Source organism: Halalkalibacillus halophilus DSM 18494, assembly GCF_000423105.1.
Lineage (GTDB): Bacteria > Bacillota > Bacilli > Bacillales > Alkalibacillaceae > Halalkalibacillus > Halalkalibacillus halophilus.
In genome coordinates this window covers 1-57,671 of record NZ_AUHI01000004.1, presented here as the reverse complement: position 1 = coordinate 57,671, position 57,671 = coordinate 1, and the positions used below count along the sequence as shown (strand labels likewise).

Below are 57,671 nucleotides of genomic sequence, written 5' to 3'. Positions count from 1 at the left end.
TTGAATTTCCTCATGGCGTGGATCTAACCAAAGATGGAAAGAAACTTTATCTTGCTTCTACTTTTAGTAGCAAAATTTTCATTATAAATACCGAAACGGATGAAATTGAAAAAATCATACCAACCCACCAGAATCATTCGCATATGATTGCTTTTTCTCCAAACGGAAAAACTGTTTACATCCCTAATATTGGTAGCCATAATGTGACTGAATTTGATGTGGAGAAAGAGAAAGTTGTCACTCACTTCCCTGTAGGAAGAGGCCCTGAAGGATTAGCTGTCCATCCAGATGGGAAGCATATTTATGTAGCAAACCAAGAAGATAATACACTCTATGTCATTGATCAAGAGAATTATGAAACTCTATTTAAAAGACGCATAGGTGACCTTCCTGTTCGATTAGTATTTTCTCCAGACGGGAAATATGCGCTCATAGCAAATCGTCACTCACATGACGTATCTGTCATCCAAACCGATCAATATGTAAATAACCAAACACGTCCTTGGGAGATTAAACGTATTCCTGTAGGTCGCTGGGCTGGTGGAATTGTATTTAATTCTAAAGGTACCCAAGCATATGTTGCTAATAACAAAACGAATGACATTTCAGTACTAGATATGTCTACTTTAAAAGAAGTTTCTAGGATCGAAGTTGGCATTCATCCAGATGGCATTGCTTATTTACAAAAATAAAGGGGTATGTCTATGTCTAAAAATATATGGATGGGAGTTCTAATTTTTTTCACTGCACTAATGGCAGTTGTCCATCGTTGGAACGGAAGTCTGCTTACGTTTATTATTGCGCTGTTTTTAGTAATCATTACGCTTGCAATAATTCTGGCGGACTCGTATAAAAGAAAAAATAATAAGAATTAACTAATTTATATTATTTAAAAAAGCGACATGCTCTCACATGTCGCTACTCTGGTCTTTCTACTTTCTGCTCGAAAGTGGTTTCCTCTATTCGATTGTCATTTCCTTCTATAAAGGACTCTTTAACTAGTCTAATCCCTGCTTCTTCTAAATGGAGTTCTACCTTTCCAGAAGATCCGAATCGGTCAGAATTATATTCAAATACTCCTAATCCTTCTTCTTCTATTCTTAAATCTCCAATTAAAGATTCAACTCGATCCCCTCTCGAATCAATTAAATCATATTGAACTTTATACTCGTTTTCATCAGTTGTAGATATTTCCATAATTTCATATGGCTCATTTTCATTCTTATAATTAGACCACCAACCGAAATATTGGTCCATGGCTTCGGATTCCTCATAATGGAAATCTGTTAACCCTTCTTCGAAAGTAACATCAGAAGAATCCCTTTCTTCCCCTTCATCTTGGCAACCCGCAAGTAATATGAATGCAAAAACAAAGATAAATAATAATTTACTCATGATAATTACCTTCAAATGCTCTTTGTTCTTCATCTAACAACTTATTTAGTTGTTGTTTCTGAGCCTGAATTTCTTGATACGATTGATAAATTTCTTCGCTTAATTTCTTTTCTGTTTCTAATACTTGAGCGTATAATTCTTTTTTAAGATTATTCCTTAATTGATCCGTTTCATAGATCGCATTTAAGATGGATTGTAACTGATCTTTTATTTCTGGTGAATCAACCATATAATTACTATAAAAACTCATAATTTGTTTATACTGTAGCTCTATTTCATAGCGATTATTAGCAGGTTGAAAAGAAAATTGCTCTTGTAAGTCCCATATAGTGCGATGTTTCTTTGTGAACCAACTCTTTGCTTCTTGATATAATACATCCCTGTAGCTAGGAAATAAAGATTGCTTTACATAACCAGTCTGATAATCGCGGTCTAACTGGGATTCAAGATCTTTAAATTTACCTTCTAAATCCTTTAGTAAATGAATTGTTTTTTCCACAAGTTCGTGTTGTCTATCGTAAATGCTTGACTTTTCTTCTTCGAAACGAAGCTGATAACTCGATTGTAACTGGATAAAAGACTCATTTAATTGCTCATTGAACCTATAAACATGATCCCTTAATTCTTGTTCTATTTGTATATATAAAGCTTCCATGGATTCAGATTGCTTTACTACTTTTGATAACGCATGTTGATTAGGATGTAACGCTTGGTCCGTTGATGGTTTTGATTTAAACGATTTTTTCATTTTTCCTACTGCTTTCTGGAAAAAACCTTTCCACTTATCACGAGTTTTATTACTAGTGTCCTCTACTTCATGAGGTTTCGTTTCTGTTTCTGATTCCGTCTCCTCTACTTCATTGTATTCTGGAACACCTTTTAACAATAACTGAGCAAGTTTCGAACCATGTTGGTCCTTCTCAAGCAACCACCTTTCCCCATTAACATAAACGGTTATGTCTTTGGAAAGATCTTGGTCTTTTACACTTACTTGATCGTACATGCGTTCAAGTATTTCTAAAGCAACAAGACGAATATCTTTGATTTCAAAGTAACCAATCCAATTTTCTAGCTGATCTATTTGTAAACTGTTATGATACTTATCACTTATATAGTTCATTAACATATCAACTTTTTCCACTTCTGATACAAAAGCGAATTCGATGGATTCAATATAATCTTTATCCATTTGATTAAGCTCATCTACGGTTCGCATAGGTTGTGTTGACTCAAACATATTAGCAGAGTCTGAAGAAGCGTTCGCTTTATTTTCGCGAATCCCTTCAAAGATCTGCGGATTCCATTTCAGTTCATAACTACTAGGAAGCAGTCTCTTTGCGTTTTTTCGATATCGCTTCACTCTCTGGTTTCGCCACATGAAATAACTTATGAAGACAATTACCCCAATTATTAATGCAACAATCCATTCCATTACTTTCACCCTCTTGCCAGTATTTCTGCTAAGTATATTCTAACATCTAAAACCAGTAATAGTGAGAATTTCTGAAAGATATTTGACGAAAAAGCTGTACACACGAAGTAATTCTATAAAAAGTGATACACTAGGAGTATCTTGTCCTTAGGAGGGTCGTCTGTGAAATTACTTAGGCAACTGCTTCAGTTAGAAAAAAAATCATTAATCTCTTTAACACTACTACATATATTGCTCGGAGCAACAATGGTTGTCCAAGCTTATTTTACGGTTTCTGTGATTTATCAAGTATTCCTCCAACAGGCACCTTTCGAAGCAATCGTACCTGATTTTTTGTATTTGCTTCTAGCGATTACTGTAAGATCTCTATCCTTATATGTAAGTGGCAGAATTGGTATAAGAATATCAACTAAAGCTAAAAAATCTGTCAGACATCGTTTGTTAAACCACTACATGAAACAACCTTTTATTCAATCTAATTCAGAACAAACCGGAAAAAAATTAGCCGTATACATGGATGTCGTTGACCGGTTGGATCCTTACTTTGTTCAATATATACCCAAATTGATTCAATTAATAACTGTTCCACTTGTTATTCTTGCAGTTGTATTTACTCAAAGTATATATTCCGGCCTTATATTATTGATTACAGCACCTTTTATTCCATTTTTTATGGCTATTATCGGAATGAAAACGAAGGAACAATCTGAGAAGCAATTAAATGAACTAGAAAAGTTCTCAGGACAGTTTGTGGAATCACTCCAAGGCTTAACTGATTTAAAATTATTAGGTAAAAGTAATTTAGAAGAAGATAAAATTGCAACTCATAGTAATCGTTTTCGCGATGCGACGATGCGTGTATTAGCGGTCGCATTTACTTCTGCCTTTATGATGGAATTTATCTCTATGTTGGGAATGGGATTAATCGCTTTAGAATTATCGCTTCGATTAATCATTTTTGGTGACGTCAGCTTTATGACTGCCTTTTTTGTACTATTATTAGCCCCTGAATTTTACGTATCATTGAAAGAGTTCAGCTCTGCCTTTCACTCTGGGAGGGAAAGTATAACCGGGGCGAAACGACTCGAACATGAATTACAAAATGACCAAAAACAAATTGAGTGGGGAACAAAACCTATTGAAAATAAACCTCTACAAATTAAAACAGAAAATTTATCTTTCCATTATGAGGATGAACGCTTTCAGTTAAATAATTTAAATATGGAAGTTAAAGCTCGAGAACACATAACCATTGTTGGAGCTAGTGGCTCAGGAAAAACAACTCTACTGCATTTGCTATCGGGCATGATTTCGCCTACTAGTGGAAAGGTTCTTATTAACAATATACAGTTGAACGACTACAAGGCTTCTGAATGGTTTTCAAATATCAGCTACATTTCCCAGCAAGCTTATATTTTCACAGGAACGATTAAAGAAAATATTTCTTTTGACCAAGCGCATAGTATCTCTGAAACTAAATTACAGGATTCCATCGACCAAGCTGGATTGAAAGATTTCATTGAAAGCCTTCCTGAAGGATTAAATACTGTCATTGGGGATGGAGGCCGTGGAATTTCTGGTGGTGAAAAACAGCGTATATTAATCGCAAGAGCTATTTTTAAACAAGCAAAACTAATCTTTTTTGATGAACCTACAGAAGGACTGGACGTTAAAACGGAAAAAACAATCCAAACATCTCTTAAACACTTTCAAGCAAACGCTACAATAATCTCTGTAGCGCACCGGAGACAAACAATATTAGAGGCAGATCGCATTATCATGTTAAAAGAAGGAAAAATCGTTGCTAATGGGAAACACGACTCTTTATTGAATGCTTCTCAGGAATATAAGGCTTTATTTGATCAGAATGAGGCAGGTGATCAATCATGAACGAACTAAGACAAGTTACTGCTTTACTATTAAAAGACAGGCGTGATGTTTTACTTTCTATTCTATTTGGATTTATTGCTGGAATAGCTGCCGTCGGACTATTTGCCGCAAGTGGCTATCTAATTTCACAAGCTGCTTTAAGTGTCCCTATATACACCTTGACGATCGTTATTGCACTCGTAAAATTATTAGGTTTTACTAGAGCTTTTTCACGTTATGGGGAAAGATACTTTTCCCACCGAGCAACATTTAATATGCTAAGCAGAATAAGAATTAATTATTTTAAAAAATTACAACAAAAATCACCTTCAGAGATCAATCACTTAAGAACAGGCGATGTAATGTCGAGAATGGTAAATGATGTAGAATCTTTACAAACTTATTTTCTTAGAGTATTTTATCCACCGATTGTACTTGTATTAATTTTCCTTTCCACAATTTTATTTACAAGTTATTTTTCTATATATATCGCGTTAGTTTTAGTTAGCGGTCTTCTCGTTACAAGTCTTCTATTACCATTAAGCTTGTATATTTTTAGAAAGAAGAACAATAGCTCCTCGCAACGAAAACGAAGTGATTTAAATGCTCAAGTTGGCGAAGTTTTGTTTGGATTACGTGACCTTCAAATCCATCAGCAGTTAAATGATCGTAAAGAAAAGATAAAGCATATTCGTAAAGATTACCATGCATTACAAGAAAAAGAACAATTAAGTAAGCTCGCTCATAACAGTATGCATGGATTTTTTAGTTTATTTACAGCTTGGACTGTTTTGTTAGTCGGCGGAGCATTAGTAAGTATGGATCAATTAAATCCCGTATTTTTAGCGATGTTTATGTTAATTACTTTAACAGTTTTCGAAAATACTACGGCCATGACAGACTTCTCAGACCATTTAAAAGAAAACAAAGAGTCAGCGAATAGAATCTTTGATGAACAAACTAATTACATGCCTCAGAGTAAAGTTAAGTTAGATCATCCAATTCAAACAATCCGCTTCGAACAGGTGAATTTTACTTACTCTAATGAAGACCGTGCAGTTTTAGAAGATATCTCATTTGAAATCAACCCCGGAACAAAAACTGCTATTGTAGGTGCAAGTGGCTCAGGTAAATCCACTATCCTTCAGTTATTACTACAGTTAGAGCACCCTGATAAAGGGGCTATTTATATAAATAACTTTAACGCGAAGGATATAGCTGAAGAGTCAATCTGGAATAATACCAATGTGTTACTTCAAGATCAATACTTCCAAACAGGTACAATTAAGGATAATTTACGTTTAGGAGATATGGAACAAGATAATGAGATGCAGGAAGTGTTAAATAAAGTTGGTCTAGAATACCTTACTTTAAATGATGAATTAGAGGAACGAGCGATGAATTTATCCGGGGGAGAACGCCAACGATTAGCTATTGCAAGGATATTACCTAAGAAAGCATCTCTATGGTTATTAGATGAACCAACCGTTTCTTTAGACGCTGAAAATGCTAATAATATTATGAAGTTATTTAAGAAACGTGCAGAAAATGCATCGATGATCATAATTAGCCATCAACTGACAGGGTTAGAAAGTATGGATCAGATTCTTGTAATGGAAGATGGAAAACTAATAGAGGTTGGAGATTATCAAACATTAATGCAAAATCGAGGATTATTTTATGAAATGAAACAAGTAGAATCAAATTTAATATAACCAAATCTTTTATATAGCAATACAGTGATCTATTTAGATAATAAAGGTGGCCTTGTTTTAAAGGCCACCTTTTAATTTACTTATCATCAACTTCGCTTTCTTTTAAAGCAACAAAGAATGCAAGTCCAATTGCACCAACTAAGACGATTAAAGGTGCATATAGAATAATGAAATCGGTCATAATCATCTCTCCTTACTTTCCTTTAATATAAGACTGGTTAAATAAGAACAGGCGCATGAGTAAATATAACGAAGGCAATAGCAAAGCCAATCCTGCTACAAAGACAATTATTAAAGCAATTGCCATTGCGTCGTTTGTTACCCCGTCAAATACAGTCAAATGTGGATATAATAGATATGGATATTTAGAAATTCCATATCCATAGAATGCAAAGGCAAACTGTCCAACCATTAGTAAGAAAGCAGTGCCATAGTTTCTCTTCTTCCATATGAACCACACACTACCAACAAATAAAATAAATGAAATGGCAAACATCCACCACAGATTTAATAAAGATTGATAGTGGTCAAAGTTGTGAGAGCGTAATTCATATATAATTCCACTGGCGGTAACAATCGTAGGTAGTGCCCAAATTAAAGCATACTTTCTTAATAGCTCAGTTGCTTCTAAATCGCCAGCACGATCTGCATACCATGTCAAAAATACGGAGGAAATATACATCACTGCAATCACACTTAGTATTACGATGCTCCAAGTTAATGGGCTGGTAAATAACGCCACGAAATCCAGCACTGGGCCAGAATCAGTAATCGAAACAAATCCACCTTCAGATATAGTTAAAACAACAGATAAGGAAGCAGGTAGCAACAATCCACTTGCTCCATACATAAACGCATATCCACGATGGCCTTTTGCCCCATATGTTTCAAAAGCATAATAGGACCCTCTAATAGCTAATAATATGATACTGATACTAACTGGAATTAAAAGTATACTTCCATAATAAAAAGCTGTTGACGGAAAGAAGCCCATTATTCCAACAAAGAAAAACACAAGAAATACATTAGTGACTTCCCACACCGGAGACAAATATCGCTGAATAATTTTTGTTAGAATGTGTTGCTTACCTGTTAGCAAACTATACGCATTAAAGAAACCTGCACCGAAGTCAATAGACGCAACGATGACGTACCCAAATAAAAATGTCCATAATACTGCCATTCCTATTATTTCGTAACTCATCGTTGATCACCATCCTGTTCGCCTAACTCAACAGATACGTCATTTCCTTTAAACATTTTTCGGAGTACAACTACGACACCAACACCTAAGATGAAATACAACCCTGCAAACAATACAAACATCAAGCCGACGTAGTCACTCTGGGTCGCTGCTTCATCCACAGTCATAATTCCTCTTAATATCCAAGGTTGTCTTCCGAACTCAGCCATCCACCAACCAGACTCAATTCCTAACATGGCTAGAGGACCACTAAACACGATTAACCATCTAAACCAATTCGCACGAACAAAACTCCAATTGAATCTCGTTCCAAACCAGTATAAGAAGGAGAAAGCCATCAACCCAGTTCCAATAGAAACCATGATGTCGAAGAAATAGTGTATAAATAAAGGTGGTCTCTCCTCTTCTGGAAATTCATTTAACCCTGTTACCTCTGCAAAGGGATCATTATGAGATAAGATACTTAGTGCATAAGGTATTTCTAATCCATAACTGACATTTTGATCATCATCTACGAACCCAAACAGAACAAGTGGTGCTTCCGCTTCTGTTTCAAAGTGCCACTCTGCTGCTGCTAGTTTTTCTGGTTGGTGCTCCGCTAAATATTTTCCAGAAAAATCACCGATTAATGCAGTAGCTACAGCAAAAACCAATCCGATTTTCATCGTTAAATGCAATGCTTTTCGGTGATACGCATGATTCGATCCGCGAATTAATTGGAATGCTGCTACTGCTGCTAAAATAAATGCTGAAGCCATGAACGCTGTAGAGATTACATGAGCTACTTTTGTAGGAGTAGCTACGTTAAACATAGCTGCTAAAGGATTCACACCGGACATTTGCCCGTTTACAATGTCAAATCCGCTAGGTGCATTCATAAATCCATTCACAGTAGTGATAAAGAATGCGGACATTGCCGCACCAATTGCAACTGGTACTAGTAGCAATAAATGCTTTCGTTGATTTTCAAATCGATCCCATGTATATAAATATATTCCTAAGAATATAGCTTCAAAAAAGAAAGCGAAAACTTCCATAAATAAAGGTAAAGCAATGACATGTCCTGCTAGTTCCATGAAATTCGGCCATAAAAGTGCTAATTGTAAACCAATTGCTGTACCTGTTACCACACCTACAGCAACCAAGACAACGAACCCTCTTGCCCAACGTCTTGCCATCATTATGTAATGCAAGTCGTCTTTTTTAATACCAACCCATTGAGCAATCATAATCATGAGCGGTATACCGACACCTAATGTAGCAAAAATGACGTGAAAGGATAGGGTTAATAAGGTTAACATTCTACTCCCAAATACCGGATCTTCAAATAACATGTTATTCCCCCTCCTTCAAAACTAATCAATCTCTCCTTATATTGTACCCCTTCTTAGCGTAGTTCAAGCATATCAAATATGAGCAAATTATTAATAGAAAGTGATTTTTTTGTGAATTAATTCACATACACTAGATAGGTGACAACTTCATACTTTTCTCGCTATAATACTAGATAGATAGGAGGTTATGTTGTGAATACTAGAAGTTTTGGTACTGCTATTAATTGTATGGATGGTCGCGCTCAAGAACCAGTTATTAATTTTGTAAAAGAAAAATTCGGGGTCACTTACGTAGATATGATCACCGAAGCTGGACCGAACAAGGCAATACTAGAAGGATCTTTAGAACTCGTAGAAAATATTAAATTCCGATTAAATGTTTCTCATCGTGGACACGGATCTAATGTTCTAGCAATTGCAGGTCATCATGACTGTGCCGGCAACCCAGTTGATCGAGAAGAAAAAATCAAACAAATCATCCAATCGATGGAACGTATGCGAACATGGGGATTTGATATGCAAGTGGTTGGCTTATACGTAAATGAAAATTGGGAAGTTGAACAAGTGACAGACGTACTACAATTAAGCAATTCTTAAAGTGTATATTTTCAGGATAAAAAAACACTGACTAGAAAGTAAGAATCTACTTTTTAGTCAGTGTTTTTTCTTCTATAAAGCTATCAAACCCTGCACTGCTTAACTTTTTGACCTGGTTCAAAGCATTTGATTGCTTATGATAAGCTCCACATATAACTCTATATAATCGTTCTGTACTTATTTCTTCATGAATTGGAATAGCACTTTTTCCTTCTTGGTCTGCAATCGCTTTAACAACTAATTCATACATTTTCTTTCGATAACTAGGATTCTTAAGTTTTGTTCTGTTTGGCCCATCTAAGAAATCATATTCTATAATTGTTACCTGACAGTTACCCGTTTCTCTGTGCATAAAATAATAATCTTGTTTCATATTAGTAGGCAATGATCTAGTGAAAACTCTACGAACAGGATACCCTTCCTTTTGAAATACCTTTAACAGATGATGTTCAAAACCTCCACTGGAATACATACTGTGAATAGCTTCAAAACCATTGCCTTTTCCAGCGTTAAAATGATGGGATATGCAGTGAGAATATCTTTTCACCATAGAAGTTCGTTCATTTCTCGGTAAGGTGATATCTTTTTTACGCGTAACCGCTGTCTCTATCCCTATTTCCCTTAATCTGTTATACACATATAAAGCCGCTTCTAACGTCCAATCCTTTTCCTGTACCCCGTCATAAACGGCCCCAGGATCCGCTCCACCATGCCCTGCATCTTGTATCCAAATCCCCATATAACCATCCCCCCTCCCTCCTATAATCGAAAAAGAAGGAAGAATGGGTTATGTGAGTCGTGTGTAAAAAGTTACTATTCGCTTCAATTGCTTTTCAATCAATTGCTTGGCGTGCAGCTGACTCTCTTCAAATGAGATCGGGCCCTGACAGATGGAAAAGACTCCATCAAAGTATTGATTTAAGTCTAACGAATCATCATCAATACTACCTGAAAGTAAAATTACTGGAATATTATATTTTTTTGCTAACTTCGCTACATAATAAGGGGCTTTTCCGAAAAGAGTTTGGTGATCACTCTTCCCTTCCCCTGTAATGACTAAATCTGCTTTCTTTAATTCTGCTTCTAGGTTACTTATTTTAGATATTGCAGAAGCTCCATTTTCAATATTTCCGTCAATCACTTGTAAAGCAAAGCCTAATCCACCAGCAGCTCCTGCCCCATCTTCGAGAGCGTAATCCTTACCTATACTCGTTTCTATTTTATTTGCAAATGCGCGAATAGCTTTGTCTATCGACTGCAGTTCCTTTTCTTGTAACCCTTTCTGTCTTCCAAATACAAAAGTAGCACCGGTTTCACCAGTTAAACGATTATCCACATCAGTTGCTACGGTAATATTAAGTTCGTTAATCTTTGAATTTAAAGTAGAAAAGTCAACTTCTTGTACATTTAATAAGTCTTTTGTTCTTAATACAGATTTTCCACTCAAGTGATTGGTTGAAAGCTTAAATTGAACTCCAAGTGCCTGAAGCATGCCTACTCCAGCGTCATTTGTTGCACTACCTCCAAGTCCTAACGTTACTCTCTTGACTCCAATATGGAGGATGTGGTTAAGCATTTCTCCCACTCCATACGTAGTCGATTGCAAAGGAGATCTTTCATTAATTGGAACCTGTTGTAACCCTACGATTTCAGCAATTTCTATAAAAGCTTCCTGACCGTCTTCACTGAGTCCGTAAAAAGCGTCTATTTGTTGACCATACGCTCCTGTTACCCTTATTTGATTCTTTTTTCCATTCACAGCATGTAAATAGGCTTCAAGCGAGCCTTCTCCTCCATCAGCCATAGGCATTTGCTTAATGGTAGATTCAGTTAAAACTGAATCACATGCTTTATACATTACTTCAGATACTTCTTTTGCTGTTAAACATTCTTTATAAGAATCTGGTGCAATTAAAATTCGCATTATTCATCGTCCTCATCTAACTCTTCAATAGAATATGCTTTACTTTGACCGGGATAAGACTCAGCGACAGCATCATGTTCTACACGAATGTAATCTCCAAATTTCAATCCCTCAAGCTGAGATATCCCGATTTCCGAAGCATCAAAGTAAATCGCATTCCCAGCTCTTTCAGCAAACCCTGATTCTAAATCCATATCATCCTTTTCATCCACTCGATTTTCGGTAACTAAGAATTCATTTTCCTTTACCTCATAAACATAACCATCAAAAAAGTTCGTTTCCTCATTAGGACCTGAACCAGATGTAGTACCACACCCTACTAACGTCGTGAGGAATAAAATTAGAAATAATGTTAACAATCGCTTATACATTATAATTTCCTCCTTTAAATAATAGACGTTTTAACACACGTAAAGTGTCAGAACTAATTACATCTTAATGGCGATCTTCCCGAACTGATCACTATCCTTAAAATAATTAATAGCATCCTGAAAATTACTTGCATCATAAGTACGATCCAATTCAGGCTTGATATTATGCGTCTCAATAAAAGAAATCATTTCTGCTAATTCTTCATTACTTCCCATTGTGGAACCTAGTAAATTGAATTGACCATAGAAGAATTTCCGAATATCTATTTCCACTATGTCTTCCGTAGTAGCTCCGAAAGTAACAATTGTTCCACCTTTACGAATGATTCCTAATGATTTGTTAAAAGTAGCCTTCCCAACACTTTCAATTAATAAATCTACGTTCTCGTTTTTCAATTCCTCGTTCCAATCTGACTCTGTAGCAATTGCTATATCTGCTCCAAGTTCTTTAGCCTGTTCTAATTTGTGTTGATGTCTAGAAGTAACAACAACTCTAGAACCTACTGATTTTGCGTACTTCAACATAAAAGTCAGGACGCCACTTCCTATGCCAGGAAGCATTACAGTGTCTTCGGCTTTTAAACTTCCGCGTGTAAATAATGCTCTGTAGGCAGTTAATCCAGCTAAAGCTAATACGGAAGCTTCCTCCAAAGAAAGATGCTTAGGTTTTTTAGATAAATCATTTTCATTTACAACCATATAATCTGAAAATGTACCGTGATCTGGGAAGCCTGTAATTTGAAAACCCTCTGGAGGAGCGTCACTGTTTTCATCCCAACCTGTTCCCGGATGAATAATAACCTCATCTCCAACATTCCACTTCTGCACTTTAGTTCCAACTTCTTGAATAACTCCTGAAGCATCAGATCCAATGATTAATGGGCCGTCCTTGGGATCATGTCTAGTTGTTACTGCAAGATCTCTACGATTTAACCCAACATACTTGATAGAAACTTTTACTTGATAATCTTCCATATTCGGTTCTTCGATCTCCCTATAATTCAGACCTTCTAAACCAGATTTTTTTTCATGTACAATCGCACGCATCATTTTCCTCCTATAAGATTATTTTTTTGCAAGTATTTATTAATTTTTCTTATCTTCTGATATTATTATATATGAAGTAAAGGAGGATGCTAAATGAAAGGAATTGATCCAAACCAATTAACAAAACAAGAGAACTACAAACTTTTAAGTGGAGTTGTCATCCCACGTCCTATAGCCCTAGTCACTTCTGTGAATGAAAATGGTGTAGTAAACGCAGCACCTTATAGTTTTTATAACGTGATTAGTGCAGAACCACCGCTCGTAGCCATTTCAGTAGGAAGAATTGATGGGGAAATGAAGAAACACACAGCATTAAATGCTATGAAACAAAAGTCTTTTGTAGTGCATATTGTAGATGAATCTATTCTAGAAAAAATGAATCAAACAGCTGCACCATACCGAGATGAAATTAGTGAAATAGAAAAAGCAAACCTTACACAGGTACCTAGTGATCTCGTAAAAGTACACGGAATCAAGGAATGTAAGGTACGTATGGAATGTGAGCTATATGATGCTATTCCTTTAGGAGAAAACGGAACTTATTCGAATGATTTACTTATAGGCAAAGTTTTAAAGTACCATATTGATGAAAAGATCGAAATTCCACCTTATAAAATTGACAGCACATCCTTAAAACCAGTAGCAAGATTATCTGGACCAAACTATGCCACTCTCTCCAATCCCATTTATTTAGAACGCCCGACTGATACAGAATAATGCTTTAGCAGATGAACATAATAAAAAGAGCGAGAGATCCGGGGCTACACCACAAAAGTTAGATGAACAACTAACTTTCAGGTCTCACTCCCTTACCTCACGCTCTTTTTCTCACTTATTACTGTATACCATTTTTCCGTTAATATAAGTCGCTTCCACATTACTTCTTAAATCAAATGGATCTTGGTCCCAAATAACAAAATCAGCATCTTTTCCAATCTCAATGCTTCCAAGACGATCCTCAAGCCCTATATGTGCAGCAGCTTTTGAAGTAAGAGCTTGCAATGCTTGATCTTCTGTCAAACCATGTTTTACACCCATTATTGCACTTGTCATCAAATGTTCTATTGGTACAACCGGATGGTCAGTGGTGATCGCGAATGGAATTTGATGCTTCGCATACACTGATAACGTTTCCCAACCTTTGTTTTTCAGTTCAACTTTTGACCTTGCGCTTAACGTAGGGCCTACCGCAACACTTACTTCGTGTTCTGCAATAAATTCTGGCATTAAATGCCCTTCCGTACCGTGCTCGATTGTTAATTCTATATCAAACTCTCTCTTAATACGTAAGACCGTGGCAATATCCTCTGCCCGGTGTGCATGGACACGAAGAGGGATTTCTTTTCTAATTACTTTAACGATGTTTTCAAGTTCTAAATTAAAATCAGTATCTCCATTTTCTTGTTTTTTCACATAAGACTTTGCTTCATATAACTTATCGCGAAGTATACCAGCTACTCCCATACGCGTTGTTGGTAACTTCCCTTGTCCACCATGGAATCGTTTTGGATTTTCACCAGTAGCTGCCTTTAAACCAGATGGCTCTTTAACAACCATTTCGTCTGCTACTTTACCAACTGTTTTTACAATGACCATTTCACCGCCAATAACATTCGCACTACCTGGCAATATTTGTGCTGTAGTAATACCAGCTTGTCTTGCATCTTCAAATCCAATATCAAATGGGTTAATCCCATCTAGGGCACGAACTTGTGGTGTGCTGGCGCTACTGGTTTCATTAAAGTCATGTCCGGCTGGTCCATTCCCTTCTTCAAATACCCCTAAGTGAGTATGAACATCAATTAACCCAGGAGTGATTACCTTCCCCTGTAAATCAATCGTATCCGCTTCATCTGACAAAATAACCTCCTTATTTACTTGTTTAAAATTCCCGTCCTGTATAACGATCGATTGATTTTCCATACGATTTCCTAACCCATCATGTCCACTTACATTTTTTAAAATTAACATGTTCATCCACCTTTATCTTTTAAGTTATTGATTCTCTTCCTCATAATACTCATCTTCCTGGAGGTCATATTCTGGTAAAAATAATACACAAATAAACGTTAATATAGCGAATAGGAGCCCTACTAAAAATAGCGCACTAATTCCACTTGATAGGGATAGTTGAATGGCATTTAACCATTCCTCATATAGAGCACTTGCCCCATCCCCCATCTCCAAAAATGATTGTTCCACACTTGCCTGTGCTTCACTTGTAATTAATTGTTGAGGTTCCATTTCTAAAATTTCACTTTGCGCTGAGTCACTCAACTCTTCAAATCCACTTGGTTGAACCTCTTGAAATTTGTTTATAAATCCAGCGTTCAATATTGCTCCAAATACTGGTGCGGCAATCACGCCAGCAAGTGAACGAGAGAATTGCAGGTTAGCATTAACTGCACCCATCTGTTTGTATGGAAAAGCATTTTGAACGGAAACATTCATAATAGGCATTAGAGAACCAATCCCTACTCCAAATATAGTCATATTAATCATCACCGTTACAAAGCTTGTATCAACACTCATTTGGTTAAATAAAAACAACCCAATTAACATAAAAGCAGCACCAATTAACGCAAGAATTTTGTATTTCCCTGTACGAGACATTAGCTGCCCTGCAACCGTTGCTCCTATTATAAAACTTAACATGAGTGGAGTCATTACCATTCCACTTTGTTGGACTGATAACCCAACTACACCCTGAATATATAGTGGCAAGAACATGATCGTCCCAAACATAGCCATAGTTACAAACAATGCTAGGATTACTGTAATAGAAAATATTCTATTTTTAAAAAATGACATTTCTATGATTGCATCTTTTTGAGATCTTTCGAATAAGACGAATATAGCTAAAACAAGTAGACCAGTAATGAACACGCTGACTACTCTAGTATCTGTAAAAGTAAATTCATCCCCAACCCAAGTCAGACCAACCATAATTGGTAACAAACCTGCTACAAGTAGTAATGACCCTTTCCAGTCCACCTTCACTTCTTCACCTGTTTTTACTTTAGGAAGGGTAAACCAAACACCAATGATTGCTAGTACAGCGAAAGGTAAATTAACAAAAAACACCCACTCCCAGCCAAACTGTTGCGTAATAAATCCACCAAGAGTTGGACCGATAATACTAGATACACCAAAAACAATACCTAGCACTCCCATCCACTTCCCTCGCTCTTTCGGATTAAAAATATCTCCAATAGTAGCGTTTGGCATAGTCATCATCGCTCCAGCGCCAATACCTTGTATTGCCCGGGCAATAATCAACATCATCATGGAATCAGCAAATCCAGCAATAATTGAACCTATTGCAAACACAATTAGACCAAATAAATAAAACGGTCTTCTACCATATACATCTGATAGTTTCCCGTAAATCGGAATACTAATGGCAGAAGTAATCATAAAAGCACTAAATAACCAAGCATAGTATTCAAAACCGCTCAAGTCACTAACGATAGTAGGTATAGCAGTAGACACAACAGTCTGGTTCATCGATGCAAAAAACATTGTCATCATTACAGTTGCAAGCGCCCACCATTTCCGTTTTCCAGTAATCTGATTCGTTGTCTGAACTGTTGCCATTTATGTAATCTCCCTTAATATTTCGTATTGCGAATTAATTTTCATTTTACCACAATACATGATTGTGTGAAATAGATACTCATGACAAGAAGCGTTTTGTCTCGCTAGCTTGGATTCTATAGTCCCGTTATTTGATTCTATAGGACCGTTTTTCGATTCTATAATCCCATTATTCGTTTCTATACTCCCATTTTCTGATTCTATACTCCCATTAACAAAACCTCCTTATTATTATAAGGAGGTTTTGAGATAATCCTAATATTGATAAAAGCCTTTTCCACTTTTACGGCCGTAATGACCTGCACGTACTAGTTTTTTCAATGATTGCGGGATACGGTACTTTGGGTCGCCAGTTTCATTTAACAATGTTCGTTGCACGTATAGTAATGTGTCTAGTCCAATCAAATCTGCCAATTTCAAAGGTCCGATAGGGTGATTGGCACCTAGCATCATACCTTGATCAATGTCTTCTTTACTTGCAATGCCTTCATCATAAACAAATATTGCTTCTGAGATCATTGGAACTAAGATTCGATTAACTACAAATAAAGGGGCATCACTAACGGAAATATGTGTTTTCTGGATTGATTGTGCCAACCCTTCGACTTTTTCTATAGTTTCTTTTGATGTTTGTTCCCCTTCTACCACTTCTACTAGTTTCATAACCGGTACAGGATTAAAGAAATGCATTCCACAAACTCTTTCAGGATAATCTAAATCTGAAGCAATTTCAGTTATTGATAAACTGGAAGTGTTTGTAGCTATTACCGTTTTTCTATCACATGTCGATTCTAGTTCTGCAAACACCTTCTTTTTAACCTCAATATTTTCAACAATAGCTTCCACTATTAAATCATTTTCTTTAAATGCAGATTGATTTGTAGAAAATGTAACGTTAGGAAGTATATCTTCACTTGTCTGGTCACTACCTTGTTTTTGTAGTATTTTTTCGATACTTTTTGTCATCGTTTCTTTTGCTCGTTGCAGAGCGGATTCATCGACATCAACAAGGGATACTTCATAACCATTCAATGCAAATACTTGAGCAATACCGTTGCCCATAATTCCAGAACCTAATACACCTATTTTCATGTCGATTCTCTCCAATCTTTATTTATTATTAAAAATCATCTGTCCCCTTCTGTTCCATTTGAAAAGAAATTTGGTAGATCTGAATGTTTTAGTGGGAATATTGGTGACCTTTTCTCTACAAATGATTCAATTCCTTCCTTCGCATCACGATTTCTACTTGCCCAGTATAAAAATTTCGACTCGATTAAATGAGAATTCTCTGGGTGATTTTCCTCGAGCATCCCCCAAAGAAGTTTCTTCGCAAAACTATTAGAAGTAGCAGCTGTATTTGTAACAATGTCTTCTGCAATTTCTTTCGATTTACCTAAAGGGTCTTCTTCTTCATATAATACTAGTCCAGATTCTAAAGCTTCTTTTGTTGGAATCATTCTTCCAGTTAACATCCACTCTAATGCCTTTCCCATTGAAACAATTCTCGGTAAGAACCAACCAGATGCTGCTTCAGGTCCAATACCACGTCTCGCAAAAACAAAGCCGATTTTCGTATCTTTTTTAACAATACGCAAATCCATCGGAAGTGTCATAGTCAATCCGATCCCGACTGCAGGTCCATTAATAGCTGCAATGATAGGCTTGGAACTTTCAAACAATTGAAGACTAACCTGTCCACCTATATCACGAAATTCGTCCTCATCTTCCGCTGTTTGAAATGTTTCTTCCCCACTCTCTAAATCCATTCCAGCACAAAATGCTCTTCCAGCTCCTGTAACTATAATTACGCGAACTTCATCATCGGTTTCTGCTTGTTTAAAAGCTGCCTTTAACTCTTCATTCATTTGATACGTATAGGTATTCATGGCTTCCGGCCTATTTAACGTAATTGTTAAAACATTTCTAGAAAGCTCATAGTCAATTGTTTCGAACAAGCTTCTCAGCCCCTTCACGGTACTCCAGTTTTAACTTTTCTAGAATCTCTTTTGTAGATTGTTTAAGGTGAACTGCAGTTACACCATGGCCTGCAGACCAAATATCTTTCCAAGCTTTTACATCGACCAAATGGGATAAATCCACTTCATTTTTCGACGTTAATGTATCTGGGTCGATGTTTTCTTTTAACAGACTAGGTATTAAAATGTTCGCGTGCACTCCACTAAAGGAATCTGTATAAAGAACATCTTCTATGGTAGAGTCTATTACCATTTGCTTATAATCATCTTGGGCACTACTTTCGTTTGAGGCAATAAACCTTGTTCCAATATAGGCATAATCTGCACCCATTGCCTTTGCAGCTAACACATCGTAACCAGTGGAAATACTCCCTGATAGTATAATCGTTCCATCATAAAATTCTTTTACCGCTGCTATGAATGCGAATGGATTAAGGGTCCCCCCATGCCCGCCAGCCCCAGCACATACTAATATTAATCCGTCTACTCCAGCAGAAGCTGCTTTTTTTGCGTGTTTCACAGTGGCTACATCAGAATATATTTTTCCACCGTACCCATGTACAACCTCAATCGCCTCTTTGGGACTTCCAAGGGAAGTGATCACGATTGGTGGTTGATATGTTTGTACCAAATTTAAATCTTCATCATACCGTATGTTTGATTTTTTATGGGCGATTAAATTCACTGCCCAATCCTGATTCGGCAAAGCTTCTGAGACTTCTTTTAACCAGTCTGCGCAAGTTTCTATTGGTCTTGCATTTAATAAAGGAAACGAACCAATCGCACCATTTTTGGATGCTTCTATAGTCATCGAAGGTGTTGAAACCAAAAACATCGGTGCAACAATGACAGGGAAATTAGACATTCTCTATCACCATCGCGATTCCTTGACCGCCACCGATACATAAGCTTACAACAGCATACTTACCTTCTCTTCTTTTTAATTCGTAAGAAGTACTTAATAAAATACGTGCGCCACTAGCCCCTACTGGGTGACCTAGTGCAATGGCACCCCCATTTACGTTCGTCTTCTCCCGATCTAATCCTAACTCCTTTTCTACTGCAAGGTACTGAGCCGCAAATGCTTCATTTACTTCCACAAGATCCATATCTTCTATTGTTAAATTTGCTTTGCTTAAAGCGTCTTTTATAGCAGGAACCGGACCAATTCCCATCACAGTTGGATCGACACCTTGGACACTCCAAGAATTAATTTTAACTAATGGCTGTAAACCTTTTTCATTTACAGCATTTTCCCCAGCCACTACAAGACTTGCCGCTCCATCATTAATACCTGATGAATTTGCAGCTGTCACAGAACCATCTGATTTAAATACAGGTTTTAATTTTGCTAAAATCGTACTCGTGGATTCTGCCTTCACATGTTCATCCAATTCTACTTGTGTGTTACCTTTACGAGTTTTCACTTCCACAGGCGTTATTTCTTCTTGAAAATACCCTTTTGCTATCGCTTCTGAAGCACGTTGGTGTGAGGATATAGCATAATCATCTTGTTCTTGACGAGTGATATGATGAATTTCAGCCAACTTCTCCGCCGTCATCCCCATCCCATTACCGGTATATTGATCGGTTAAGGTTGCTTGAAGCATATCAACAAAAGAAAGTTCGCCCATTTTTACACCCTTAAATCGATTTTTAAAGTTTGAAAATGGTGCTTGAGACATATTTTCTGCACCACCGGCTAAAATGATATCCGCTTCATTTAATAAAATATGTTGAGCTGCAGTTACAACGGACTGTAGACCTGAACCGCATAGTCGGTTTAGGGTTAATGCCGGAACTTCTTGAGGAACATCACTATATAAACCTATATGTCTTGCTAAGTAGGCAGCATTTTTTCCAGTATGAATTACATTTCCATAGATAACGTGATCAATGGCACTCGCAGGCACTTTAGCTCGGCTCAGAGCCTCTTTTGCCGTTGTAGTTCCTAGTTTTACAGCATCTGTTTCTGAAAGCGAACCCCCAAAGGCGGTAAATGCCGTTCTAGCCCCGTCTATTACATAAATATCTTGCATGAAACCTTCCTCCTTTTAACTTCACTATTATAATAATCTCTTTTGCTTGGCCAACTCAGCCATTTCTAGCAAATTATTCACTGATTTATTCATGTTTTTAAATCTTTCGTCTGGTAATTCACCAATCGAGTAACGATAATAGATTTGTTGAAGAATGCCCGCTAACTTATAAAAGCCAAATGCAACGTAGTAATCAACTTGTGATAGATCTCTTCCACTTTTATTTGCATAGGATTCAATAAATTCTCTTCTTGAGTAAAATCCAGGCTGATCTGTAATAATGTTTATACCTAAGTCAGGGTCATCTTTCCCACCCCAATAACATACAGAAGCGCCTACATCTGTCATTGGATCACCTATTGTTGATAACTCCCAATCTATCACTCCATTCACCTTTCCTACCTCATGTTCATCAAACAATATATTATTCAATTTAAAGTCATTATGCACGATTGTTGGATTTTGAGAAACTGGCATATGATCTACTAGCCACTTTTCCAACTCTTTCACTTCATTAATATCTTCTGTCTTGGAACGATTTAATCGCTTTATCCAGCCATTGACCTGTCTTTCTAGGTATCCTTCTGGTTTTCCTATTCCTTGCAGATCTGGTTGTTTCCCATTAACTGATTGCATATCCACCAGCGTTTGAATTACCTGATCGGATACAACTGGACCCACTTTTTCGGAAGTCCCATAAAATGCTGGTATAGATTGATCAAGGACAATCCCTGGCTTTTTTTCCATAATATAAAAATGCTTATCCATCATTTCTCCACCTTCAGAAAACAAATAAGGTTTCGGCGCAAGCGGAAAAGCACGATTAACTTTTTCTAATAAATGATGTTCTCTTTCCATATCATGTGCTTTAGGCGGGATCTCACCAAATGGAGGTCTTCTCAATACACCTTCCCAGTTACCTATAGCTAGCTGGTAAGTCATATTGGAATATCCCTCTGAGAATTTTTTTACGTAAATCTCCTCGTCAGGTATGTTGGATAGGTTTGTTCGTATAAATGTTCTAACTAACGTCCAATCAATATATTCTTCATCAACATAGTTCTCTATAGACACAATGCCCCTCCTTTACTCTCCTTTAAAATTAGCAGACCGCTTCTCATTAAATGCTTGGACTCCTTCTTTAAGATCATCACTTTCGGCAATATCTCCGAATAACTTCGTCTCTAGTCGTTGACCCTCTGCTAAAGATAAATCATAGCCACTATTTATTACTTGTTTTGATTTAGAAATGGCTAGTGGTGCTTTTTCTGATATTTTTAATGCAAGGGAATGAGATAGAGTATCTAAATCTTCACTAGACTGAGCAACATGTTCTACTAAGCCTATTTTCTCTGCATCCTCCGCACTCAAAGTGGAACCAGTGAATATCATTTCTTTCGCTTTTCCTAACCCAACATAACGTGGAAGTCGTTGTGTGCCTCCATAACCTGGAAACACTCCAAGCCCCGTTTCAGGTAAACCTAATTTACTCGAGCTACTAGCAATTCTAAGATCACATGCTAAAGCTAATTCTAAGCCACCGCCTAATGCTACCCCATCAATTACTGCAATTACTGGAACATCAAGCTGTTCAATTTTATTAAACACCTTTTTACCAGTATCGACCAGCTCCTGGCCAATTTCTCTATTAATTTCTGGAAAACTTGAAATATCTGCACCAGCAATGAAAGCTTTTTTAGATTTAGATTTCACCAGCAGAACTCTTATTTGTCTATCCCTTTGCACTTCATCAACTTTTCTACTAATTTCTTCTAAAAAATCTCCTGTAAGTACGTTCAGAGGTTGATGATTGAGAAAAATAGTTCCAATATAATTGTTCACTTCTAACTCTACAGAATTATTCATGTTGCCCACCTCCAGTCACTTTAAATAAATCTACTATTTCACCATTCTTATACCAAGGCAATACAGAAACGTTTTCAAAATGGTCGATTACATAATCAACCGTCTCTAGATAATTTAGTTGCTTCAAAAAGTGACGTGTGTCTACGTCATATAAGTCATGAAACCCTTGCTTTTCACTATCTAAAAATGCTTTTTGGGCAAGCTTTGCTGCATCTGTGCGAACAAAAGACTCCTTTTTTAATAACCGATCAATGATATGACCAGCTCCAATAAAGTCTTCTAACGAAAACCCTCCACCATTGCCGGAACAAATCAACACAATAGGTCCTTCGTTTACATGTTTTCTTAATTGTTCCGCAACTAAATGGCCATTTGTAATGGAGGAAATATATAAATGCTTTGCTTTTTTTGCTGCTTCGATTGCTCTTGTTCCATTCGTTGAACAAATAATAGCAGGTTTTGACTGTTGTACAGTTTCTATTAATCTTGGGTCCGGAAACAAAAAGCCCGGAATCTCATTACCATTGTTTTCACCTAAGAGCAAACTATCTATATCCATTTGACCAGCAATTGTTGAGGCATTAGGAGCGTTCTCCGTTGCAATTACTGGATGATAATTTTGATTTAATAAGAATGTAATAGTCGATGTTGCCAAAAAAACATCAATAACAACTACAGTAGCCTCTTTTAACCGATCAGGTTCTACTAATTCTTTTTGTGTGATGACATGAATTTTATTCATTTAAATTTACACCCTCTTTATTCCCCAATATCTTGTTCTTCTTCATCCTTGAATAACAGAGAAGCTTTTTCGACTTTTAGGTTTCTAATAATAATAAAGATGTTTTCTATAATCACCATTGCAAACGCAAGAGGTACTAAAAATAGAAGCGGATAGATAGGGTATAATGTACCGGCAGCAGGAAATGACATCCCTCTTTCTAAACCGTCTAGTGCGTATAAAATGGTGAAATAAAACATAATCCCTAAAACCAATATCTCCAACAAAACCATTCCATAAATCAACATTTTCTTAGAAGAGTTTGTTAGTTTAACCATAAGCAAGTCCATCTTCGGAAGAACTCCTGAGGCATAAACATAAGCAAGAGCAGGAAAAACTGTTAAAGTCATAAAATAATTTTGAACCATTTCAAACCCACCACTGAGTGACGCACTAAATACATTTCGTAAAATAACGTCCATTACAATGAACAGCATCATACCAAACAAGCTGATTCCGCTGATCCAAACACCTACTAATTTAACTTTTTCAAATGCTCCATATGCTTTGATTACTCCATTCATGTTATTCACCCTCTCTTCTATTATTTAATTCATCGAATTAGGCAAGAATGTTGCAATTTCTGGGAATAAAATCATTAATCCACAAACAACTACTAAAGCTGCTATTGCAAACACCATACATACTTTAAAGATTGCTTCAGATCTAATTTTACTGATCCCCGAAACTGCATACACACTCAAACCTACTGGGGGAGTGATTAGTCCGATTGTACAAATAATTCCGACAAAAACTCCAAACCATAATAAATCTACTTGAAGTTCTACCATAATAGGCATTAGTACTGGAATGGACATCAGAATAACTGCTGCGCCCTCAATAAACATAAACATTACGAATAACACAACTGAAATGATAATTAGAACAATCGCTGGATTTTCCATGATTGGTTCTAACAAATCAATCAATTTACGTGGCAATAAGGATAGAGAAACGAATCGGCCAAAGATCTGTGCGCCAATCATAATCAGCATTACCATTCCTGTTAGCTTAATTGTTTCTACTAAAGATACTTGTAAAAATTTAAAGTTTACCTTTCCTAATACTAATGCAGCCAAGAACCCAACAAACGCTCCAACCCCACCTGCTTCAGTAGGAGTAAATAGTCCTGAATAAATACCTCCAAAAATCACCAACATAATAGTTGTAGCCGCGATGCTAACAACAATTAATCGCGATACACTTAGAGTTTCAACAACACTTTCATCTTCGATCTCTTCTGTTACATCATTTTTTGCATTCTTGCGCTTTTCCATTTGGAAAAAGAATAGCATGACAGTTATAAATACGATTAACACTAAAATTCCTGGAATAATTGCTCCTATAAAAAGATCACCTACAGGAGTTTCTGTTGCAACTCCATATAAAATTAAAATAATACTCGGAGGGATAATGCCTGATAATGAGCCACCTGCTGCAGCAATTGCACCAGCTAATCTACCACTATACCCATGTTTTCTTAACTCTGGAATCGCTACTTGTCCTAGTGAAGCCGAAGTTGCCGTACCAGAACCTGAAACTGCACCTAAGACGCCACCAATGGACAAGGTCATAATACCAAGGAAACTATTTTTCCCTTTCGCTGCCTTATGCACCATATAAAATATGTCTTTGACAATGCCTGATTGCAATATAAATTGCGCCATAAGTACAAACAGAGGAATAGTTGTTAAAGTGTAACTTGCTACACGTCTAAATGGTTCATTACCAATTAATCCTGGTAAATAGTCGAAACCTTCTAGTAACAGTAATCCAATGAGTCCTGTTGCAAAAAGGACGGAATGTATATACAAACCTGAAATCAATAAGCCGATTACCATGATTAGAACAATTGCTATAATCACTGTATTATCCACGATTACCCCTCCCAATTCTATTTTTATTATGTAAATAGATGTGAGACGCGGGACAACTGTCAAAAAGTCCCGCGATTCACATGTATTTTAAATTTTCAAGTAACTATTTGACTCTATTCCAAATCCTTCAGAGCTTCTGGAACGTCTCCGCCTTCTTCGATAATTAAATCTCTCCATACTTTAATTAGCTCTGTACCAGGTAACCCTTGTTCTTCAAGCAATTCTGCATATTCTAACCATGTTTCTTCGATTCCTTCATTAAAATGATCTTGTACTTCTTGATCTAGCGAATCAAACTCCACAAATTCTCCGCCTTCACTTTCGTTATACTCTACCATCTCATCTGCACGATCCAACCATTCTTCCCCACCAGATATTAATACGTCTTCGTAAGCTTCTGTCATAGCTTCTTGAACATTTTCTGGGAGGTCTTCCCACGTATCCTGGTTCATTCCTATAAATGCATTAAAATGACCAAAGTTGATTCCTGTTAATGTGTATTCAAATAAATCTTGAAAGCCATAACCTGACCAGTCAGCAATACTGTAGTAACTTCCTTCAAAAGATCCACGGCTTAGAGCATCATACATTTCCACTGCTGGCATCGTTACACTATTAATTCCAGTTTTATCTGAATATAGCTCGTGAATTCTTGACGGTGTACGTAAAGAAGTTCCCTCTACGTCATCCACTGTTTCAAAAGCATGACCTGTTGTGGAAATAGAGTACTCTTGTGTTGTTGATGTTGGGAATAATTTAAAATCAGAAAACTGCATATCATAATATGTTTCCCCATCACCTAAATCGATATCTTCTGTTAATAGACGATCCCATGCTCTTGTAGCAACTAACGTATCAGAATCAGCTAATGGAAGCATGGTAACTTCCGCCATTGGATATTGATCAGGTTCATAAATAGGAAGAATTAAACCAACATCAATTGTGCCATCAAGCGTTGCCTCTGCTTCATCCGGCACATCTACAAGTTCACCACCAGTGAATGTTTCAAATTGAACTTGTCCATCCGTTAATTCTTCTACCTGTTCCATCCAAGGTACCATCGTTGCGTCCCACCAAGCATGTTGGGCACTCAAGCCAGTTGCAGCACGTAACTCAATTGTTTCTTCCTCACCACTATCACTATCTCCGCAGGCCACCATAACAACCGCTAGCATAGATACTGCAATAATTAAGAGACTAAACTTTCCTTTACTCATCTTATTTCCTCCTAAAGGATAATTATTTTAATAGATCGATCAACACTATCTTCCCTTAAATTTTGGGCTTCTTTTTTCTATAAATGCCTGAACACCTTCTTCATGATCTGTTGTTTGTAACAATAAGGCTTGTGTAACATTCTCTTTTTCTCTTACTTCTTCAAAGCTTTGCTCGTATAGAGAATTAATGATTTCCTTCACATAACGATTAGCTACAGAAGGTCCATGAATTATAAACGAAACAAACTGTTCCACACCTTCATCTAATTCATCTACAACCTTGTTAATAACACTATAATTTTGCGCATCCTTTGCTGAGATGATAGCACCTTTAGATACCCATTCTTTTAAAAGTGGCATGGATATTCTAGATGAAAGGCTTTTCATTAACCCTAAGTCTGGTATTAAACCAATGTTTGTAAAGCTAATTGCAAATTTCGCATCTCTATCAGCGACAATAAAGTCACATGCAAGAGCAAGACTAAATCCAGCACCAGCAGCATATCCATTAACCGCGGCAACAACATACTTTTTTATGGTGCGAATAGTCGTAGTAAGTTGGGAAACGGAATCAATCCATTTTGCTGCGTCAACTGTAGATTCTATTTGGCTCATTGATTCGATATCTCCACCAGCACAGAAGGATTTGCCACTGCCTTTTATCACAATAACTTTCACTTCTGGATTCTCCTCCGCAATAACCAATTGATCGTATAATTGATCAACGAGCTCTTTTGATAAAGCATTCAATTTATTTGGTCGTTGTAGAGTTACCCAAGCAATCTGATTTTTTACCTCTTGGTGCACAAGTTCTTCCATCGACATCCCCCCTCCTAGCTTTTTTATGGTTCAACTACTACCTTTCCCCAAGTTTTACGTGTTTGAAGTTGTTCTAACGCCTCTGGTACTTCTTCAAAATGAAAGGCATGATAAATTAATGGGTCAAGCAATTCCTGATCTAGCAATTGCATTAATTCTTGATGGGCCTTTCTAACTTCTTCTGGGAAAAGCTTTCGGTAGTAACCAAAATGCACACCTACTATAGAATAGTTTTTGATTAGTGCGTGATTCATCGGAGCTTCTTGCATATCTCCGCCTGCAAATCCTATGAGGAGAATCCTACCTGAGAAATTTATGCATTTTCGAGACTTATGGAACACATCTCCACCAACTGGATCAAAAATAACATCTGTGCCTTTATGATCTGTTAGCTCTTTTACAATCTTCTCAAAAGCTTGTTCACGATAGTTAATGACATAGTCAGCTCCTAAATCAGAACAAATTTTCGTCTTCTCCTCCCCACCAGCCGTTGCTATAACTTTTGCTCCCATCGCCTTAGCAATTTGAATTGCTGCAGAACCTACCCCACCAGAACCGGCATGGACTAAAATTGTTTCATTTGCCATTAACTGTGCTCTGTTTTTTAGCGCGTAATAGGCAGTGTGATAAGTAATAAACATAGCCGCCGCTTTTGAATAAGATAACTGTTTTGAAATTGGGAATACATCTTCTTCCTTCACTACGACGTGTTTCGAAAAACCTCCATTTGGAAGCTGAGGAGTAATTAGTACCCGATCTCCTACTTCAAAAGATGAGGAGGAGGTAACTTCTTCTACAATGCCCGCCGCTTCCGCTCCAGGAGTAAATGGAAGTTCAGGCTTTTCTTGATAGTTTCCTTGACACTGTAATATGTCAAAGAAATTTAATGAGAACGCTTTCACATTTACGAGTACCTCGCCAGGTTTAAGTGAGTCTATTTCTAAACTCTTCATTTCTAAAGCTTCACTTGGTTCTCCCAATTTAGTAACTTGCCATGTGTTCATTCTCTAACCCCCTTTCGTAAAATGCATTATCTTAATTGTTCACGTAATTCTAATCGAGCGACATCTCTTAAATGAACTTGGTCAGGTCCATCTAATATTCTTAACGTCCTAGCATTTGCCCAATGTTCTGCAAGTGGAAAGTCTTGAGATACTCCTCCCCCACCGTGAATTTGTATAGCACGATCAATTGCGTTTAGTGAAACTGTCGGTGCTACGACTTTTATCATTGCAATTTCTTTTCTGGCTTCTTTGGATCCCCCTTGATCCATCTTGTGAGCAGCGTGTAAAGTTAACAATCGTGCTTGTTCAATTTCAATTCTCGTCCTTGCAATATCCTCACGTACTGTGTCTTTTTGAGACATTTTAGAATGAAATACGGAGCGACTGTCTGCTCTTTGTACCATTAATTCCAAGGCACGTTCTGCTGCACCTATCGCCCTCATACAATGATGGATCCGGCCTGGCCCTAAACGTCCCTGCGCGATTTCGAAGCCTCTTCCTTCTCCTAATAAAATATTTTCTTTTGGAACACGGACGTTATTATAGTGAACTTCTGCATGTCCTTGTGGGGCATGATCATATCCAAACACTTTTAATGCTCGCTTCACTTCAACTCCAGGTGTATCAAAAGGAACGAGAATCATTGACTGTTGTAAATGCTTTTCAGCAGTCACATCAGATTTACCCATAACTATTGCAACTTCACACCTTGGATCAAGTGCTGCTGTTGACCACCACTTTTTCGCATTAATCACATACTCATCACCGTCACGGGTAATTTCGCCTTGAATATTTGTCGCGTCGGAAGAGGCAACATCTGGTTCAGTCATAGAAAATACCGAACGAATCTCCCCTTTCAACAGAGGATCTAACCATTTTTTCTTCTGCTCATCGGTTCCATATTTAATCAGTACCTCCATATTTCCAGTATCCGGAGCGTTACAGTTAAAAATTTCAGGTGCCATCAAAGAACGTCCCATTATTTCACATAAATGTGCGTATTCAAAGTTGGTCAGACCAGCACCATAACCATATTCTTTAGGAATAAACAAATTCCATAGACCACGATCCTTTGCCTTTTGTTTCAATTCTTCTATAATCGGAGGGATTTCCCACCTTGAATCTCCACTTTCTATTTGCTCTTCTAATACCGATTCATTCGGATAAATTTCTTCTTTCATAAACTTTAGTAAATCTTCTTTATACACTTCTGCTTTCGGTGTTAACTCTTCCAACATACTAATTTCCCCCTACTTGTTTTAATTGATTTTTGAGTATCTTCCCAGAAGCATTACGTGGAAGTTCGTCCACAAATTCTATAACCTCAGGGATTTTATATTTAGCTAAATGAGTTGCACAATATGTTTTTAGCGTAGCTTCTTCACCTGCTATATGAGGAGCAACTACAAAGGCTTTTACTTTTTCGCCAAAGACTGGGTCAGGTAAACCTACTACAGCAGCTTCGTGTACATCCTCGTGCCCTTTCAATACATCTTCTACTTCTATGGAGAAAATTTTCTCTCCACCACGACTAATCATGTCCTTCTTACGATCTTTCACATAAACAAAACCGTCCTCATCAACAATTCCTATGTCTCCAGACTTCCAATATCCATTCACAAAATTATTCGCATTTGCTTCTTCATTCCTCCAATACTCTTTAATTACCATTGGACCTTTGATTAATATCTCCCCTGATTCCATTATCTGGGCCCGTTTCCCGTTATCCTTTGCAATTTTAATATCAGCTACTGGTACAGCAGGCCCAACCGAACGGACTTTTTCTTTTCGGTAATTAACTGGCATAAGTGTAGCTGGAGAGGTCGTTTCGGTAGCTCCATAAGCATTGTGTAAATTGGCATTAGGAAATGCATCTTGTAACATACGAAAGGTTTGTTCATAAATTGGGGAGCCACCAAATGCCACCTTTTCTACAAAGTCGAAACTATTTTCTTTAAAAGACTGTTCCGTAGCCATCATGATAAAAATTGTCGGGACATTGAATAAGAAATTAATTTGTTCCTTTAATATATACTCAATGTATTTTTTGTTCTGGTAACGCTCCATACTGTACACCGTTCCCCCAATATATATGAGGTGATGAAGTTGACCTACAAGACCAGTAACATGAAACATCGGCACTGCGATCAAAGTTTTTAAATGAACGTCTGTTTCAAACACATACTGATAATTCATCACACTGTGAACAACATTTATATGTGTTAAAACTGCACCTTTAGGTCTACCTGTTGTACCTGATGTATATAAAATATAAGCCCCGTCAGTTTCCTCAACCTTTACAGGACTAAACGGAAGATTGTGATCTGTCAGATTATGAAAAGTGTTTTCACCATCCGTAATATAGTAATCATTGTGGTCGGGTAAAATTTCTGGCTGGGTTTGAAGGATTTCCTTTAACTCATTTTCAAATATTTGTTCAAGTACTACCGCCTTGACAGCTGAATGACCTAAGATATATGCCTTTTCTTCAACAGATAACTTTATGTTTACTGGAACCATAATGGCTCCCAATTTAGCACATGCATACACCATTAAAGGAAATTGATGTTTATTTCCAATCATGACCGCTATTCTATCTCCTAACTGAATACCATGGTTCACTTGAAAATATGCAGCTATTTTTTCTGCTTGATCATTCAACTCCTGATAAGTTAGTGACTCCTGTTCTGTAACGATAGCAGGTTGATCCGGCCTCATATTTACTTGCCTTTGAAGGAAATCATCAATGGTTTCAACTCTATTTTTATATACTTTCACATCCTCTCTTCCGAAAAGTGTAATTGTATCAGTGACCATCTAATCTACTCCTTTCCTCCCAATATCTTCATGATGTAATCAAAATAAAGATCTTTTAACTCTTGTTTTGTTAGTTGCCCTTCTGGACTGTACCACTGCTGTATCCAGTTCATTGCCCCTAAAATAAATAGCCTTGCGACCTTATAATCATCTGATTGAAAATCTCCCGCTTTAATGCCTTTCTCAATTGTTTGGTCAAAAATCGTTTCATAGGTTTTACGTAGCTTTAAAACAGGTTCTAATTGTTCTTGTTTAAAAAAGCGCTTTGGTTCCATAATTAAATTAAACGTTTCTTTTTGCTCTACGGCATAATCAATATGAAGGCAAACCATTTCATACAATGTTTGCCGCTGGTTCAGATTCTTGGCTAAGATTTCTTCATGATCCTTGATTGCCTGCGACAGGACAAAGTTATGACATTGATACATAAGATCACTTTTGTTTTTGAAGTAATAATAGAGTGATCCTTTTGTCATCAATAACTCAGATGAGATCAATTCCATTGTCGCACCACTATACCCATGTGATTTAATTATAGAAATCGCTGTTTGTAATATTTGCTCCCGCTTTCGCTGCATTTTTCTTTCTGTTAACCGCATTTTTCATCACCTATTCTATTGTTAAGTAAGTGTTTTCATTTTGTTATAAAAAAATTGAACACTGTTAAGTTATCTGAAAATTCTTTATTAACTAAAATATTAACAGCGTTCAAATAATTACGCAACCTTTTTTTGAACAAAGTTTAAAAATTAAATTAAGTTCAAAAATTCACAATGATAAACTGTAAATAAGATTGCTTTCTATACTCAAAAAAAAGAACCTTTCTAAAATGAAAGGTTCTTCTACTCTAAAATTCGTCTGGGTTTGGCCCTGTTCTACTATCACAATGTAAATTATTGATTGTTTCTACTTCTTCTTTGGTTAGTTGAAAATCAAAGATATCCGTGTTTTCCTTCATTCTTTTTTCATTTGTTGATTTTGGTATGGTAATTACTTCTTGTTCGATGTCCCACCTTAGAATGATCTGTGCCGGTGTTTTCTGATACTTCTCTGCTAAACTGACAATGACATCCTCTTCCAAAACTTGTCCTCTTTTTAAAGGGGACCAGGCTTCCAACTTTATGTCTTCCCTTTCGCAATATTGTTTCACTTCTCTTTGAATTAAATGGGGGTGAAATTCTACTTGATTCACTACGGGTTTCTCATTTGCTTTTACAAATAGTTTTTCTAAATGATGTTTATGAAAATTGCTCACACCTATTGATTTGATCATACCTTCACTATAGAGTCGCTCCATTGCTTTCCATGTATCTTCATACTTTCCTGTAACTGGCCAGTGGATTAAGTATAGGTCAAGGTAATCCATATTTAACTTTTGTAAACTTTGCTCAAATGCTCGAAGTGTTTCATCATAACCTTGTTCTTCATTCCATACTTTTGAAGTAATAAAGACATCTTCTCGATTGGCATCCGCTTCTTGGACGCCTTGGCCAACACCGACTTCATTATCGTAAAAAGAAGCTGTATCAATGAGACGATAACCTTGATTAATTGCTGTCCTTACAGTGTCAGCTGCTTCTTGATCTTCCCAGACTTTATAAACACCTAAGCCAATCCCCGGTATATTTATTCCATTATTTAATTGAATGCGATCTTGTAAACTATTTATCACAATGTTTCTCCCCTATCTCACTGAATTTTCAATTAATTCTCTTTAAAGGATTACACTTTTCATAAAGGATACTATAGACGATCCTCTTCATCTTTTAAATGAATTTCTTCTTCAGATAATCCATCCTCGACGTCTCTTTGACGATGGGCAATTCTGCTAGACGCGTTCGCAGCGATGCTACCAACAATATCATCTAAGAAAGTGTGACATTGTTTGCCGTCTTTCGTATCAAGCTTCTCAATTATACCAACTTTCACTTTATCGAGATGCCCAAAAGTGGTTACAGCTATGCTCCCATACCCTAAAGCAGCTCCTAATGCGATGGTTTCATCTACTCCAAATAACCCCTCATCTTGCTTCACAAGTGATTGAAGTGGCTCAGATAATTGTTCTTTTTCAGCTAATACATCCAGCTCTACACCAACTAAAATGGCATGTTGTATTTCACGTTTCATAAGCACCCTGTCTACACTCATTACACAATCATCTAAACTAAGTTCTTCATTATAAGGTTTTTGCATTTGATAAACGATATCTGCAATACTTTCTATAGATACACCGCGTTCTTCTAATTGTTTTCTCGCAGCGTTCTCAACTTCATTACTTGGTATATGTTTTCTCTCATCTGACATCATTGTGCCTCCTTTTATTCAGTATATCAGACCTTGCATAGCGCTTAAATCGAAATCTTCGCGAATTATTTATATTATGATAAAATATAAATGATGAAATTAACGTAAATGGAGGTTATACATTTTGGGCAGAGATGGAACAACAGTTGAACGTGAAATTCATAGCACATATCTCGACGAAACGTTCACAATCACAATTTACAGACCAGAAAACTATTCACCATTATATAAATACCATTTATGTATCGTTCAAGACGGTAACGACTATTATCAATTAGGTCGTCTAGGAAGAGTTAGTGATAAGCTTCATAAAGATGGCACGATTGAGAACACTATTTTCGCAGGTATCCACTACAAAGATCGCTACGACCGGTGGGATAAATATCATCCAGATAGTGAAAAGCAAGAAGACTATATGCGTTTTTTACGCTTTGAAGTCGTGCCAGTATTAGACAAAGAACTCCCTAGTTATCATGTAAAAAGCTGTCGTATTTTAATGGGGGATTCATTAGGAGGAACCGTTTCATTAATGACGGCACTTAAATACCCTAATACATTTGGAAAAGTGATTATGCAATCACCTTATGTAGACGAACGATTAAAACAAATGGTACAAGACACAGATGAAATTGATACGATGTCAATTTATCATACAATCGGAAATGCAGAGGAAAAAGTTGAAACCACTAATGGTGAAATTGATGACTTCTTAAACCCAAATTTGGAGTTACAAGAATTATTAAAAGATAAAGTTGCCGATTATGAATTCCATCAACTTGAGGGAGAACATACTTGGAAACAATGGCAAAAAGATTTGCCAAATGCCATACAAGCTATATTTGGTGTCGACAAATAATTTGCAATCGATTCTAAATTTTCTGTTATACTATGGAAGAGAAATCATACACAATGTGAGAGATTATACAATTGAAATTATGGAGGGATCATTTTATGCCAAAGAATTTAAGTTATGGAGTTGCAATATTCCCATCAAAAGATGTGCAAGATGAGGCTAATTCTTATCGTATGCGTTACGACCCAAATTATTCTAGAATTCCACCGCATATTACTTTAAAAGAAAGGTTCGAAGCATCACAAAGTGAGATTAATGAGATCGCTAATGAACTTTCTAAAATTGCGAAAGAAATGGAACCCTTTGATATTGAAATCAAAAAAGTGAGTTCATTTAGTCCAGCAACAAACACGGTTTATTTAAAAGTTGAACCGAATGACAATCTAACTCACCTAAATGATCGAATGCATGAAGGTAATCTACCAGATGATCGACAGTTTTCTTTTGTACCTCACATCACCATTAGCCAAGCGCTTTCAGATGATGAACACTCTGATGTTTTTGGGAGCTTAAAGATGGTCACTTTTGATATGAAGGACACTATTGATCGTTTTCAATTATTGTATCAGTTGGAAGATGGCACTTGGACTGTATACGAGACCTTTAAATTTGGTAAGGGGTAGATTTCTATGCTAACAGTAAGTATTGCCAAAACGAAAGAACAAATAGACGAAGCATACCGAATCCGTGAAACGGTTTTTGTTAAAGAACAAAATGTCCCAATCGAAGAAGAAATGGATGAGCACGATGACTTCTCCATTCACTTCCTTGGCCATAATGACATTGGACAACCCGTTGCCGCTAGTCGACTTCGTTTTGTTGCAGAGTTTGGAAAATTAGAGCGGATCTGTGTTCTTGAGGAAGAGCGAGGAAAATATCACGGTCAGAAGATCATTAAAACAATGGAAGATTATATTAGAGATGAAGGGTATTATAAAGCTAAACTAAACGCTCAAACGTATGCAATTAAATTTTACGAGCAATTAGGATATTCTGTGATCTCTGAGGAATTCATGGATGCTGGAATCCCGCATGTAACTATGGTAAAAAGCTTCTAATTTTTTATAAACCACAAAGCGAGCAAGTAACTTGTAAAAAGTTATTTGTTCGTTTTTTATTTTTGATACATGAAATCCAGATCCATCGCCCATACTATTGAATAAAAAAGGCGGTGTTGCAATGGACTTCATGAGAATAACCGTTGAAACTTTAGTAGGTTTCACTGCCTTGTTTACATTAACTAAGTTACTAGGGAAGTCACAAATCACACAGATTACTGCCTTTGACTTCATTGCTGCATTAGTGCTTGGAGAGCTAGTCGGTAATGCGCTTTTCGACCCCGAAGTAGGAATTAGCATGATCCTTTATGCAGTAGGGTTATGGGGTATCCTGATTTATTTTACCGAACTAGTTACACAAAAATTCAGAAGAACTCGAAAGCTCTTGGAAGGTGCTCCCTCTCTTATAATTAGAAGAGGAAAAATTCAAAGAGAAGTAATGAAAAAGTCAAAACTTGACATTAACCAACTGATGCATTTATTGAGAGATAAAGGGGTTTTTTCCCTACAAGAAGTTGAATTCGCAGTTTTTGAAACAAATGGCACCATCAATGTGGTAAAAAAATATCTTCACCAAACACCAACCAATGAGGTACTAAATCAAGCACCTAAAACAGTAGAATTACCCATCACTATTATTTCGGATGGGCAAATAATAGTTGAAAACTTAAAAGAAACTTCTTTAACAAAACAAAAAATCCTCAAAGAATTAAATCTTCAAGGATTAGATCTAAGTGAAATTATGTATGCAGAATGGAGTAAGGAAAATGGATTTTACATCCTACCTACTGCAGTTTCCCCAACTCAATCTGGTTAACTTACTCATTTAATTGATACATCCAGCGATAATTTTTAATAATAGATACAATTTCGCCAGTTTCAATTAATGACGTAATGTAAGCAGTTATTGCTGTTCGGTGAAGTAGAAATAAGGATAACTGATCAGCTTTGATATGATACTTTTCCATCATTTCAGCTACTATATTTTCATGGGTGATTCCACCCTGACTACATGCAACCATTGTTTTTACTTCTTCTAAAATATCTTGATGTACTTCAATATTTTTTTGAATAGTACTTTTAAAGTTTTCTTCATACGGTCCATGCCCTGGCACAGATCCAGAAAATTCTTTTTCGAGTAACATTTCTAAACTAGCTAACGTTTGATCTGCTGAAGTAATAAAGGGAATCTTATGTTTTAAAATTTCTTCTTTACCAAAATAACTATCTGCAGCGTATAAAATTCCATCAATACCGACAGCTAACTGATGATAACTATGACCTGGAGTAGCTATTAATTCAACTTCGAAATGGTTATCTAATTTTTGTATACCTGATTCGACCGTTATATCTACTTGAACAGGCGGACCTTCTAAAAACTTATTTCGAATTTCTGTTAAAGGAAAGTTTCCTTGTAACATATAAATAGGCTCTAGTATGGAATTTTCTAAAATTGCAGCTTCTAATGTAGGTGCAATTACTTTTAAATCAAGCTTCTTCTTTGCATAATTAGCGCCGCCATAATGGTCTGCATGGGCATGGGTAATAAATAAATGAGTAATAGGAAGATTCGCTTCATCTAATTCTCTAATTACTTTACGTATGCTCGATTGATCAATACCTGCATCAATTAACATTCCATAATTCCCTTTATGCACATAACCAATATTGACGGCGCTTTCAAATACATAACATGAATCATTTAGTTGCTTCATTTTAACAAACTCCTTCTAAAAATGTTTCTTTTAGATTGATTCGCTAAAATGCCTTCCTTTTCCTGTTTGTTTTCTTACTTTTTGATGTCTTGACTTAAAAGCATCAATCTCTTCAGGCGTATATAAATGCTGTTTTAATTCACTTTGTTTCTTGCTATTTTGATTGTTCTGATCAGTGTCATCACTGTCGTCTTGGACAGACTTATATTGTTTTCTTCTTTCGATTAATTGTTTGCGCTCATCCTCTAGCTCTTCACGGCGCTTTCTTAATCTACCTTCGAGTTCTGTTCGGAAAGTTCGGTCCAATGAGATGGTTGGTTTAGTTTCTCCAATCACTCTTCGATGGTACTGGCTATAGTGATTCTGATGAACCGGTGGAATATAACCCATACAACCTACCTCCTTCGTTACTTTTTCTATACCCTTATTTCTTATAAAGTATTCGTATTTCGTATTACTTTTCAAGGTATAATCTGTCTCACCTATTAGATTACCATTGGAAAAATGAAAAAGAGCTCGCAATTTAGCGAGCTCCATACATTATATCCAGAAAAATGGCGGTCGGCGTTCTTCATCATCTTCCTTATGGTCTACGGGCTCTTCGTGTGTGTGTTCCTCATGATGCGGAGGAACTTCAGCCTCTCTTGCACCAAACCAAGGATCTGATTTTCTTTCCACAGGTTCAAAGTGCACATTGTCTGCCTTTATGATTAAATCCTTTACATGAATCTCCTTCTTTTCATCTGACACATCTTTCACTCCCTTTTGTTTCTTGCGTTCTCTATTACTATATGCAAATGTCTAAAGTTAGACTAGGTAAGTGCCCTTATAAAAGACTGTTACTTTCCTTTAAAAATATACATTCGCCCACACAAATCAAATTAGGCGACATACATTATTAACGTAACAAAGGTCATATGACTAGAAAGGAGACGAATTATGTCTTGTCGTGAAAAGCACCAAACAGAAAATTGTGTTTGTGACATATTGCGTCAAATCGTTGATGCGCAAAGTGATATTGTGGAGGAGTGTGATATTGGGTGTGAGCAATCGATTCAAGATTTACTCGGAGATGTTAGTTCCCCTACCGGATTAGATACTGTACCTGTCCTCCTTTATTGTGAATGCAAAACATTTAAAGGGTATGGTGTACGAAATGATCAGCAAAAAACGGTCCTAGCAAGCTTCTATTTCCGAGTAAAGAAAGTAGATAAAGATTGTTGTGCCACACTGGAATTATTAAGAGATCCTTCCGATTCTCAGTCGAATTTCCAAGATCCAACGAAACAGAAAACAGCAAATTTAAGAGCGACTGGAATTTGTATTACCGTTGATTTAAAATGCTTCTGCCATGTCACATGTCTACCTGCAGTAAGAGCATTAGGATAAAAAAAGAAGAGCCATGGTAGGCTCTTCTTTTTCTTATCGTTTAATTACATAAAGGTAATTGTTATTTATAATAGTTCATATTAAAATCCGACTAACTTTATATCCATAATAGAATCCCGTTTAATTTTAATTTTCATACCATTTTCTATTATTTTTAACACAAGCATTCTTTCATCGATTAAATCTACTATCCCTGTGTATGCTTGCTCCTCGGTCACAACTTCACACTTCATTTTTGGCATAATGCTTGGTAACTCAGAAATGTAACGAAAACGGTCATCTAAGGACATCTGTTGAAACTTTTTACGACCTGTTTCATTAGATTCTTCCTGTTGTTTTTTTTCATCTTTGTCCTTTTTATGATTACTGTAATATTGAGATTGTGCTTGAACTTGAGGTGTCGTATGAATCTTGCTAGATACAAATAAAAGCGGTGGTCTCACTTGATGATCTGACATGGATAAACTCCTCTCAATTAGGCTTACAACCTAATTTATGCGAGTTGCTTGTCAGAAGTGAAATCACCGCTAATGTATATTTTACTTACCTAGAATGCTATACCCTGAATCAACATGGAGTATCTCACCGGTAATCCCTCTAGATAAATCACTCATTAAGAAGTAAGCGACATCTCCTACTTCCTCTTGTGTAACAGCTTTTCTTAGAGGAGCACGTTCTTCAATTTCTTTTAAAATAGAATTAAAGTCGCCTACACCTTTTGCAGATAGTGTACGGATTGGGCCAGCAGAAATTGCATTGACACGAATACCATACTTTCCTAAATCGTTCGCTGCATAACGCATCGTCATGTCTAAGCTAGCTTTTGCAACACCCATCACATTATAATTCTCTACAACACGTTCGCCACCTAGATAAGTAAGTGTCATGATACTTCCGCCCTCAGTCATGACATCCCGAGCAGCTCTAGATACTGCAGCGAGGGAGAAGGCACTAATATTCTGTGCTAATAAAAAGCCTTCCCGTGATGTATCAATAAATTCACCTTTTAACTCATCACGATTTGCAAACGCAATACAGTGCGCTAAACCATGGACTACACCGACATCATTTTTAATGTTAGTAAATGTTTCATTAATCGCCTCATCGTCTGTTACATCACACTCATAAAATAATGAATCGTCACGGTCCAAACTTTCTGCTAAGTCACGAACTGGTTTTTCAAAACGTTCTGTAGCATATGTGAAAATTAAGCGTGCGCCAGAATCATGCAACGCTTTTGCAATTCCCCACGCGATACTTCTCTTATTTGCTACACCCATCACGATATACGTACGACCTTCTAAAGAAAAATTCATTGGAATGCCTCCTGTTATTATAAAATTATTATTTGTTATTAGTACCTACTCCTATTTTATATAAAAAACAAGCAATACTCAATGTTTTTCTTTACTAGCCACTTTATATTAAATAATATTCTTCCTAAATATAATCTATAAATCGTGAGTATATAGTTAACAATTGTTGTAAGCTTAAACAAGTAAGTGCATAAATAAAGTCGCGGTTCCAAAGTAAATAATAACTGCAATAATATCGTTAATGGTTGTAATGAATGGTCCACTTGCAACTGCTGGGTCCACATTTAATTTGTGCATTAATATTGGCAAAAATGCTCCAGCAATAGTAGCAACAAATAAAGAAACTACAATCGATATACCTACAACTAAACCTAGATAAATTCCGCCTGGGGGCCAAACAACTACTACGAGAACGATAATAATGCCACAAGTCACGCCAGTTAGTACTCCTGTTAACGACTCCCTTTTCAATCTGGTTAAAAATCCTTCTTTAGAAATTTCACCTGTAGCAATGGAACGCACAGTTACAGCTAACGCTTGTGTACCAGTGTTACCAGCCATACCAGCGATCAATGGGATAAATACTGCTAAAATTGCTACCTGTTCTAACGTATCTTCAAATTGCCCAATCAAGCTTGCTGTGATCATACCGAGAAATAAAAGTATGATTAACCAAGGTAACCTCTTTTTCGCAGCTTCAATAGCACTTTGGTCTGTGCGATTCATGTCTGTCACACCAGCAAGTTTGGAATAGTCATCACTTGCCTCTTCATCCATAACATCTAAAATATCATCTACAGTAATAATACCTAATAAGTGATCTTTATAATCTACTACTGGAAGAGCTAAGAAATCGTAATCACGCATTAATTTAGCAATTGTTTCTTGGTCTTCTGTTACAGGAACATAAACCACACGTTCACTCATCATATCTTTTACTTGCCAATCATCTTCTGCAATGATTAAATCTCTTAAAGAAATAACTCCGACCAATTTTTTGTCATCATCTACTACAAAAATATAATAAATTGTTTCAGCATCAGGAGCTTCGCGACGAAGGTGATGCATCGCATCTTTAATGGACATATTCTGATTGACAACAATATATTCCGTTGTCATGATACTTCCCGCAGTTCTCTCTTCGTATTGCAGTAATCTCCTGATTTCGGAAGCTTCTTGCTTGTTCATTAATGCTAAATAACTAGTAACTTCAAATTTTTCTAAATAATTTAAAATATCTACCGCATCATCTGTCGACATATCATCAAGTATTTGTGCAACATATCGTGGATCCATTTCAGAAAATAATGGTCCGACATCTTCAAAGTCAACGTGTTGTAATATTTCTGCCATTTCCTCTGGAGACAAGTACGTATATACTAATTTTCGATCTGTGCTATCCAATTCCTGAAGTACTTGAGCTTGTTGGTATGGGTGAAGCTCTAAGAAGTGTGCACGAAAATGGTCTATTTGATCATTTTTAATTGCAAGATTAATTTTTTCCCATATTTGATCTTTATTTTCAAATTCTAACTTATCCATAAAAGCTCCCCCCCCTTATCTCCATCTAATTATATACCATTATTAATTAAACATTTTAGTGGATCTTGTGCAATAATTTTCTACATATATTTAAATCTATCACAAACTGTTTAAGAGTTCACGTTGACGAATGTTGACAAATGATTGAAAATAGAATAACGAATACTTTTTTGAGGAGTACATAAATGGATTATAGAAAAAATGAAATGAAAGTTGATACATTTCTCGTTACTGTTATATTCGCTCTGATTGCGATCAGTAGTTTTACTTTATATACGTTAATCGATCATCTGCCTGCTAATATTCGCGGCCAAAATTTTCATATAAGACAAGGAATTTGGTTTACGCTTGGTGCAATTGGTATTGCTATGATCATGATTCTTGATTTTGACCGTTATCGTAAGTTGGCATGGCCCTTATATATTTTAGGTGTCGGGATGCTCGCTGGACTATTTGTTTTACCATGGGGTTTTGAAGCAAACGGCGCGACCCGTTGGTATTTATTGCCTACCAATCAAACGATACAACCTTCAGAGTTCATGAAGGTATTTTTAGCAATCACGTTAGCTCATGTTATAGCTAGGCATAATGAAAAATGGCAAACAAAGAATTTAACCTATGACTTAGTATTATTAGGAAAAATAGTTGGACTTACATTACCACCACTAGTTTTAATTGCGATTCAGCCAGATGTAGGTTCATCACTAGTTATTCTATCCATAGCTGCATTTTTAATTTTAGTTTCTGGAATTCGCTGGCGCGTCATTTTAGTTATTATGGCAATAGCTGCGGGTATAGCAACAGTTATCACCGTTCTTTATTTAACCTTTACAGCTCAAGTAACTACATTTATTGAAAGTACACCATTCCGGCATATTATCTATCGTGTCCAAGCTTGGCAAGATCCACATTTGTATGAAGATGGTTCAGCCATGCAAGTAATTAAGTCGATGCAATCAATTGGGTCTGGACAGTTGTTTGGTAAAGGAATTGGAGTATATGATGTGTATATTCCAGAACGTCATACAGACATGATTTTCACAGCAATTGCAGAACAATTTGGGTTCATCGGTTCAAGTGTAGTAATTGTGCTTTATTTCTTAATGATTTATCGTATTATTCAAATTGCATTAGAATGTAAAGATCCATTTGGAACGTACCTTTGTGTAGGAATTGTAGGTATGTTTGCTTACCAAATATTCCAAAATATTGGCATGTCCATTCAATTGTTACCACTTACGGGTCTACCTCTTCCGTTCTTGAGTTATGGAGGTACCTCTTTATTAATCTACATGGCAGCAATTGGTTTAATTTTAAATGTTCATTCACGAAAACGTTCCTTTATGTTTGAAACGGAAGATAATTAATGGAGGTTCATGAGGTCTTCTGGTACATTGGCGAAACATGTAAGAAGCTTTGAAGTAACTGGGTGGATAAAAGACACTTCTCTACAATGTAGCGCCTGGCCATATAATCGTTTATTACTACCACCATATAAGTCATCACCTACTAGCGGGTGACCAATAGAAGCCATATGCACTCTAATTTGATGCGTTCTTCCCGTTTCTAATATTAATTCAACCAAAGAGTCATTCCCTATCACTCGAAGTAGTCGATAATGGGTAATGGCTCTTTTTCCATTAGGATCAATTTTTCTTTCAATAATAGATGGCAAATTCCTTGAAATTGGGTAATTCACGGTAGCACTTCTCTTACTCATCTCACCTTCAACTACAGCAATATATCGCTTATAGACATCACATTGCTGCATTAAGTGGTGCATATATCGGTGTTTTGCAATCATGACGACACCCGAAGTATAACGGTCTAGTCGATTCACAATGTGGATTGCCCCTTCCTTTTGGTTCCGCTCATAATAATCAAGGATAAAGGCAGCAAGATTCTTACCACTTGGATCATTAGGGTTCGGTAATACAGCCAATCCTCTTTTCTTATTCACAATAAGAATATGTTCATCTTCATAAATAAGATTTAATTCCCCGTTTACAGGTGTAATAGCTGGACTCACTTTTTCCACTGGCAGCTTAATCATTAACTCATCTTGATTTTTTAAAGTGGCCCTGACTGTCACTTCCTCCCCATTCAAAAGTATTTTTCCATTATTCTTTATCTTTTTAAGTAATTGATTAGAAAAAGCTCGCACATGAAATAAATACTCACGCACGAGCTGACCTTGTTCTTGTGATTTGATTCTAAACAACAATTTCATATTAATCGCCTTCTTTTTAAAACTCTGTTCGTTCGTTGGAAATAAAGGAGTCATGGACACGTTTCCAAAAAGGAAATGGACGGAACCTAGCAAAACGAACTCGTTCTTTTGCAACACGACATTGAATACTATGCACTTGATTAAATGTCATCGATAAATGATCGATTGTAATTAAAAAGCTCCTATTGTTTTTAGGTCTCATAACTGCTGTGTGATGCTTCGGTAAGATTAATGGAGAACCAACTGTTCGGAATACCCTATTATTAATAGAAGCCATTTCGGTGATTTGGAATGCTTCTAATGAGGGGTGAATAATCGCTCCTCCTAATGCTTTATTATAAGCAGTCGAACCAGAAGGAGTAGACAGGCATAACCCGTCTCCACGGAAAGTTTCAAAGTGTTCTCCTTTAATATCTACATCCAACACCACTGATCCCTCTGCAGTTTTCACTGAAGATTCATTTAAAGCTAAATAACGATGTTCCTCATCATATTCTTTCGGTCGAATAGTGATTTCCAATAGAGGATATTCGACGACTTGAAAAGGGGTACGTGCGATTTCAATGATCAACTTCTCCAGTTCGTCTGGAACCCAGTCGGCATAAAAACCAAGGTGGCCAGTATGCACACCTATGAATGCTGTTTCATTTAACCGATGCACATATCTATGAAAAGCCTCTAACAATGTTCCATCTCCACCTACAGAGATGACTAAGTCTGGTTCCTCTTCATTATATTCCATTTGAAATTCAGATAAATAACTTCGGAATTTGGATTTAATTTCTTTAGATGTTTGATCTCCTCTACACTGCACTGCAAACTTCAATGTTAGCCCACCTTTACCTGTAGATATTAATCTTGTTTTCGTCTGAACACTTGTTGAGCTTCTCTTATTTCTTGACGGATTTTAGACATTTCTTCATCTAAACGAAACGCAGCTTCTGCAGCATTTTTCAGTCGATTTCTCACATCTTCTGGCATTTGCTCAGAATATTTATAATTTAAAGAGTGTTCATTAATCGCCCAAAAGTTCATTGCTAATGTTCGTATTTGAATTTCAGCTAAAATTAACTTTTCCCCATGAATGGTTTCTACAGGGTACTTAATAACTAAATGGTACGAGCGATAACCGCTTTCTTTATTTTTCTCAATATAATCTTTTTCTTCCACTATTTCAAAGTCTTGACGGTCCCGAATCATGTCGACTACTTCGTAAATATCATCTACGAAGGGGCATACAACCCTTAATCCAGCAATGTCTTGTACTTCCTCTTCAATGTTACTAGATAGGATCTCTCGAGTTTTAGCTTTATCAATAATACTTGTAATTGGTTTCACTCGGCCGGTGACAAACTCTATGGGAGAGTGCCTTGATTCATAATCAAATTGTTTACGCATACCTTTTAACTTAATTTTTAGTTCATCTACTGCTTGACTGTATGGAGCCAAAAATATGTCCCATTTCAACAGTTTCTCCCTCACTTTCATGAAAAACCTTGTGACCTACGTATATTGTATCATAATTTACCAAAGGTCATAATTATTGATTACTTCCAAATAATCCTTCATAATAAGGTGTAGTTCTTGGAGGGATACACATGCAAGAAATAGAGATCGAATTTAAAAACATACTTACATATAATGAATATACGAATCTAGTTAACGATTTTTTTCAAAAAGAGGAACCAATTAGACAAGTAAATTATTATTTTGAAACAAGTGATTTTCAATTAAGGGACAACCTGGCTGCACTCAGAATTCGAAAAAAAGACGAAACATATGTAGCTACTTTAAAACAACCACACTCGAATGGCTTATTAGAAACTCACGATTCTGTTTCAGAAGATACACTTCAAAATTGGATGAAAAATGTTATTACACTACCACCCAATATTAAAGAACAATTGGACGAGTTCGGAATCCAGTCCTCTGATTTGCGTTATGCTGGCTCTTTACAAACCGAGCGATTAGAAAAGAAAAAAGAGCACACCATTTTAGTATTGGATCACAGTACGTATAACGACATGGAAGATTATGAGTTAGAACTAGAAGCGACGAATGCTAGTTTAGGAAAGCAAACCTTCAAGCAACTATTAAAAGAGTACAATATTGAAGAGCGCCCAACGAAAAATAAAATTGAACGCTTTTTCAATAGTGTTTCTTTCAATCAATGATGATAACCGTTTTATTTGATGTGAAATCAGACCGTTGCTACAATAATGAAGTGAATAAAAGAAAGGGATGAATTATGGCACATCAACAAGCTAATGTGTACGAAGCAATCGGCGGAGAACCGGCAGTAGATCGTTTAGTAGATGCGTTTTATGATCGCGTAGCAATGCATCCAGATCTCATACCTATCTTCCCTGAAAACTTAACGGAAACAGCTAGAAAACAAAAACAATTCTTAACACAATTCTTTGGTGGACCGGACTTATATAATCAAGAGCACGGACACCCGATGCTACGTGCAAGACATTCTCCTTTTCCCATCACACCGACGAGAAGAGATGCTTGGCTTGCATGTATGGCTGAAGCTTTAGATGAGGCTGGAATTGAAGAACCATATAATAGCTCGATTTTAGAACGACTTACAATGACAGCAAATCATATGATGAACACACCTGAATAGACAGAAGAAAGGGGAATCGTTGTGGTAGATAAGACAGCAGATGTCATGGTAAATTTAACAGCTAACGATAATTCCCAAGTTGACTTTTGTAATGTATTAAATAAACCAGTAGAAATCTATTTCTTTGTGGATCCACTTTGTCCGGAATGTTGGTCCTTTGAGCCATATATTAAAAAACTCGCAATAGAATATGGTTGTTACTTTAAATTGCGTCCGATCGTGACTGGGAAATCATCCAATCTTAATATATCTTCACTAAACGCATCGGAAAAATTACAAACGACATGGCGAAAAGTACCTTATAACAACGGAATGAATTGCGACGAAGACACTTGGTTAATGAATCCAGTGTCTTCTCCATGGCTGACGTCCTTAGCTATTAAAGCTGCAGAGTTACAAGGAATAAAGCCTGGAAGTAGATTTTTAAGAAAACTTCAGGAATATTTATTTTTAGATAAAAAGAATATTTCTGATGAATCCGTATTAATCGAAGTAGCAGAAAAAGTCAATTTGGATGTGGAAGAGTTTAAGAACGATTTACATTCAAACACTGCAAAACGTGCTTTACAGTGTGATTTACACGTCTCGCAAGAAATGGAAATTGAAAAAGTACCTACAATTGTCTTACTTAATCGTGAAGACCATCAAGATGGACTTAAAATTTCTGGTGTAAATGACTATAACACTTATGTGAATGCACTTTTTGAAATGATGAATCAATACTCTATACCTTCTAAAAAACCAAAATTAGAAGACTTTTTATCACATTTTGAATTTGTAGCATCGGAAGAAGTTTCCGTTGTCTATGACTGGTCAAAGGAAAAAGCGGAACGAGAACTTAAAAAGTTACAACTGGCTAGAAAAGTTGAAAGAATCCCTGTAAAGTACGGGACGTTCTGGAAATATCTCGCATAATAATTTAGAAAGCACCATATGATTAGTACCAGAAAGGAATGATGAACATGGTCATCTTCTTGTTCTGGCTTATATTACTCATAGGTGCTTTTTTATTTAATTTATTAGGAATGATGCAATTAGTGCCACGACTTATTAGTTTTCCCGTTCTTTTTTTAGTATTATTTTTGTTTATTTATAGTATATTCCAAAGACATTCGACCATTAGATATAGATAATACTTTCGGTCGCACAGTTAGGTAACATGTTGGGACAACTTATGGTCTATAATTTTTTTAAAAAAGAAGCTCGGGATCGAACTCCCAGAGCTTCTTCCATGTTTTTTTATTCGTTTAATAAACGCTCAAACTCAGATAGTTTCTCATCAAAAACGTCTAACGCCCCATAAATCGGTTCTTTCGTAGTCATGTCAACCCCAGCTTTTTTCAGGACATCAATTGGATCTTCACTGCTTCCAGCCTTTAAGAAGTCTTTAAATCTTTCCACTGCAGGATCACCTTCGTCTAAAATTTTAGCAGCTAAAGTTGTTGCAGCTGCATACCCTGTGGAATACTGGTACACATAATATCCCATATAGAAATGAGGGATACGTGCCCACTCCAAACCAATCCTTTCATCTACATGTACATTCTCACCGAAATATTTTTGGTTTAATTTGTAGTACATTTCCGTTAGTTGATCTGCTGTTAATGCTCCACCATTCTGTTCGTGTTGATGAATCGCATGTTCAAATTCTGCAAACATCGTTTGACGGAAGACTGTAGCACGAAATCCTTCTAAGAAATTGTTAAGTAAGTATAATCGTTTTTTCTTATCATCCAATCTCTTTAGTAAATAATCATTTAATAGCGCTTCATTTGCTGTAGAAGCTACTTCGGCTACGAATATTGAATAATCTCCATACCGAGGTGCTTGATACTTTCTCGTATAATAGCTATGCAACGAATGACCAAGCTCATGGGCAAGTGTGAATAAATTATCCACATTATCCTGCCAATTCATTAGAATATACGGATTTGTAAGATATGCACCAGATGAATAGGCACCACTTCGTTTACCTTTTGTTTCTTCCCAATCAAACCAACGTTCTTCATATCCTTTTTTAACTATATCCGTGTACTCTTTCCCTAAAGGCGCTAAACCTTCTACTACATATTCTTTAGCTTCTTCAATAGAAACTTCAATTTTTTCATCTACCAATGGAGCATAGATATCATACATATGAAGTTCATCAACATCTAGCATCTTTTTCTTCAGTTCCATATAACGATGTAAAGAACCCAGTCTGTCATTAATTGCATCTACTAAGTTATCATATACTGTTTCAGGAATGTGGTTGGCATCAAGTGCAGCTTCCCTAGCTGAAGAATAGTTACGAGCTTTCGCAAAGAAATTAGACTTTTTCACCTGGCCACTTAATGTTGCAGAAAATGTATTTCTAAATTGACCAAACGTATCATACATCGCTTCAAAAGCCTCTTTTCTTACATTACGGTCTTTCGAATCTAAAAAGTCTCTAAAACGACCGTGTGAAAGCTCGACTTCTTCTCCCTCTTCATTTTTAATTGTAGGGAACGTTAAGTCAGCATTATTCAGCATTCCAAAGGTGTTTCCAGCTGCTTGTGTAGCTTCTGATACTTGAGCTAGTAGTGCTTCTTCTTTTTCGCTTAACACGTGCGGACGTGATTCCATAATATCAATTAAAGTTTTATCATAATGTTTTAACTCATCATTTTCATAAATAAATTGCCTTATTTGTACATCTGACATAGCCAAGATTTCAGGTGTAACAAAACTAAACGCACTCATCATTTCTGAAACTAACATTTTTGCTCTAGCATCTTGATCTTGATACTTTCCATTGGTTGTATCTTGATCACTTTTCATATGGGAATAAACATATAACTTAGATAATCGATTTTTTAACTCATCTTCTAGTTTTAATACCGCTAATAATTGCTCAGAGGACTCCGCTATTTTACCTTTATATTCCGTGATAATTGGCAAATCTGATTTCAATTGCTTTAACTCTTCTTCCCATGCTTCGTCCGTTGGGAAAATAGCTTCTAAATCCCATGTTAAATCCGTACTTACTTGCTCTCTTGTTTTTAATCCAGTTGAACCTTCAGACATGTATGTAGCCCCCTAAAATTATTTTTTCCTACAATTCATTATTTTATAAAAAATTCGCACAAAAGTAAAAAGATAATAGTTAGAAACGCTAAATAAAATATATTTATTTCGTTAGCTACGTAATTTATTTAATAAATACATAAGATTTTGATCAAATAATAAAGCTTGGTCTAATGTTTTAGGAAACAAAACCTGCTTGCACTTCTTAAACGTTGAACGATTTGTGCTTTTGACATAGCACAATTCCTCAAGTAACAATAAGTAGCTGTAAAGTGGATGAATTGATGGAGAAGGATAAACTGTAGTTAATTTCTCTTGAAAGTATTTAGCCACTGACCTATACGCTTCCTGGTAAGTGAATGACTCTCCTACTGGAATCTTTGTATAATAATCTATTATGAAAGCGGATTGCCAAATATAATCTGGTTGTAAGTAATGCCAGCTATTTATGGATGGTAAACCTATGATAGAAGGTAAATTTTGAGGATGTAATTGCCGGAAGTATAAGTATTTCATGAAATTATATTCTAATTCTGTCATTGCGAATGGAGGCTTAGTTCGGAGTGACTTTTTCCAATTTAGCCAAGTGAAACTATAATTAACTGAATGATTATTCTCAAGAGAAAATAATTCGGGGAACGATAAATTCGTGATTGGTTTTTGAATAAAACCTCCAAAGGCAGTATGATTTAGTCGTGCTTTCGGATAAAATATTTGAAAGTCTTTCATTAAGGAGTTCAAAAAGAAAATTCTTGAAGATGCTACTTCTGGAAAGTGGATGATCGAAGTTTGAAGCAATGAAGTTAATCCAAGGTGTGAATTACGCTTTCTGTTTAAAAATTTCATTCCAAAAATCCAAATTGGAGTAATGCCGAGACTCATCATTCCTTCCGATCTTTCTCTCAGCTGTTCATAAGGGATTTTAGAACACTGATATTCTAATCCATAAAATTGATTATTCCATTTCACTAAAATATCTATTCTTTGTTGAATGGATGGAATAAAATACTCTAATCTAGCTGGGATCTCTTGTGCTTGTAACCACTTAAATAGTATCAACTTCCCTTCTAAGTGCTCAATAGATTCCTTGGAACCAAACTTACAAGTAGATTTTGCGAGGTGTGCAAAGTGCGGAATTTTAATTTTCCCAGCCTTTAACAAAACAGGTTGTCTACAGCTTGGGCAGGTCAAGTCTTCTTTTCTGATTTCGTCCAGTTCAGAACGACTTAAAAGCGGGGCTACAAATGATTTTTTATTTTGATTTAGAGCAGTCAACAAATAAGATCACATCCTATATAGTAATATTTCTCACGTCGCCAATCTTATAATAGTGGCGACATGAGACGGAATAATGATTCCATGACTCTGAGTGTTATAGGTCGTTTTTTGAAACGATCTGGCTCTAATTCTTCCGCTATTTCTATATCATGTTGGAAATCCTCGACAAGTTTAGCAGTGCTCTCTGTTCGAAATAAGAAAGCATTCACTTCAAAGTTCAAATGGAAGCTGCGCATATCCATATTTGATGTCCCAATAGACGCCAATTCCTCATCTACGATTACAATTTTACTGTGCATGAAACCTTCTTTATATTCATATATTCGGATTCCAGCATCCATCAATTCTGGGAAATAGGAGCGAGATGCGTGGAATACAATCCGTTTATCTGGTCTTGCAGGCGTAAGAATTTTAACGTCAACCCCACTTAAGCTTGCTACTTTTAAAGCAGTAAGAATGTCGTCATCGGGAATAACATAAGGAGAAGCAATAGAAATTGACTTTTTTGCAGATATAATCATCGAGAAATATAGCTTTTTTATTACTTCCCACTGACTATCTGGACCCCCAGCGATCATTTGCACGCCACCTAAGTCTTCATTGGTAAGCATTTCGGGTGACAAGTATTCTTGAGTTAATAGGGACTGATTCGTTTCATAGTGCCAATCTTGAATAAATATTAATTGTAACGAGCGAACCGATTCTCCTCTAACATATAAGTGGGTATCTCTCCACTTGCCAAAGTAGGAATCCTTCCCCATATATTCATCGCCGATGTTTAATCCACCTGTAAAGCCAATTTCCCCATCAATTACAATAATTTTGCGGTGGTTTCTGTAATTTAATTTATTTCCGATCACCGGAAACTTAACAGAGGCAAACGCCTGAATCTCAACACCTGCTTTTATGAGATCCTGCTTAAAATCACTTGATAACCTCCAACTACCTACCGCATCAAATAAAAACCTAACTTCGACTCCTTCTTTTGCCTTTTCCACTAAAATATCTTTAATTTCTCTTCCCAATTCGTCATCACGTACAATGTAGTATTCCATGTGAATGTGATGTTTTGCTTCCCTAAGAGCTTTTTTAATAGCCGGAAATGTTTCGTCACCATTTGTAAGGACTTTTGTTTCAGAACTAAATGAAATGGGGGATTTTCCAAGATGATGAGCCAAGCGAAAGAACATGCGTTGGTGATCACCCATTTGATTTAATTCATGCTCTACTAATTGTTTATTGCCTTCAATTTGGTCGAAAGCCTGTTCATCTAATATTTTCTTTTGCTCAAATCGCTTTGTTTTTGCATAGTTTCTTCCAAAAAGTAAATAGAAAAAGAATCCTAATACCGGAAATATGGCAAACACCAGTATCCAATTTAATGTTTGCGAAGGATCTCTATTTTCAATAAAAATGATGAAAACAATGAGAATCCCAGAAATAGTAAGAAAGATGGAGAATGCCGTAATCACTTGGCCTTCCCAAATATTATAAGATAAAAAACCTACTGCCACTACGATAGCGGTGAAAAACAACACCTGGAGCCATTTCATCATTATTAAATCCTCTTTTCCCTAACTTGCTTCGGTAATGTATGTAATTTAATATAAATAGACTAGTCAGTTGTAAAAGATGATTCCTATTTATACCATACTGAAATTATGTTTATCACGCAATATGTCAATTAATTACTAAAATTGTCGAATGCGCGATTATCTCTTTATTATATTCCTAATAACGCAAAATTAGTGCATAAATGGACTAAACAAATAAAAAAACATGTCGAAAAAAATCTCGAATAAGAGATCTTTACGACATGTTCAACTATACTTACGCAACTTTTTTTAGAAATGTTCACGTAATTGTTTGAGTGCTTGCTCATCAAATACTTGTTTTCCATATTCGTGTAAATAATGAACCGTAAAGGAAGACTCTTCACCATATTCTAAAAGCTGACTCACTTGGTTTTCTTGTTCATCTTCACTTAAGAAACCATTTGGAAACCCTATATGAAGGAAGTATTGATTATCATAAGCGTATAATTGATCTTCAAGAAAACGTGAATCTTGGAAAGAATGACTTAAGGAAATTACATCTTCTATATCGTCAAAATAAATAGTGATTGTTAAATCATCATCTAAACGTTTACGTTTCTTTTGATCTTTTTTAGGTTTGTTTCGTTTTGACGTTTTTCTTTCTTGTTTTGTCGGAAATGAATTTTCAATTAAGTTATCTATTTTCTCATTTACTTCTTCATTTTCATCCTCATCTTCCATATCTGGAAGTTCTAATTTATTACCATCTTTAGAAATTTGGGCTTTAGTTACCACAATTTCTAAACCTTTATCCATAGCTTGTACTTGAATCCACAGAGGGCCATCAACATTAAAATCTTCTTGGTCATTTACTTCATCCATCATTTCCCAGAATAATTGCTCCCCTTTTTCACGGTTATACCAAATATCCTCACGACTGAAGCCTCGTTCTTCAATATCATTATATGATATATAAAATTTTAACGTATTTTCATTAATTCTTTCTATTTCCATGTTGTTCCTCTCCCTTCTCTACCATCCGTATTTTATGGGAAGGATTCACCCGACTTTTACTTTACTATTTATATTACCCGATTTAATTTGCCTTCAATCATCTTACATAAAGTTCTTCCTCTACTCATATTGTATGATAGGTGAGCCTTATACGAAAATGATTTGTTTATGATTCATTTGAAATCCACTTCTGCCTACAAACTTCAACAAAAACTACATAAATTCCTGCTCAATGAAGTGTATTTAATGAATTATTCTAAAACAATTTAATCTATTTGTCACGTCTATTGGAGGGAATTTATTTGGAAATTTTATTAGATATTCAATGGGATTTAGTAAAAGCAATATTAATCATAATCGGGATCGATTTAATCCTTGGTGGTGACAATGCAATTGTAATTGCAATGGCCAGTAAAAACTTGCCTCGTAAACATCAAAGAAGAGCAATCATTATTGGGACAAGCCTTGCAATATCAATTAGATTTATATTGGCAACATTAGCTGTTTTTTTATTAACGCTTCCCTACATTCAATTAATTGGTGGGTTATTCTTACTCGTAATAGCTGTAAAATTATTAGTCGACCACCAACAAGAACAAGATATACATTCTTCTACGACATTATTTGGTGCAGTAAAGACAATTGTCATTGCAGATGTGGTGATGGGTTTTGATAATGTACTTGCTATCTCAGCCGCTGCAAACCAAAACATTTTCCTCATTCTATTTGGCTTAATTGTGTCAGTACCAATTATTATTTTTGGAAGCAGTTTGTTACTTAAATTAATGGACAAGTATTCATTCATTAGTTACTTGGGTGCATCATTATTAGCATATACAAGTGCTGAACTAATTATAAAAGAAGAGGTATTATCTTCGTTTGTACATAGTTATACAATACTTCATCTCTTATTACCAATTCTTTTTATCGTGTTTGTAATTACAATAGGCCTAATTAAAAAAAAAACCGAGCTATGTAATATAGCCCGGCAATATATTTTCTAATTTACAAGTCTTTGTGCTTCTTTTAACTGGAAAGAACGAACTTTACGAGGTAAGAAACGACGAATTTCATCTTCGTTGTACCCAACCTGCAAACGCTTTTCGTCTATGATGATCGGACGACGTAGCAATCCAGGATTTTCTTGAATTAAGTTAATTAAATCCTTTAAAGGCATCTGATCTAAACTGATATCTAATGTTTGAAACACTTTAGATCGTGTGGATATAATTTCATCGGTTCCGTCCTCTGTCATGCGCAAAATTTCTTTTATCTCATCTGCTGATAAGTGATCCGAGAAGATATTGCGTTCTACAAAAGGGATTTCATGTTCCTCTAACCAAGCTCTTGCCTTTCTACAAGATGTGCAACTTGGCGATGTAAATAATGTTACCATGCCATTCACTCTCCTTTAAAAACGGCTTAGGTGACTAGATAGATTTATGATAATATTTCTTACTTTAAAATTACTTTAATCTAGATGATTTACTTAAGTATACTATAAATCCTACAAAATTCATAGGGCATGTATGACTCTGTAAATAAATGTTCATATTCACAAACTATGTCCTATTTATGTTTTACCCTTTTAAACAATAAATAAACATGATATCCAAATTTTTTTGAAAAATTCTTCACAAACTATTTTCTACAATAAAGAGCTACTACAAAAATGTAGTAGCTCTTTATAAAATCGCTTATTCTAAACACCTTTTGGCTTTTTTAAGCCATCGAACAGATCTGTATTTCGATCCTTATCAATTTTAAGAACTTCTTCAACTGGTTGATACGATTCTCCATAAATTTCTTCATCTTTATACGTATGAATTTGTTCATACATACGCTTCATTTTATCAAATATGGCTTCCTCGGATTCCTTCTCAGGCGACCAATATAAAATTTCCATTGAGTTAATTTCATTAGTAGCTAGTGAACGGCGAGCATAACCGATTGATTGTGCATGTTCAAAGCCTTCTCGTTGATAAAATTTTAATCGCTTTTCTGAATCTGTATCTTCATAATCAACTGGCTCAACTTCTAAAATGATGGGTTTACCTTTTTCCTTTAATTGCTCAAGAAGCTTGTGTCCTAAGCCTTCTCCTCTTGACTCTGGAGATACATATACATAGTCAATAAAAATAAAGGTATCAAATTCAGCATACATAAGCACGTGGTGCTCTCCTTCATCTTTACGATAAACTTCGCTCTTATCTTTTAAAAGCTTTTCCATATGTTCCTTTGATTTCATCTCTTCAACTGGAAAGTATTGATTTAATTTTTTATACCAATTCATAGATCTACCCCTTCTCGTTGTCCTATTAATAAATCGAATGAAACATCCACTATTAATTATATCCAATGCTTGGGAATCTGTTAATTCGCAAATAAGTGCATAATGGATTGTTTATAACGATAAGGTCGCACCTCAAAAGTATTTGATATTATTCCCTTAAATATACATTCATAAACTCTAATTATCGCAAGTATGAGTTAAAGTTGAATAAATAAATGTGGTATCCTTCAAAAAATGTATCGAGCCATGAACACTACTTTATGCCGGCATACGAAATGGTTCACCTGTATATTGTAGTATTTGCCGGCATAAAGAACCCTTCACCCGCAAATCGATTTTTCCGCCGGCAAAAGCTTGCTAACCACCCGAAAAGACAATTCCTATGCCGGCAAAATTTTTCACAGTGAAAATATACTACTATTAATTCTCCAGATTAAACTTCACCAAAAAAAGTAGGTCGTTATTCAGAAAAGCCAACTCACATTCACAATTCTTACAGATATATTATCAAAAAAAGGGATTTCAGCTTCACACCGAAATCCCTCTCGTGGTTTATTGCGGGTCGTAATTTACGCCTTCTGTATAGCTATTTTGTGGTGCCCAAAGCAAGTATTCGTAAATTCCATTATCATATAATGCTTGAATTTGTGCTTCTACTTGTTCTGGTCCGTATACAAAAGCTTGGCCAGAAGAATATAACCAGTTAGCAGTAAAGTCTTGTAACCATGGTCTAGAAACTGGTTTTTCATCCAGTTGATCTAATAAGTCATTTTCAACTTGTGCGTATTCATCTACTAAGTTGTATGGTTCACGGTCAGGTTCTGGAATATCAAAGTATGGTGTCCAATGACTTGGGTAAATCATCGAAGATATCACATCTACGTTATCAGCGATTTGTGCGAAGTTTTGACCAATACCAGGTGCTTCCTCAATCGTTGCTGCATAACCAAAGATATCAACAGAAACATCTACATCGTATTCCGATAATTCTTCACGTGCATATGCTACAAACTCTGTAACAGCTCGTACACGTTCTTTAACATTATCTAAACTTGCATCGTCATAGTCCCCACGAGTATAATCAAGTTCTTCATCAAGGTTTTCAAACCCTTCTGGGAACCTAACATAATCGAACTGAATTTCCTTAAATCCTAATTCAGCCGCTTCCTTTGCAATTTCAATATTATAATCCCAAACATCTTGAACAAACGGATTTACAAACGCTTCATTTCTTCCGTTCACCCATACATCCCCGTCTCGTGTGAATGACCATTCTGGGCGGTCCATTGCTAAGTTAGTATCTTTAAATACTACAAGACGTGCGATAGGATAAATCTCTTCCTCTTCTAAACGTTCAAGCATTGCCCGTGGGTCACTTATAAAGTTGCGTGAGTATTCTGCGTGAGCAACGTCATCATCTACATCATAAGCAATTAACCCATCATCGTCTTTCACATCTATTACCATTGAATTTAAAGCAGTGTCATTTACATAATTAATCAGCGTGTCAAAACGCGATCCCCCAGCAGAGTGTGCAGTTACGTAAATTCCCCTTACTGCATCTGGATACTCAAAGTTTAAGCCTGAGTCATAAGCAAAACGTGGTAATGGATCAGGTATTACCTTTCCTTCCAGTGTTGTTTCATATGTTTGATGGAATTTAACTTCCATTCCACCTTCTGACTCTTCATCCCCGTGCACGGTGTTCGTATGTACAATTCCTTGTACTACAAAAATGGTAAATACGATTGTAACGACCCATTGCCATTTCTTCACTATGTCATACCTCCAAAGCAGATTCTTTATTTCTATCCCTATTATAATCTGATTTTGATAAATTTTGGGGAAAAATCGAGAAAAAAATTGTAAATTATTAAAAATAAATCAGAAGTAGGATATTCCTAAAAAATTCAAAATAAATTCACTTGCAATTATAGGGAAAGTAACTTATAATTTTTTTACAATATAATACGAAATAATGATGCATTGATTAGAATGTAGTAGATATTAGCCACTACTTAAAAGTGAACCTGGATAGTGAAAACAGGTAGTATGCTTTTATTGAATTTGGGTTCTATAAGCATAAAGGGAACTTTCCCTTTCGGTTTTATACCGTTATCCATTAATCGAGTGACCTTTTTACAGGTAACGAGGGTGGTACCGCGAATCTATTCGTCCCTTTTTTGGGATAGAGTGGATTTTTTTATTTTAAAGAGAACCTTTATTAAATAGGCTCTAATATATATGTTGGGGTTTGGATAAAATTCTGACAAGTTTGGGTGGAGGCATTCGAGGCATCGCTTACCGGCGGACGCTTTCCGCGGGCACGGCCTCAGCTAACTTTGGCAAGAAAAGCGTTTGCCAAAGTGGATCTTCGGCTCGCGCTGTTCCCGCAGGAGTCGCCGCCTCACGCGATGCCTCGAATGCTAGAAACGGCTAGTGGAAACCCTCATCAAAAGAAAAAAAGACAAAAAAAGCACGCAAGCTCCTGATTTGTTATCCTTGTTTTATACGACTAAAACAAACAAAAGGAGTTGCGTGTATATGCATCATAACATTACTTTACCAGGGTTGAAAAGT

At 36.2% G+C, this 57,671-nt stretch carries 59 protein-coding genes and 1 other annotated feature (1 of these 60 running past the window's edge); of the genes, 15 read left to right on the top strand and 44 right to left on the bottom strand.

Annotated features, from left to right (window positions below):
• Positions 1 to 692, top strand: partial view of a YncE family protein gene (locus G532_RS0100305; protein WP_027962974.1) — the 3' portion only. It extends 226 nt beyond the left edge of the window; 692 of the gene's 918 nt are visible here — the last part of the coding sequence; its start codon lies beyond the left edge, outside the window; its stop codon occupies positions 690 to 692.
• A gap of 226 nt (positions 693 to 918) precedes the next feature.
• On the opposite strand, the gene G532_RS0100295 is transcribed toward G532_RS0100305, so the two are convergent.
• Together G532_RS0100295 and G532_RS0100290 are read right to left on the bottom strand one after the other, a co-directional pair.
• Complete coding sequence (locus G532_RS0100295; RefSeq protein WP_027962973.1) at positions 919 to 1,395, bottom strand: hypothetical protein; 477 nt, start codon at positions 1,393 to 1,395, stop codon at positions 919 to 921.
• Complete coding sequence (locus G532_RS0100290; RefSeq protein ID WP_027962972.1) at positions 1,388 to 2,827, bottom strand: DUF4381 domain-containing protein; 1,440 nt, start codon at positions 2,825 to 2,827, stop codon at positions 1,388 to 1,390. The genes G532_RS0100295 and G532_RS0100290 overlap by 8 nt, the downstream gene beginning before the upstream one ends.
• Before the next feature lie 162 nt (positions 2,828 to 2,989).
• On the opposite strand from G532_RS0100290, the gene cydD reads away from it, so the two are divergent.
• Together cydD and cydC are read left to right on the top strand one after the other, a co-directional pair.
• Complete coding sequence (gene cydD, locus G532_RS0100285) at positions 2,990 to 4,717, top strand: thiol reductant ABC exporter subunit CydD (protein WP_027962971.1); 1,728 nt, start codon at positions 2,990 to 2,992, stop codon at positions 4,715 to 4,717.
• Complete coding sequence (cydC, locus tag G532_RS0100280) at positions 4,714 to 6,411, top strand: thiol reductant ABC exporter subunit CydC (protein WP_027962970.1); 1,698 nt, start codon at positions 4,714 to 4,716, stop codon at positions 6,409 to 6,411. Before cydD ends, cydC begins: the two co-directional genes overlap by 4 nt.
• A gap of 76 nt (positions 6,412 to 6,487) precedes the next feature.
• Here cydC and cydS read toward each other — a convergent pair whose 3' ends face one another.
• Genes cydS through G532_RS0100265 form a run of 3 tightly spaced genes read right to left on the bottom strand, consistent with a single transcriptional unit; the run spans position 6,488 to position 8,949 of the window.
• Positions 6,488 to 6,592: a cytochrome bd oxidase small subunit CydS family protein gene (gene cydS / locus G532_RS16365; protein ID WP_425402110.1), complete on the bottom strand. Its 105-nt coding sequence runs from the start codon at positions 6,590 to 6,592 to the stop codon at positions 6,488 to 6,490.
• A 12-nt stretch (positions 6,593 to 6,604) separates the two neighbouring features.
• The gene (locus G532_RS0100270; RefSeq protein ID WP_027962969.1) at positions 6,605 to 7,615 is read right to left on the bottom strand and encodes a cytochrome d ubiquinol oxidase subunit II; all 1,011 of its coding nucleotides are present in this window, start codon (positions 7,613 to 7,615) and stop codon (positions 6,605 to 6,607) included.
• Positions 7,612 to 8,949, bottom strand: coding sequence for a cytochrome ubiquinol oxidase subunit I (locus G532_RS0100265; RefSeq protein WP_027962968.1), 1,338 nt, complete (start codon positions 8,947 to 8,949; stop codon positions 7,612 to 7,614). Before G532_RS0100265 ends, G532_RS0100270 begins: the two co-directional genes overlap by 4 nt.
• Before the next feature lie 192 nt (positions 8,950 to 9,141).
• Between G532_RS0100265 and G532_RS0100260 the strand changes: the two genes are divergently transcribed.
• On the top strand, positions 9,142 to 9,546 hold the full coding sequence (locus G532_RS0100260) for a carbonic anhydrase (RefSeq protein WP_027962967.1): 405 nt from the start codon (positions 9,142 to 9,144) through the stop codon (positions 9,544 to 9,546).
• A gap of 46 nt (positions 9,547 to 9,592) precedes the next feature.
• Here the strand turns inward: G532_RS0100260 and G532_RS14475 are convergent, their stop codons facing one another.
• From G532_RS14475 to G532_RS0100240, 4 genes are read right to left on the bottom strand one after another with little or no spacing between them, the layout of a single operon-like run.
• Positions 9,593 to 10,285, bottom strand: a complete 693-nt coding sequence (locus G532_RS14475) for an N-acetylmuramoyl-L-alanine amidase (protein ID WP_051188996.1) — start codon at positions 10,283 to 10,285, stop codon at positions 9,593 to 9,595.
• Between the two features lie 48 nt (positions 10,286 to 10,333).
• Positions 10,334 to 11,470, bottom strand: coding sequence for a glycerate kinase (locus G532_RS0100250; RefSeq protein ID WP_035512334.1), 1,137 nt, complete (start codon positions 11,468 to 11,470; stop codon positions 10,334 to 10,336).
• Complete coding sequence (locus G532_RS0100245) at positions 11,470 to 11,841, bottom strand: DUF3221 domain-containing protein (protein WP_027962965.1); 372 nt, start codon at positions 11,839 to 11,841, stop codon at positions 11,470 to 11,472. The genes G532_RS0100250 and G532_RS0100245 overlap by 1 nt, the downstream gene beginning before the upstream one ends.
• Positions 11,842 to 11,898: 57 nt before the next feature.
• Entirely contained in the window at positions 11,899 to 12,888 is a 990-nt protein-coding gene (locus G532_RS0100240) for a zinc-binding dehydrogenase (RefSeq protein WP_027962964.1), read from the bottom strand.
• 93 nt (positions 12,889 to 12,981) lie between these two features.
• Here G532_RS0100240 and G532_RS0100235 point away from each other — a divergent pair, with 93 nt between their 5' ends.
• A complete protein-coding gene (locus tag G532_RS0100235) occupies positions 12,982 to 13,605 on the top strand; it encodes a flavin reductase family protein (protein ID WP_027962963.1) in 624 nt (207 codons plus the stop codon).
• A 111-nt stretch (positions 13,606 to 13,716) separates the two neighbouring features.
• Here G532_RS0100235 and G532_RS0100230 read toward each other — a convergent pair whose 3' ends face one another.
• From G532_RS0100230 to G532_RS0100140, 19 genes are all read right to left on the bottom strand, one after another.
• The gene (locus tag G532_RS0100230; protein WP_027962962.1) at positions 13,717 to 14,859 is read right to left on the bottom strand and encodes an amidohydrolase; all 1,143 of its coding nucleotides are present in this window, start codon (positions 14,857 to 14,859) and stop codon (positions 13,717 to 13,719) included.
• 24 nt (positions 14,860 to 14,883) lie between these two features.
• Positions 14,884 to 16,485, bottom strand: coding sequence for an MDR family MFS transporter (locus G532_RS0100225; RefSeq protein WP_027962961.1), 1,602 nt, complete (start codon positions 16,483 to 16,485; stop codon positions 14,884 to 14,886).
• Positions 16,486 to 16,740: 255 nt separating this feature from the next.
• Positions 16,741 to 17,577 (bottom strand): 3-hydroxyacyl-CoA dehydrogenase family protein, encoded by an 837-nt coding sequence (locus G532_RS0100220; protein WP_027962960.1) that lies wholly within the window; start codon positions 17,575 to 17,577, stop codon positions 16,741 to 16,743.
• 35 nt (positions 17,578 to 17,612) lie between these two features.
• Positions 17,613 to 18,443: an enoyl-CoA hydratase-related protein gene (locus G532_RS0100215; RefSeq protein ID WP_027962959.1), complete on the bottom strand. Its 831-nt coding sequence runs from the start codon at positions 18,441 to 18,443 to the stop codon at positions 17,613 to 17,615.
• A complete protein-coding gene (locus G532_RS0100210) occupies positions 18,427 to 19,329 on the bottom strand; it encodes an NAD(P)H-dependent flavin oxidoreductase (protein ID WP_027962958.1) in 903 nt (300 codons plus the stop codon). The genes G532_RS0100215 and G532_RS0100210 overlap by 17 nt, the downstream gene beginning before the upstream one ends.
• Complete coding sequence (locus G532_RS0100205) at positions 19,322 to 20,503, bottom strand: acetyl-CoA C-acetyltransferase (protein ID WP_027962957.1); 1,182 nt, start codon at positions 20,501 to 20,503, stop codon at positions 19,322 to 19,324. The genes G532_RS0100210 and G532_RS0100205 overlap by 8 nt, the downstream gene beginning before the upstream one ends.
• A gap of 27 nt (positions 20,504 to 20,530) precedes the next feature.
• Positions 20,531 to 21,577: a phosphotransferase family protein gene (locus G532_RS0100200; RefSeq protein ID WP_027962956.1), complete on the bottom strand. Its 1,047-nt coding sequence runs from the start codon at positions 21,575 to 21,577 to the stop codon at positions 20,531 to 20,533.
• A 12-nt stretch (positions 21,578 to 21,589) separates the two neighbouring features.
• A complete protein-coding gene (locus G532_RS0100195; RefSeq protein ID WP_027962955.1) occupies positions 21,590 to 22,369 on the bottom strand; it encodes an enoyl-CoA hydratase/isomerase family protein in 780 nt (259 codons plus the stop codon).
• The gene (locus G532_RS0100190; protein WP_027962954.1) at positions 22,362 to 23,111 is read right to left on the bottom strand and encodes a 2-phosphosulfolactate phosphatase; all 750 of its coding nucleotides are present in this window, start codon (positions 23,109 to 23,111) and stop codon (positions 22,362 to 22,364) included. The genes G532_RS0100195 and G532_RS0100190 overlap by 8 nt, the downstream gene beginning before the upstream one ends.
• Positions 23,112 to 23,128: 17 nt before the next feature.
• Positions 23,129 to 23,674 carry a TRAP transporter small permease gene (locus G532_RS0100185; RefSeq protein WP_027962953.1) on the bottom strand — a complete coding sequence of 182 codons (546 nt, stop codon included), beginning with the start codon at positions 23,672 to 23,674 and terminating at the stop codon, positions 23,129 to 23,131.
• Between the two features lie 24 nt (positions 23,675 to 23,698).
• Complete coding sequence (locus G532_RS0100180) at positions 23,699 to 25,027, bottom strand: TRAP transporter large permease (protein WP_027962952.1); 1,329 nt, start codon at positions 25,025 to 25,027, stop codon at positions 23,699 to 23,701.
• Between the two features lie 113 nt (positions 25,028 to 25,140).
• Complete coding sequence (gene dctP, locus G532_RS0100175) at positions 25,141 to 26,244, bottom strand: TRAP transporter substrate-binding protein DctP (protein WP_027962951.1); 1,104 nt, start codon at positions 26,242 to 26,244, stop codon at positions 25,141 to 25,143.
• 45 nt (positions 26,245 to 26,289) lie between these two features.
• Positions 26,290 to 27,063: an enoyl-CoA hydratase/isomerase family protein gene (locus G532_RS0100170; protein ID WP_051188995.1), complete on the bottom strand. Its 774-nt coding sequence runs from the start codon at positions 27,061 to 27,063 to the stop codon at positions 26,290 to 26,292.
• 23 nt (positions 27,064 to 27,086) lie between these two features.
• Complete coding sequence (locus tag G532_RS0100165) at positions 27,087 to 28,067, bottom strand: NADPH:quinone oxidoreductase family protein (protein WP_027962949.1); 981 nt, start codon at positions 28,065 to 28,067, stop codon at positions 27,087 to 27,089.
• Positions 28,068 to 28,093: 26 nt separating this feature from the next.
• Positions 28,094 to 29,305: an acyl-CoA dehydrogenase family protein gene (locus G532_RS0100160; RefSeq protein ID WP_027962948.1), complete on the bottom strand. Its 1,212-nt coding sequence runs from the start codon at positions 29,303 to 29,305 to the stop codon at positions 28,094 to 28,096.
• A 1-nt stretch (position 29,306) separates the two neighbouring features.
• Positions 29,307 to 30,884 (bottom strand): class I adenylate-forming enzyme family protein, encoded by a 1,578-nt coding sequence (locus tag G532_RS0100155; protein WP_027962947.1) that lies wholly within the window; start codon positions 30,882 to 30,884, stop codon positions 29,307 to 29,309.
• Between the two features lie 5 nt (positions 30,885 to 30,889).
• Complete coding sequence (locus tag G532_RS0100150) at positions 30,890 to 31,483, bottom strand: TetR/AcrR family transcriptional regulator (RefSeq protein WP_027962946.1); 594 nt, start codon at positions 31,481 to 31,483, stop codon at positions 30,890 to 30,892.
• A gap of 248 nt (positions 31,484 to 31,731) precedes the next feature.
• The gene (locus tag G532_RS0100145; protein WP_027962945.1) at positions 31,732 to 32,556 is read right to left on the bottom strand and encodes an aldo/keto reductase; all 825 of its coding nucleotides are present in this window, start codon (positions 32,554 to 32,556) and stop codon (positions 31,732 to 31,734) included.
• 71 nt (positions 32,557 to 32,627) lie between these two features.
• The gene (locus G532_RS0100140; protein ID WP_035512333.1) at positions 32,628 to 33,188 is read right to left on the bottom strand and encodes a phosphatidylglycerophosphatase A family protein; all 561 of its coding nucleotides are present in this window, start codon (positions 33,186 to 33,188) and stop codon (positions 32,628 to 32,630) included.
• A gap of 124 nt (positions 33,189 to 33,312) precedes the next feature.
• On the opposite strand from G532_RS0100140, the gene G532_RS0100135 reads away from it, so the two are divergent.
• The 4 genes from G532_RS0100135 (at position 33,313) to G532_RS0100120 (ending at position 35,916) form a co-directional block, all read left to right on the top strand.
• A complete protein-coding gene (locus G532_RS0100135) occupies positions 33,313 to 34,044 on the top strand; it encodes an alpha/beta hydrolase (RefSeq protein ID WP_027962943.1) in 732 nt (243 codons plus the stop codon).
• A 95-nt stretch (positions 34,045 to 34,139) separates the two neighbouring features.
• Entirely contained in the window at positions 34,140 to 34,664 is a 525-nt protein-coding gene (locus G532_RS0100130) for a YjcG family protein (RefSeq protein ID WP_027962942.1), read from the top strand.
• Positions 34,665 to 34,670: 6 nt separating this feature from the next.
• A complete protein-coding gene (locus G532_RS0100125) occupies positions 34,671 to 35,099 on the top strand; it encodes a GNAT family N-acetyltransferase (protein WP_027962941.1) in 429 nt (142 codons plus the stop codon).
• A gap of 121 nt (positions 35,100 to 35,220) precedes the next feature.
• Positions 35,221 to 35,916, top strand: a complete 696-nt coding sequence (locus G532_RS0100120) for a DUF421 domain-containing protein (protein ID WP_027962940.1) — start codon at positions 35,221 to 35,223, stop codon at positions 35,914 to 35,916.
• 1 nt (position 35,917) lies between these two features.
• Here G532_RS0100120 and G532_RS0100115 read toward each other — a convergent pair whose 3' ends face one another.
• The 3 genes from G532_RS0100115 to G532_RS14470 form a co-directional block, all read right to left on the bottom strand.
• A complete protein-coding gene (locus G532_RS0100115) occupies positions 35,918 to 36,814 on the bottom strand; it encodes an MBL fold metallo-hydrolase (RefSeq protein WP_027962939.1) in 897 nt (298 codons plus the stop codon).
• A 30-nt stretch (positions 36,815 to 36,844) separates the two neighbouring features.
• The gene (locus G532_RS0100110) at positions 36,845 to 37,204 is read right to left on the bottom strand and encodes a hypothetical protein (RefSeq protein WP_027962938.1); all 360 of its coding nucleotides are present in this window, start codon (positions 37,202 to 37,204) and stop codon (positions 36,845 to 36,847) included.
• Positions 37,205 to 37,354: 150 nt separating this feature from the next.
• The gene (locus G532_RS14470) at positions 37,355 to 37,564 is read right to left on the bottom strand and encodes a hypothetical protein (protein WP_035512332.1); all 210 of its coding nucleotides are present in this window, start codon (positions 37,562 to 37,564) and stop codon (positions 37,355 to 37,357) included.
• Positions 37,565 to 37,753: 189 nt separating this feature from the next.
• On the opposite strand from G532_RS14470, the gene G532_RS0100100 reads away from it, so the two are divergent.
• On the top strand, positions 37,754 to 38,203 hold the full coding sequence (locus G532_RS0100100) for a CotY/CotZ family spore coat protein (RefSeq protein ID WP_027962937.1): 450 nt from the start codon (positions 37,754 to 37,756) through the stop codon (positions 38,201 to 38,203).
• 80 nt (positions 38,204 to 38,283) lie between these two features.
• Here the strand turns inward: G532_RS0100100 and G532_RS0100095 are convergent, their stop codons facing one another.
• From G532_RS0100095 to mgtE, 3 genes are all read right to left on the bottom strand, one after another.
• Positions 38,284 to 38,661, bottom strand: coding sequence for a CotO family spore coat protein (locus G532_RS0100095; protein WP_027962936.1), 378 nt, complete (start codon positions 38,659 to 38,661; stop codon positions 38,284 to 38,286).
• A gap of 81 nt (positions 38,662 to 38,742) precedes the next feature.
• Positions 38,743 to 39,519: an enoyl-ACP reductase FabI gene (fabI, locus tag G532_RS0100090; protein WP_027962935.1), complete on the bottom strand. Its 777-nt coding sequence runs from the start codon at positions 39,517 to 39,519 to the stop codon at positions 38,743 to 38,745.
• Positions 39,520 to 39,693: 174 nt separating this feature from the next.
• Positions 39,694 to 41,061, bottom strand: a complete 1,368-nt coding sequence (mgtE, locus tag G532_RS0100085) for a magnesium transporter (RefSeq protein ID WP_027962934.1) — start codon at positions 41,059 to 41,061, stop codon at positions 39,694 to 39,696.
• Positions 41,062 to 41,246: 185 nt separating this feature from the next.
• Between mgtE and G532_RS0100080 the strand changes: the two genes are divergently transcribed.
• Complete coding sequence (locus tag G532_RS0100080) at positions 41,247 to 42,428, top strand: FtsW/RodA/SpoVE family cell cycle protein (protein ID WP_027962933.1); 1,182 nt, start codon at positions 41,247 to 41,249, stop codon at positions 42,426 to 42,428.
• On the opposite strand, the gene G532_RS0100075 is transcribed toward G532_RS0100080, so the two are convergent.
• From G532_RS0100075 to yjbM, 3 genes are read right to left on the bottom strand one after another with little or no spacing between them, the layout of a single operon-like run.
• On the bottom strand, positions 42,425 to 43,291 hold the full coding sequence (locus G532_RS0100075) for an RluA family pseudouridine synthase (protein ID WP_027962932.1): 867 nt from the start codon (positions 43,289 to 43,291) through the stop codon (positions 42,425 to 42,427). The two genes, G532_RS0100080 and G532_RS0100075, sit on opposite strands and share 4 nt — an antisense overlap.
• A 16-nt stretch (positions 43,292 to 43,307) precedes the next feature.
• Complete coding sequence (locus G532_RS0100070) at positions 43,308 to 44,117, bottom strand: NAD kinase (RefSeq protein WP_027962931.1); 810 nt, start codon at positions 44,115 to 44,117, stop codon at positions 43,308 to 43,310.
• A gap of 26 nt (positions 44,118 to 44,143) precedes the next feature.
• Positions 44,144 to 44,779, bottom strand: coding sequence for a GTP diphosphokinase (gene yjbM, locus G532_RS0100065; RefSeq protein WP_425402109.1), 636 nt, complete (start codon positions 44,777 to 44,779; stop codon positions 44,144 to 44,146).
• 110 nt (positions 44,780 to 44,889) lie between these two features.
• Between yjbM and G532_RS0100060 the strand changes: the two genes are divergently transcribed.
• The 3 genes from G532_RS0100060 to G532_RS0100050 all read left to right on the top strand — a co-directional run bounded on the left by G532_RS0100060 (position 44,890) and on the right by G532_RS0100050 (position 46,838).
• Entirely contained in the window at positions 44,890 to 45,465 is a 576-nt protein-coding gene (locus G532_RS0100060) for a CYTH domain-containing protein (RefSeq protein WP_035512331.1), read from the top strand.
• Positions 45,466 to 45,539: 74 nt separating this feature from the next.
• Positions 45,540 to 45,923 carry a globin domain-containing protein gene (locus G532_RS0100055; RefSeq protein ID WP_027962928.1) on the top strand — a complete coding sequence of 128 codons (384 nt, stop codon included), beginning with the start codon at positions 45,540 to 45,542 and terminating at the stop codon, positions 45,921 to 45,923.
• 21 nt (positions 45,924 to 45,944) lie between these two features.
• Entirely contained in the window at positions 45,945 to 46,838 is an 894-nt protein-coding gene (locus G532_RS0100050) for a ClpXP adapter SpxH family protein (RefSeq protein WP_281170512.1), read from the top strand.
• A 324-nt stretch (positions 46,839 to 47,162) separates the two neighbouring features.
• Here G532_RS0100050 and pepF read toward each other — a convergent pair whose 3' ends face one another.
• The 4 genes from pepF to mecA all read right to left on the bottom strand — a co-directional run bounded on the left by pepF (position 47,163) and on the right by mecA (position 52,798).
• Positions 47,163 to 48,971, bottom strand: a complete 1,809-nt coding sequence (gene pepF / locus G532_RS0100045; RefSeq protein ID WP_027962926.1) for an oligoendopeptidase F — start codon at positions 48,969 to 48,971, stop codon at positions 47,163 to 47,165.
• A gap of 111 nt (positions 48,972 to 49,082) precedes the next feature.
• Positions 49,083 to 50,249 carry a competence protein CoiA gene (locus G532_RS15525; RefSeq protein ID WP_027962925.1) on the bottom strand — a complete coding sequence of 389 codons (1,167 nt, stop codon included), beginning with the start codon at positions 50,247 to 50,249 and terminating at the stop codon, positions 49,083 to 49,085.
• Positions 50,250 to 50,293: 44 nt separating this feature from the next.
• Entirely contained in the window at positions 50,294 to 51,805 is a 1,512-nt protein-coding gene (cls, locus tag G532_RS0100035; RefSeq protein ID WP_027962924.1) for a cardiolipin synthase, read from the bottom strand.
• A gap of 288 nt (positions 51,806 to 52,093) precedes the next feature.
• Positions 52,094 to 52,798 carry an adaptor protein MecA gene (mecA, locus tag G532_RS0100030; protein WP_027962923.1) on the bottom strand — a complete coding sequence of 235 codons (705 nt, stop codon included), beginning with the start codon at positions 52,796 to 52,798 and terminating at the stop codon, positions 52,094 to 52,096.
• A 302-nt stretch (positions 52,799 to 53,100) separates the two neighbouring features.
• Here mecA and G532_RS0100025 point away from each other — a divergent pair, with 302 nt between their 5' ends.
• Complete coding sequence (locus G532_RS0100025; RefSeq protein ID WP_084500446.1) at positions 53,101 to 53,802, top strand: TerC family protein; 702 nt, start codon at positions 53,101 to 53,103, stop codon at positions 53,800 to 53,802.
• Here G532_RS0100025 and spxA read toward each other — a convergent pair.
• The 3 genes from spxA to G532_RS0100010 all read right to left on the bottom strand — a co-directional run bounded on the left by spxA (position 53,799) and on the right by G532_RS0100010 (position 56,867).
• A complete protein-coding gene (spxA, locus tag G532_RS0100020; RefSeq protein ID WP_027962921.1) occupies positions 53,799 to 54,194 on the bottom strand; it encodes a transcriptional regulator SpxA in 396 nt (131 codons plus the stop codon). The two genes, G532_RS0100025 and spxA, sit on opposite strands and share 4 nt — an antisense overlap.
• A 306-nt stretch (positions 54,195 to 54,500) precedes the next feature.
• A complete protein-coding gene (locus G532_RS0100015) occupies positions 54,501 to 55,091 on the bottom strand; it encodes a GNAT family N-acetyltransferase (RefSeq protein WP_027962920.1) in 591 nt (196 codons plus the stop codon).
• A gap of 552 nt (positions 55,092 to 55,643) precedes the next feature.
• Positions 55,644 to 56,867, bottom strand: coding sequence for a putative glycoside hydrolase (locus tag G532_RS0100010; protein ID WP_035512330.1), 1,224 nt, complete (start codon positions 56,865 to 56,867; stop codon positions 55,644 to 55,646).
• A gap of 201 nt (positions 56,868 to 57,068) precedes the next feature.
• Positions 57,069 to 57,274: a binding site (T-box leader), on the top strand.
• The last annotated feature ends 397 nt before the right edge of the window (positions 57,275 to 57,671 follow it).

Bases quoted from the DNA above. Each gene is read 5' to 3' on its own strand.
- G532_RS0100110 (WP_027962938.1), bottom strand. From the start codon at position 37,204: ATGGGTTATATTCCACCGGTTCATCAGAATCACTATAGCCAGTACCAT.
- spxA (WP_027962921.1), bottom strand. From the start codon at position 54,194: ATGGTAACATTATTTACATCGCCAAGTTGCACATCTTGTAGAAAGGCA.
- G532_RS0100140 (WP_035512333.1), bottom strand. From the start codon at position 33,188: ATGTCAGATGAGAGAAAACATATACCAAGTAATGAAGTTGAGAACGCT.
- G532_RS0100155 (WP_027962947.1), bottom strand. From the start codon at position 30,884: ATGGTCACTGATACAATTACACTTTTCGGAAGAGAGGATGTGAAAGTA.
- mecA (WP_027962923.1), bottom strand. From the start codon at position 52,798: ATGGAAATAGAAAGAATTAATGAAAATACGTTAAAATTTTATATATCA.
- G532_RS0100015 (WP_027962920.1), bottom strand. From the start codon at position 55,091: ATGAATTGGTATAAAAAATTAAATCAATACTTTCCAGTTGAAGAGATG.
- G532_RS0100190 (WP_027962954.1), bottom strand. From the start codon at position 23,111: ATGAATAAAATTCATGTCATCACACAAAAAGAATTAGTAGAACCTGAT.
- G532_RS0100080 (WP_027962933.1), top strand. From the start codon at position 41,247: ATGGATTATAGAAAAAATGAAATGAAAGTTGATACATTTCTCGTTACT.
- G532_RS0100060 (WP_035512331.1), top strand. From the start codon at position 44,890: ATGCAAGAAATAGAGATCGAATTTAAAAACATACTTACATATAATGAA.
- G532_RS0100235 (WP_027962963.1), top strand. From the start codon at position 12,982: ATGAAAGGAATTGATCCAAACCAATTAACAAAACAAGAGAACTACAAA.
- G532_RS0100250 (WP_035512334.1), bottom strand. From the start codon at position 11,470: ATGCGAATTTTAATTGCACCAGATTCTTATAAAGAATGTTTAACAGCA.
- mgtE (WP_027962934.1), bottom strand. From the start codon at position 41,061: ATGGATAAGTTAGAATTTGAAAATAAAGATCAAATATGGGAAAAAATT.
- G532_RS0100295 (WP_027962973.1), bottom strand. From the start codon at position 1,395: ATGAGTAAATTATTATTTATCTTTGTTTTTGCATTCATATTACTTGCG.
- G532_RS0100160 (WP_027962948.1), bottom strand. From the start codon at position 29,305: ATGTTGGAAGAGTTAACACCGAAAGCAGAAGTGTATAAAGAAGATTTA.
- G532_RS0100270 (WP_027962969.1), bottom strand. From the start codon at position 7,615: ATGAGTTACGAAATAATAGGAATGGCAGTATTATGGACATTTTTATTT.
- G532_RS0100055 (WP_027962928.1), top strand. From the start codon at position 45,540: ATGGCACATCAACAAGCTAATGTGTACGAAGCAATCGGCGGAGAACCG.
- G532_RS0100290 (WP_027962972.1), bottom strand. From the start codon at position 2,827: ATGGAATGGATTGTTGCATTAATAATTGGGGTAATTGTCTTCATAAGT.
- G532_RS0100075 (WP_027962932.1), bottom strand. From the start codon at position 43,291: ATGAAATTGTTGTTTAGAATCAAATCACAAGAACAAGGTCAGCTCGTG.
- G532_RS0100210 (WP_027962958.1), bottom strand. From the start codon at position 19,329: ATGTCTAATTTCCCTGTCATTGTTGCACCGATGTTTTTGGTTTCAACA.
- fabI (WP_027962935.1), bottom strand. From the start codon at position 39,519: ATGAATTTTTCTTTAGAAGGTCGTACGTATATCGTGATGGGTGTAGCA.
- yjbM (WP_425402109.1), bottom strand. From the start codon at position 44,779: ATGAAAGTGAGGGAGAAACTGTTGAAATGGGACATATTTTTGGCTCCA.
- G532_RS0100150 (WP_027962946.1), bottom strand. From the start codon at position 31,483: ATGCGGTTAACAGAAAGAAAAATGCAGCGAAAGCGGGAGCAAATATTA.
- G532_RS0100195 (WP_027962955.1), bottom strand. From the start codon at position 22,369: ATGAATAATTCTGTAGAGTTAGAAGTGAACAATTATATTGGAACTATT.
- G532_RS0100170 (WP_051188995.1), bottom strand. From the start codon at position 27,063: ATGGAAGAACTTGTGCACCAAGAGGTAAAAAATCAGATTGCTTGGGTA.
- G532_RS0100225 (WP_027962961.1), bottom strand. From the start codon at position 16,485: ATGGCAACAGTTCAGACAACGAATCAGATTACTGGAAAACGGAAATGG.
- cydC (WP_027962970.1), top strand. From the start codon at position 4,714: ATGAACGAACTAAGACAAGTTACTGCTTTACTATTAAAAGACAGGCGT.
- G532_RS14475 (WP_051188996.1), bottom strand. From the start codon at position 10,285: ATGGGGATTTGGATACAAGATGCAGGGCATGGTGGAGCGGATCCTGGG.
- G532_RS0100115 (WP_027962939.1), bottom strand. From the start codon at position 36,814: ATGAAGCAACTAAATGATTCATGTTATGTATTTGAAAGCGCCGTCAAT.
- G532_RS0100230 (WP_027962962.1), bottom strand. From the start codon at position 14,859: ATGTTAATTTTAAAAAATGTAAGTGGACATGATGGGTTAGGAAATCGT.
- G532_RS0100240 (WP_027962964.1), bottom strand. From the start codon at position 12,888: ATGCGTGCGATTGTACATGAAAAAAAATCTGGTTTAGAAGGTCTGAAT.
- G532_RS0100265 (WP_027962968.1), bottom strand. From the start codon at position 8,949: ATGTTATTTGAAGATCCGGTATTTGGGAGTAGAATGTTAACCTTATTA.
- G532_RS0100205 (WP_027962957.1), bottom strand. From the start codon at position 20,503: ATGCAAGATATTTATGTAATAGACGGGGCTAGAACGGCATTTACCGCC.
- G532_RS0100130 (WP_027962942.1), top strand. From the start codon at position 34,140: ATGCCAAAGAATTTAAGTTATGGAGTTGCAATATTCCCATCAAAAGAT.
- cls (WP_027962924.1), bottom strand. From the start codon at position 51,805: ATGATGAAATGGCTCCAGGTGTTGTTTTTCACCGCTATCGTAGTGGCA.
- dctP (WP_027962951.1), bottom strand. From the start codon at position 26,244: ATGAGTAAAGGAAAGTTTAGTCTCTTAATTATTGCAGTATCTATGCTA.
- cydS (WP_425402110.1), bottom strand. From the start codon at position 6,592: ATGACCGATTTCATTATTCTATATGCACCTTTAATCGTCTTAGTTGGT.
- G532_RS0100095 (WP_027962936.1), bottom strand. From the start codon at position 38,661: ATGTCAGATCATCAAGTGAGACCACCGCTTTTATTTGTATCTAGCAAG.
- G532_RS0100220 (WP_027962960.1), bottom strand. From the start codon at position 17,577: ATGAAAATAGGTGTATTAGGTTCTGGAATTATGGGCAACGGTATTGCT.
- G532_RS0100100 (WP_027962937.1), top strand. From the start codon at position 37,754: ATGTCTTGTCGTGAAAAGCACCAAACAGAAAATTGTGTTTGTGACATA.
- pepF (WP_027962926.1), bottom strand. From the start codon at position 48,971: ATGTCTGAAGGTTCAACTGGATTAAAAACAAGAGAGCAAGTAAGTACG.
- G532_RS0100125 (WP_027962941.1), top strand. From the start codon at position 34,671: ATGCTAACAGTAAGTATTGCCAAAACGAAAGAACAAATAGACGAAGCA.
- G532_RS0100245 (WP_027962965.1), bottom strand. From the start codon at position 11,841: ATGTATAAGCGATTGTTAACATTATTTCTAATTTTATTCCTCACGACG.
- G532_RS0100185 (WP_027962953.1), bottom strand. From the start codon at position 23,674: ATGAATGGAGTAATCAAAGCATATGGAGCATTTGAAAAAGTTAAATTA.
- G532_RS0100165 (WP_027962949.1), bottom strand. From the start codon at position 28,067: ATGAACACATGGCAAGTTACTAAATTGGGAGAACCAAGTGAAGCTTTA.
- G532_RS0100120 (WP_027962940.1), top strand. From the start codon at position 35,221: ATGGACTTCATGAGAATAACCGTTGAAACTTTAGTAGGTTTCACTGCC.